Origin of the sequence: Pseudomonas sp. JV449 (assembly GCF_032424295.1) — a bacterium.
GTDB classification, from domain to species: Bacteria; Pseudomonadota; Gammaproteobacteria; order Pseudomonadales; family Pseudomonadaceae; genus Aquipseudomonas; species Aquipseudomonas marginalis.
Map to the genome: position 1 here is coordinate 1 of NZ_VYKD01000014.1, position 57,671 is coordinate 57,671.

At 62.3% G+C, this 57,671-nt stretch carries 51 protein-coding genes (1 of these 51 running past the window's edge); 33 read left to right on the forward strand and 18 right to left on the reverse strand.

Annotated elements, in window-relative coordinates; translation table 11 throughout:
* Positions 1-269: 269 nt before the first annotated feature.
* Both narL and F6S08_RS12690 read right to left on the reverse strand, forming a co-directional pair.
* The gene (narL, locus tag F6S08_RS12685; protein ID WP_315871669.1) at positions 270-917 is read right to left on the reverse strand and encodes a two-component system response regulator NarL; all 648 of its coding nucleotides are present in this window, start codon (positions 915-917) and stop codon (positions 270-272) included.
* Complete coding sequence (locus tag F6S08_RS12690; RefSeq protein WP_315871670.1) at positions 914-2,716, reverse strand: HAMP domain-containing protein; 1,803 nt, start codon at positions 2,714-2,716, stop codon at positions 914-916. Before F6S08_RS12690 ends, narL begins: the two co-directional genes overlap by 4 nt.
* 310 nt (positions 2,717-3,026) lie before the next feature.
* Here F6S08_RS12690 and F6S08_RS12695 point away from each other — a divergent pair, with 310 nt between their 5' ends.
* From F6S08_RS12695 to moaA, 8 genes are read left to right on the forward strand one after another with little or no spacing between them, the layout of a single operon-like run.
* Positions 3,027-4,283: an MFS transporter gene (locus tag F6S08_RS12695; RefSeq protein ID WP_141690804.1), complete on the forward strand. Its 1,257-nt coding sequence runs from the start codon at positions 3,027-3,029 to the stop codon at positions 4,281-4,283.
* 2 nt (positions 4,284-4,285) lie between these two features.
* Positions 4,286-5,683, forward strand: coding sequence for a NarK family nitrate/nitrite MFS transporter (locus F6S08_RS12700; protein ID WP_315871671.1), 1,398 nt, complete (start codon positions 4,286-4,288; stop codon positions 5,681-5,683).
* 57 nt (positions 5,684-5,740) lie between these two features.
* Positions 5,741-9,514: a nitrate reductase subunit alpha gene (locus F6S08_RS12705; protein WP_074847054.1), complete on the forward strand. Its 3,774-nt coding sequence runs from the start codon at positions 5,741-5,743 to the stop codon at positions 9,512-9,514.
* 1 nt (position 9,515) lies between these two features.
* A complete protein-coding gene (gene narH, locus F6S08_RS12710; RefSeq protein ID WP_027607174.1) occupies positions 9,516-11,054 on the forward strand; it encodes a nitrate reductase subunit beta in 1,539 nt (512 codons plus the stop codon).
* 3 nt (positions 11,055-11,057) lie between these two features.
* Positions 11,058-11,813 carry a nitrate reductase molybdenum cofactor assembly chaperone gene (narJ, locus tag F6S08_RS12715; protein ID WP_065948143.1) on the forward strand — a complete coding sequence of 252 codons (756 nt, stop codon included), beginning with the start codon at positions 11,058-11,060 and terminating at the stop codon, positions 11,811-11,813.
* On the forward strand, positions 11,806-12,486 hold the full coding sequence (gene narI / locus F6S08_RS12720; protein ID WP_065948144.1) for a respiratory nitrate reductase subunit gamma: 681 nt from the start codon (positions 11,806-11,808) through the stop codon (positions 12,484-12,486). Before narJ ends, narI begins: the two co-directional genes overlap by 8 nt.
* A gap of 10 nt (positions 12,487-12,496) precedes the next feature.
* Entirely contained in the window at positions 12,497-13,411 is a 915-nt protein-coding gene (locus tag F6S08_RS12725) for a peptidylprolyl isomerase (protein ID WP_315871672.1), read from the forward strand.
* 1 nt (position 13,412) lies between these two features.
* Positions 13,413-14,399: a GTP 3',8-cyclase MoaA gene (gene moaA, locus F6S08_RS12730; RefSeq protein WP_315871673.1), complete on the forward strand. Its 987-nt coding sequence runs from the start codon at positions 13,413-13,415 to the stop codon at positions 14,397-14,399.
* Positions 14,400-15,129: 730 nt separating this feature from the next.
* On the opposite strand, the gene F6S08_RS12735 is transcribed toward moaA, so the two are convergent.
* The 4 genes from F6S08_RS12735 to F6S08_RS12755 form a co-directional block, all read right to left on the reverse strand.
* Positions 15,130-16,074, reverse strand: a complete 945-nt coding sequence (locus F6S08_RS12735; protein WP_065948160.1) for a D-isomer specific 2-hydroxyacid dehydrogenase family protein — start codon at positions 16,072-16,074, stop codon at positions 15,130-15,132.
* Positions 16,071-17,240, reverse strand: coding sequence for an acyl-CoA dehydrogenase family protein (locus F6S08_RS12740; RefSeq protein ID WP_065948161.1), 1,170 nt, complete (start codon positions 17,238-17,240; stop codon positions 16,071-16,073). The genes F6S08_RS12735 and F6S08_RS12740 overlap by 4 nt, the downstream gene beginning before the upstream one ends.
* A 133-nt stretch (positions 17,241-17,373) precedes the next feature.
* On the reverse strand, positions 17,374-18,732 hold the full coding sequence (locus tag F6S08_RS12750) for an LLM class flavin-dependent oxidoreductase (RefSeq protein ID WP_074847036.1): 1,359 nt from the start codon (positions 18,730-18,732) through the stop codon (positions 17,374-17,376).
* A gap of 11 nt (positions 18,733-18,743) precedes the next feature.
* Positions 18,744-19,718, reverse strand: a complete 975-nt coding sequence (locus F6S08_RS12755) for an ABC transporter substrate-binding protein (protein ID WP_315871674.1) — start codon at positions 19,716-19,718, stop codon at positions 18,744-18,746.
* Between the two features lie 396 nt (positions 19,719-20,114).
* Between F6S08_RS12755 and F6S08_RS12760 the strand changes: the two genes are divergently transcribed.
* Positions 20,115-20,276 carry a hypothetical protein gene (locus F6S08_RS12760; RefSeq protein WP_315871675.1) on the forward strand — a complete coding sequence of 54 codons (162 nt, stop codon included), beginning with the start codon at positions 20,115-20,117 and terminating at the stop codon, positions 20,274-20,276.
* A 69-nt stretch (positions 20,277-20,345) separates the two neighbouring features.
* On the opposite strand, the gene F6S08_RS12765 is transcribed toward F6S08_RS12760, so the two are convergent.
* Both F6S08_RS12765 and F6S08_RS12770 read right to left on the reverse strand, forming a co-directional pair.
* Positions 20,346-21,929 (reverse strand): rhodanese-related sulfurtransferase, encoded by a 1,584-nt coding sequence (locus F6S08_RS12765; RefSeq protein ID WP_315871676.1) that lies wholly within the window; start codon positions 21,927-21,929, stop codon positions 20,346-20,348.
* A complete protein-coding gene (locus F6S08_RS12770) occupies positions 21,926-22,537 on the reverse strand; it encodes a cysteine dioxygenase (RefSeq protein WP_065948165.1) in 612 nt (203 codons plus the stop codon). The genes F6S08_RS12765 and F6S08_RS12770 overlap by 4 nt, the downstream gene beginning before the upstream one ends.
* A 216-nt stretch (positions 22,538-22,753) precedes the next feature.
* Here F6S08_RS12770 and F6S08_RS12775 point away from each other — a divergent pair, with 216 nt between their 5' ends.
* Together F6S08_RS12775 and F6S08_RS12780 are read left to right on the forward strand one after the other, a co-directional pair.
* Positions 22,754-23,659, forward strand: coding sequence for a LysR family transcriptional regulator (locus F6S08_RS12775; protein WP_027608694.1), 906 nt, complete (start codon positions 22,754-22,756; stop codon positions 23,657-23,659).
* Between the two features lie 718 nt (positions 23,660-24,377).
* Entirely contained in the window at positions 24,378-25,172 is a 795-nt protein-coding gene (locus F6S08_RS12780) for a class II aldolase/adducin family protein (RefSeq protein WP_074847032.1), read from the forward strand.
* 299 nt (positions 25,173-25,471) lie between these two features.
* Here F6S08_RS12780 and F6S08_RS12785 read toward each other — a convergent pair whose 3' ends face one another.
* On the reverse strand, positions 25,472-26,548 hold the full coding sequence (locus F6S08_RS12785; protein WP_065925153.1) for an LLM class flavin-dependent oxidoreductase: 1,077 nt from the start codon (positions 26,546-26,548) through the stop codon (positions 25,472-25,474).
* Positions 26,549-26,803: 255 nt separating this feature from the next.
* Here F6S08_RS12785 and F6S08_RS12790 point away from each other — a divergent pair, with 255 nt between their 5' ends.
* Positions 26,804-27,427 (forward strand): hypothetical protein, encoded by a 624-nt coding sequence (locus F6S08_RS12790; RefSeq protein ID WP_065925154.1) that lies wholly within the window; start codon positions 26,804-26,806, stop codon positions 27,425-27,427.
* Here the strand turns inward: F6S08_RS12790 and F6S08_RS12795 are convergent.
* Positions 27,379-27,711: a hypothetical protein gene (locus F6S08_RS12795; protein ID WP_065925155.1), complete on the reverse strand. Its 333-nt coding sequence runs from the start codon at positions 27,709-27,711 to the stop codon at positions 27,379-27,381. The genes F6S08_RS12790 and F6S08_RS12795 overlap by 49 nt on opposite strands.
* Complete coding sequence (locus F6S08_RS12800; RefSeq protein WP_315871677.1) at positions 27,708-28,016, reverse strand: phosphomannomutase; 309 nt, start codon at positions 28,014-28,016, stop codon at positions 27,708-27,710. Before F6S08_RS12800 ends, F6S08_RS12795 begins: the two co-directional genes overlap by 4 nt.
* A gap of 230 nt (positions 28,017-28,246) precedes the next feature.
* Here F6S08_RS12800 and F6S08_RS12805 point away from each other — a divergent pair, with 230 nt between their 5' ends.
* From F6S08_RS12805 to F6S08_RS12890, 18 genes are all read left to right on the forward strand, one after another.
* On the forward strand, positions 28,247-28,687 hold the full coding sequence (locus F6S08_RS12805) for a low molecular weight protein-tyrosine-phosphatase (protein ID WP_065925156.1): 441 nt from the start codon (positions 28,247-28,249) through the stop codon (positions 28,685-28,687).
* Between the two features lie 41 nt (positions 28,688-28,728).
* A complete protein-coding gene (locus tag F6S08_RS12810) occupies positions 28,729-30,948 on the forward strand; it encodes a polysaccharide biosynthesis tyrosine autokinase (protein WP_137213155.1) in 2,220 nt (739 codons plus the stop codon).
* Between the two features lie 5 nt (positions 30,949-30,953).
* Positions 30,954-32,267: a lipopolysaccharide biosynthesis protein gene (locus tag F6S08_RS12815; protein ID WP_065925158.1), complete on the forward strand. Its 1,314-nt coding sequence runs from the start codon at positions 30,954-30,956 to the stop codon at positions 32,265-32,267.
* Positions 32,264-33,439, forward strand: coding sequence for an O-antigen ligase family protein (locus tag F6S08_RS12820; RefSeq protein ID WP_315871678.1), 1,176 nt, complete (start codon positions 32,264-32,266; stop codon positions 33,437-33,439). Before F6S08_RS12815 ends, F6S08_RS12820 begins: the two co-directional genes overlap by 4 nt.
* Entirely contained in the window at positions 33,436-34,599 is a 1,164-nt protein-coding gene (locus F6S08_RS12825; RefSeq protein WP_074847029.1) for a polysaccharide pyruvyl transferase family protein, read from the forward strand. Before F6S08_RS12820 ends, F6S08_RS12825 begins: the two co-directional genes overlap by 4 nt.
* The gene (locus F6S08_RS12830) at positions 34,596-35,147 is read left to right on the forward strand and encodes an acetyltransferase (RefSeq protein ID WP_065925161.1); all 552 of its coding nucleotides are present in this window, start codon (positions 34,596-34,598) and stop codon (positions 35,145-35,147) included. The genes F6S08_RS12825 and F6S08_RS12830 overlap by 4 nt, the downstream gene beginning before the upstream one ends.
* A gap of 14 nt (positions 35,148-35,161) precedes the next feature.
* Positions 35,162-36,121, forward strand: a complete 960-nt coding sequence (locus tag F6S08_RS12835; RefSeq protein WP_159440249.1) for a nitroreductase family protein — start codon at positions 35,162-35,164, stop codon at positions 36,119-36,121.
* Between the two features lies 1 nt (position 36,122).
* Complete coding sequence (locus F6S08_RS12840; protein ID WP_315871679.1) at positions 36,123-37,058, forward strand: glycosyltransferase family 2 protein; 936 nt, start codon at positions 36,123-36,125, stop codon at positions 37,056-37,058.
* A 69-nt stretch (positions 37,059-37,127) separates the two neighbouring features.
* Positions 37,128-38,249 carry a GDP-mannose 4,6-dehydratase gene (gene gmd, locus F6S08_RS12845; RefSeq protein WP_065925163.1) on the forward strand — a complete coding sequence of 374 codons (1,122 nt, stop codon included), beginning with the start codon at positions 37,128-37,130 and terminating at the stop codon, positions 38,247-38,249.
* Between the two features lie 2 nt (positions 38,250-38,251).
* Positions 38,252-39,229, forward strand: a complete 978-nt coding sequence (locus tag F6S08_RS12850; protein WP_065925164.1) for a GDP-L-fucose synthase family protein — start codon at positions 38,252-38,254, stop codon at positions 39,227-39,229.
* Complete coding sequence (locus F6S08_RS12855; RefSeq protein ID WP_065948171.1) at positions 39,229-40,437, forward strand: glycosyltransferase WbuB; 1,209 nt, start codon at positions 39,229-39,231, stop codon at positions 40,435-40,437. Before F6S08_RS12850 ends, F6S08_RS12855 begins: the two co-directional genes overlap by 1 nt.
* A 5-nt stretch (positions 40,438-40,442) precedes the next feature.
* Entirely contained in the window at positions 40,443-40,901 is a 459-nt protein-coding gene (locus F6S08_RS12860) for a GDP-mannose mannosyl hydrolase (RefSeq protein WP_065925180.1), read from the forward strand.
* 23 nt (positions 40,902-40,924) lie between these two features.
* Positions 40,925-42,334: a mannose-1-phosphate guanylyltransferase/mannose-6-phosphate isomerase gene (locus F6S08_RS12865; RefSeq protein ID WP_315871680.1), complete on the forward strand. Its 1,410-nt coding sequence runs from the start codon at positions 40,925-40,927 to the stop codon at positions 42,332-42,334.
* A gap of 178 nt (positions 42,335-42,512) precedes the next feature.
* Positions 42,513-42,752 (forward strand): hypothetical protein, encoded by a 240-nt coding sequence (locus F6S08_RS12870; protein ID WP_027608676.1) that lies wholly within the window; start codon positions 42,513-42,515, stop codon positions 42,750-42,752.
* Positions 42,753-42,839: 87 nt separating this feature from the next.
* Entirely contained in the window at positions 42,840-43,952 is a 1,113-nt protein-coding gene (locus F6S08_RS12875; RefSeq protein WP_065925167.1) for a polysaccharide biosynthesis/export family protein, read from the forward strand.
* Between the two features lie 12 nt (positions 43,953-43,964).
* The gene (locus F6S08_RS12880) at positions 43,965-44,618 is read left to right on the forward strand and encodes a YjbF family lipoprotein (protein ID WP_409999759.1); all 654 of its coding nucleotides are present in this window, start codon (positions 43,965-43,967) and stop codon (positions 44,616-44,618) included.
* Positions 44,615-45,382, forward strand: a complete 768-nt coding sequence (locus F6S08_RS12885; protein WP_315871681.1) for a capsule biosynthesis GfcC family protein — start codon at positions 44,615-44,617, stop codon at positions 45,380-45,382. The genes F6S08_RS12880 and F6S08_RS12885 overlap by 4 nt, the downstream gene beginning before the upstream one ends.
* Positions 45,379-47,454, forward strand: a complete 2,076-nt coding sequence (locus F6S08_RS12890) for a YjbH domain-containing protein (protein WP_065925169.1) — start codon at positions 45,379-45,381, stop codon at positions 47,452-47,454. Before F6S08_RS12885 ends, F6S08_RS12890 begins: the two co-directional genes overlap by 4 nt.
* Positions 47,455-48,014: 560 nt before the next feature.
* Here F6S08_RS12890 and F6S08_RS12895 read toward each other — a convergent pair.
* From F6S08_RS12895 to F6S08_RS12915, 5 genes are all read right to left on the reverse strand, one after another.
* Entirely contained in the window at positions 48,015-49,406 is a 1,392-nt protein-coding gene (locus tag F6S08_RS12895) for an undecaprenyl-phosphate glucose phosphotransferase (RefSeq protein WP_027608671.1), read from the reverse strand.
* A gap of 241 nt (positions 49,407-49,647) precedes the next feature.
* A complete protein-coding gene (locus F6S08_RS12900) occupies positions 49,648-50,295 on the reverse strand; it encodes a helix-turn-helix domain-containing protein (RefSeq protein ID WP_065925171.1) in 648 nt (215 codons plus the stop codon).
* A gap of 31 nt (positions 50,296-50,326) precedes the next feature.
* Entirely contained in the window at positions 50,327-51,031 is a 705-nt protein-coding gene (locus F6S08_RS12905; protein WP_315871682.1) for a hypothetical protein, read from the reverse strand.
* The gene (locus F6S08_RS12910) at positions 51,024-51,752 is read right to left on the reverse strand and encodes a winged helix-turn-helix domain-containing protein (RefSeq protein ID WP_065925173.1); all 729 of its coding nucleotides are present in this window, start codon (positions 51,750-51,752) and stop codon (positions 51,024-51,026) included. The genes F6S08_RS12905 and F6S08_RS12910 overlap by 8 nt, the downstream gene beginning before the upstream one ends.
* Before the next feature lie 320 nt (positions 51,753-52,072).
* Positions 52,073-52,936, reverse strand: coding sequence for a LysR family transcriptional regulator (locus F6S08_RS12915; RefSeq protein WP_315871683.1), 864 nt, complete (start codon positions 52,934-52,936; stop codon positions 52,073-52,075).
* A 101-nt stretch (positions 52,937-53,037) separates the two neighbouring features.
* Here F6S08_RS12915 and F6S08_RS12920 point away from each other — a divergent pair, with 101 nt between their 5' ends.
* Positions 53,038-54,042 (forward strand): quinone oxidoreductase, encoded by a 1,005-nt coding sequence (locus F6S08_RS12920; protein ID WP_315871684.1) that lies wholly within the window; start codon positions 53,038-53,040, stop codon positions 54,040-54,042.
* A gap of 62 nt (positions 54,043-54,104) precedes the next feature.
* On the opposite strand, the gene F6S08_RS12925 is transcribed toward F6S08_RS12920, so the two are convergent.
* Positions 54,105-54,569, reverse strand: coding sequence for a phage infection protein (locus F6S08_RS12925; RefSeq protein WP_315871685.1), 465 nt, complete (start codon positions 54,567-54,569; stop codon positions 54,105-54,107).
* A gap of 145 nt (positions 54,570-54,714) precedes the next feature.
* Entirely contained in the window at positions 54,715-55,437 is a 723-nt protein-coding gene (locus F6S08_RS12930) for a pirin family protein (protein WP_027608665.1), read from the reverse strand.
* Between the two features lie 181 nt (positions 55,438-55,618).
* On the opposite strand from F6S08_RS12930, the gene F6S08_RS12935 reads away from it, so the two are divergent.
* Positions 55,619-56,569 carry a GlxA family transcriptional regulator gene (locus tag F6S08_RS12935; RefSeq protein WP_065948178.1) on the forward strand — a complete coding sequence of 317 codons (951 nt, stop codon included), beginning with the start codon at positions 55,619-55,621 and terminating at the stop codon, positions 56,567-56,569.
* A gap of 95 nt (positions 56,570-56,664) precedes the next feature.
* Positions 56,665-57,671 carry the 5' portion of a winged helix-turn-helix domain-containing protein gene (locus tag F6S08_RS12940; protein ID WP_137213174.1) on the forward strand. Its footprint extends 517 nt past the window's final position, so the window shows 1,007 of its 1,524 coding nt (coding positions 1-1,007); the start codon lies at positions 56,665-56,667; the stop codon falls past the right edge of the window.

Below are 57,671 nucleotides of genomic sequence, written 5' to 3' on the forward strand. Positions count from 1 at the left end.
TGAAATACACCAAAAAAGTGGGAGGGGGCTACACCCCGATGGCCATGGGTATCGACACAACTTTGGCTCAACGCTGAACGCCCGGCAGATAGGGCACTGTGGTGAGCGGGCTTGTCCCGCGTTGGGCTGCGTAGCAGCCCCAAAACCAGTGTCTACAGAGTGTCTGATACACCGCATTCTTCTGGACTTGGGCTGCTACGCAGCCCAGCGCGGGACAAGCCCGCTCACCACAACAGCCCTATCTGCCGCGCGTTCAGCGTTAAACAGCCTCACCCCGCCTGCCGCAAATGCTCCATCGCCCAAACCGCCGCTTCCACCCGCGACCGCAACCCCAGCTTATGCAGCAAATTCTTCACATGCACCTTCACCGTGCCCTCGGTAATCCCCAGCTTATGCCCGATCACCTTGTTGCTGTGCCCACTGGCAATCGTCCTCAGCACCTGGCGTTCGCGCTCGGTCAATTCCACTGCCCCATGGGGCTGCGGCGAGCGCAGGGCCTGGGCCAGTACGCGGGTCAGGCCGGGGCTGATGACCAATGCGCCATGCAACGCGTCACGGATGTACTGGATCAACAACTCCGGCTCCATGTCCTTGAGCAGATAGCCATTGGCATCCAGGCGCAGCGCATCACGGATGTCGTCCTCGGCGTCGGACACGGTGAACAGCAGCACCTTGCCGGCATAGTTCATGGCGCGCAGGCGGCGCAGGGTTTCCAGGCCGTTCATGTGCGGCATGTTGTTGTCCAGCAGGACCAGGTCCGGTTGCAGCCCGTCGATCTGGTCCAGGGCTTCCTGGCCGTTGCCGGCTTCGCCGACCACTTGCAGGTCGTCTTCCAGTTCAAGCATCTGGCGCATGCCGTGGCGCATCATCGGGTGATCGTCGACCAGCAGGATACGGTGGCGGGTGAGGGTGTTCATGAGGCGGTGCCTTGTAGGGAGTGGCCGAGAAATTCCGGTTGGAAACGCAATTGCACGCGGGTGCCCTGGGGCTCGCGGGGGCTGATGTCGAGGCGGCCATGCAGGCTGCGGGCGCGCTCGTCCATGATGGTCAGGCCGTGGTGTTCGCGGGTGTCGACCTCACCGCAGAAGCCCCGGCCGTCGTCCTCGATGCTCAGGCTCACGGTCTCGCCTTCCTGGCGCAGTTGCAGCCAGGCGTTTTGCGCATGGGCATGGCGCAGGCAATTGGACAGGGCCTCGCGGGTGACCTGCAACAAGTGGATCTGTTCGCTGGCCGACAGTTGGAAGGCCAGGGCGTCCACATGCAGGTGCACCTGGAACTCACCACGCCGCGAGAACTCTTCGGCGGTCTCCTGCAGTTCCTGCACCAGCCCGGCATCGTGGATTTGCAGGCGGAAGGTGGTGAGCAATTCGCGCAGTTGGCGGTAGGCGTTGTTCAGGCCATCGCGCAGTTCGGCGGTGACGGTGGCCAGGGTTTCCACCGGTTCGCCACGGCGGATCAGGGTTTGCATGCGGCTGACCTGCAGCTTCATGTAGGACAGCGCCTGGGCCAGGGAATCGTGCAGTTCGCGGGCGATGATGGTGCGTTCGTCGAGCAGCAGCAGGCGGTGGTCCTGTTCACGCTGGCGCTTGAGCGACAGCGAGGTGCCGATCAGGTTGGCCAGGGCCTGGATCAGTTGTTTTTCCCAATCCTGGGGGGGATGGCCATCGTCGAAGTGGGCCTTGAGTTCGCCCAGTTCCGAGCCCTGGTTGCTGATGCTGAATACCTGGGGGAGCGCCACTTTCTGTTTTTGGCACGTTGCGCAATCACCGATGGCGCAGACGTTGCGGCTATCCCCTCCATTCAGGGAGAGCATCTGCTGGGCCGGCGCGAGGAAGTGCCCTTGCAGGCACAGCGACAGGCGCAACCCCGGCAGGCGTTTCTGGAAGCGCCGGATCAGTTCATCCAGGCCCTCGGCGTTCGCCAGGCGCGTGGCCAGGCTGCGGCTGCTCTGGTAAAGCAGCTCCAGGGCGGCGTTGGCTTGTTGCAGGTTGAGGGTTTTCTGCCGCACCTGGCTCTCCAGGGTGCGGTGGGAGTGTTCAATGGTCTCGGCCATGGCGTTGAAGCTCAGGGCCAATTGCCCCAGTTCATCCTCGGAGCGGTGATTGACCCGGGTCTTGAAGTCACCATCACGAAAGCGCCGGGTCGCGTGCACCAGTTCTTCCAGGGGGTTGACCACGCCGTACTGCAGTTCATACAGGCCGATCAGCAGGATGATCAGCGTGCTGAACAGCGCCAGGCCCTGGATGCCTTGCTGCCAGCCCTGTTTCTGTTCGCTGTGTTGTTGCAGGAGGCTGACGAATTGGTTCAGTTGCTCGACGAACCCCGGTGCGCTGGCCTGGAACAGCACCGCGTCGCCGCGTGCCAGCGCCGGGCGCAGATCGGTGTCCCAGCGCTGCTGGATCTGTTGGTAGCTCTGCAGCAGGGCGCTGCGCGGGCCGTCTTCGAGCACCGCCTTGAGCGATTGGCTGTCGAGGCGCCCTTGCAGGCTGTGGGTGATGGCGTCGATCTCGTCGGCAGGGGCCCCGGCGGCGAGTTTCCAGCTCAGGTGGTAGGTCTCCATGCGCACCGAGCCGGCGGTGTTGATGGCGGCCGCGTCGCCCTGGCTGAACCAGGCGATCAAGCCGGCGCTCAAGGAGCTGGCGAGGGCGAGAATGGCGATCAGGATTACCGCCAGGCCGGCGCGAGCGGGCAGGGAGCTGCGCAGCCAGTTAAACATGGCGGCGTGATCGAAGGGGGTTGAGAGCCTGCATGGCGGCACCTGCAAAGGGAAAAGGGCTGAAAAACCGCAATCCCTGGCGCACTACCTCTAAAGAGTTGCCGGCCAACCCTCCCACGGGAAAACGCCGGCACAAGAGACCAATCCATTGATAAATAAAGACTTTCTCTTGTTGTTAGGACTACCTCCTTAGAGGTATGTGGGGCCAGCATAGCCCCATACCCCCCAGGCGGACGTTGACCTGGGTCAAGTTCCACGGGGGTGTCGCCCCTAACCTGCGCCCATGGAATCACTTTCTGGAGCGCATACCGTGACTCAACCCCGTATGAGACAAGGCCTGGTGCTGGGCATGAGCACACTCGCCTTCACCGTCTGCTTTATGGTGTGGATGATGTTCGCCGTGTTGGGCGTGCCCATCAAAGAGCTGTTGCAACTCAACGAAACCCAGTTCGGCCTGTTGGCCGCCACGCCGGTGTTGACCGGTTCCCTGGTGCGCCTGCCCCTGGGCCTGCTGACTGACCGCTTCGGCGGGCGCATCGTGTTCTTCCTGTTGATGCTCGCCTGCGTGCTGCCGCTGTACCTGATCACCTACGCCACCGCCTATTGGCAGTTCCTGGTGCTGGGTCTGTTCGTCGGCCTGGCCGGCGGTTCGTTTTCGGTGGGCATCGCCTACGTGGCCAAGTGGTTCGACAAAGAGAACCAGGGCTTTGCCATGGGCGTGTTCGGCGCCGGCAACGCGGGCGCCGCCGTCACCAAGTTTCTGGCCCCGGCGCTGATCGCCCTCGGCACCTGGCACCTGGTGCCCAAGGTGTTCGGCGCGATCCTGTTTATCACCGCGCTGCTGTTCTGGTTCCTCACCAGCGAGAACAAGACCCACCGCAGTGGCGGCGGCGCCAGCCTGCGCCAGCAGTTGCTGTGCCTGAAAGACCCGGCCGTGTGGCGCTACTGCCAGTACTACTCGATTGTGTTCGGCGGCTACGTGGCCCTGGCGCTGTGGATGACCAAATACTACGTGCAGGAATACGGCTTCAGCCTGCAAAGCGCCGCGCTGCTGGCCGCGTGTTTCTCCCTGCCCGGCGGCGTGCTGCGTGCGGTGGGCGGCTGGATGTCCGACCGCTGGGGTGCCCAGAGCGTGACCTGGTGGGTGCTGTGGGTGAGCTGGATCTGCCTGTTCCTGCTCAGCTACCCGCAGACCCAATTGCAGGTGCAGACCGTCAACGGTCCCCTGGATTTCCACATCGGCCTCAACGCCACCCTGTTCACCGTGCTGTTGTTTGTGATGGGCATCGCCTTCGCGTTCGGCAAGGCCTCGGTGTTCAAGTACATCGCCAATGACTACCCACAGAACATGGGCGCGGTGTCCGGCATCGTCGGCCTGGCCGGTGGCCTGGGCGGCTTTGTGCTGCCGATCCTGTTTGGCGCCCTGGTGGACCTCACCGGCGTGCGCTCGTCTTGCTTCATGTTGATGTACGGCGTGGTCTGGGTGTCCCTGACCTGGATGTACTTCAGCGAAATGCGCAAGCAACCGCTGTTGGGCAAAACCGCCCAACCTCTCCAAGGAGAATGAACATGTCCATCGCGCAAAAGCCCGGCTCGGGGCCGGTGATCCACGACTGGCGCCCTGAAGACCCGGCGTTCTGGGGCGCCAGCGGCAAGAAGACCGCGACCCGCAACCTGTGGATCTCGATTCCCGCGCTGTTGCTGGCCTTCGCCGTGTGGATGGTGTGGAGCACGGTGATCGTGCGCCTGAACGCCATCGGCTTTACGTTCACCACCGACCAGCTGTTCTGGCTGGCGGCGTTGCCGGGCCTGTCCGGTGCCACCTTGCGGGTGTTCTACTCGTTCATGGTGCCGATCTTCGGCGGCCGCCGCTGGACCGCCCTGAGCACCGCGTCGCTGCTGCTGCCGTCGCTGTGGATGGGCTTTGCGGTGCAAGACCCCAACACCCCCTACAGCGTGTTTGTACTGATCGCGCTGCTGTGCGGTTTCGGCGGCGGCAACTTCGCCTCGAGCATGTCCAATATCAGCTTCTTCTACCCCAAGTCGCAGCAAGGCACGGCCCTGGGCCTGAACGCCGGCCTCGGCAACCTGGGGGTGTCGGTGATGCAGTTCTGCGTGCCGCTGGTGATCACGTTCGGCGTGTTCGGCCTGGTGGGCGGTCAACCGCAGACCTTGGCGGATGGCAGTCAACTCTGGCTGCAGAACGCCGGTTTCATCTGGGTGCCGTTTATCCTCACCGTCACCGTGGCGGCCTGGTTCGGCATGAATGACCTGTCCAGCGCCCGCGCTTCGTTCAGCGAGCAGGCGGTGATCTTCAAGCGCAAGCACAACTGGCTGATGTGCTGGTTGTACCTGGCGACTTTCGGCTCATTCATCGGCTTTTCGGCGGCGTTCCCGCTGCTGATCAAGACCTCGTTCCCCGATGTGGTGGCACTGAAATTCGCCTTCCTCGGCCCGCTGGTCGGTGCCCTGGTACGCCCACTGGGCGGCTGGCTGGCGGACAAGCTGGGCGGCGCACGGGTGACCTTGTGGAACTTCGTGCTGATGATCGTGATGGTGTTCGGCGTGCTGCACTTTTTGCCGCAGAACGGGCAGGGCGGCAGCTTCTACGGTTTCCTCGGCATGTTCATGCTGCTGTTCATCACCACCGGCGTCGGCAATGGCTCCACCTTCCGCATGATCCCGGTGATCTTCCGCACCCAGCACGAGAAGGCCAGTGCCGGTAAATCCGCCGCCGAGCGCGAGCAGGCGATCAAGGATGCCGGCAAGGAATCCGCCGCCGTGCTGGGCTTCAGCTCGGCCATGGGTGCCTTCGGTGCGTTCTTCATTCCCAAGTCCTTCGGCACGTCCATGGCCGCCACCGGCAGCCCGGCGATGGCCTTCTACATGTTTGTCGGTTTCTACCTGAGCTGCATTGTCGTGACCTGGTGGTGGTACGCCCGCAAAGGCTGCGCCACACCCTGCTGATCGACCACGAATTCGCGGGGCAACGCACCCCACGGCACGCCTGATGAGGAAAGCATCATGAGTCACTTACTGGATCAACTGCGGTTCTTCAACCGCAAGCAAAACGAATTCTCCGACGGTCACGGCGAGACCCGTAAGGAGTCCCGCGACTGGGAGAACGTCTACCGCTCGCGCTGGCAGTACGACAAGATCGTGCGCTCCACCCACGGCGTTAACTGCACCGGCTCGTGCTCGTGGAAGATCTACGTGAAGAACGGCCTGATCACCTGGGAAACCCAGCAGACCGACTACCCGCGCACCCGCAACGACCTGCCCAACCATGAGCCGCGCGGCTGCCCACGGGGGGCCAGCTACAGCTGGTACATCTACAGCGCCAACCGCCTCAAGTACCCGAAGATCCGCAAGCCGCTGCTCAAGCTGTGGCGTGACGCGCGCCAGACCCTGTCGCCGGTGGAGGCGTGGGCGAGCATCGTCGAGGACAAGGTCAAGGCCGACTCGTACAAGAGCAAGCGCGGCATGGGCGGTTTCATTCGCTCGAACTGGGAAGAGGTCAACGAGATCATCGCCGCCTCCAACGTCTACACCATCAAGCAATACGGCCCGGACCGCATCGTCGGCTTCTCGCCGATCCCGGCCATGTCCATGGTCAGCTACGCGGCGGGTTCGCGTTACCTGTCGCTGATCGGCGGCGTGTGCCTGAGCTTCTACGATTGGTACTGCGACCTGCCACCGGCCTCGCCGATGGTGTGGGGCGAGCAGACCGACGTGCCGGAATCGGCCGACTGGTACAACTCCAACTACATCATCGCCTGGGGTTCCAACGTCCCGCAGACCCGTACCCCGGACGCACACTTCTTCACCGAGGTGCGCTACAAGGGCACCAAGACCGTGGCCATCACCCCCGACTACTCGGAAGTAGCCAAGCTCACCGACCTGTGGCTCAACCCCAAGCAGGGCACCGACGCCGCGTTGGCCCAGGCCTTCAACCATGTGATCTTCAAGGAATTTCACCTGGATAAACCGAGCGCCTACTTCACCGACTACGCCAAGCGCTTTACCGACTTGCCGGTACTGGTGATGCTCAAGCCGATGACCGGGTTCGCCCCTGGCGCCGGCTTCCAGCCTGACCGCTTCCTGCGCGCCTCGGACCTCACCGGCAACCTCGGCCAGGACAACAACCCGGAATGGAAAACCATTGCCCTCGACGAGAGCGGTGAGTTGGTCTCGCCACAAGGCTCCATCGGCTACCGCTGGGGCGAGAAGGGCAAGTGGAACATCCTCGCGAAGGAGGGCGGTGAAGGCCGCCCCATCGACCTCAAGCTCAGCCTTATCGGTGACGACGTCGCCGAAGTGGCCTTCCCGTATTTTGCCGGCGAAGCCCACGAGCACTTCCAGCACGTGGCTGGCGATGCCGTGCAGTTCCGCCGCGTGCCGGTGCACAGCGTGACCCTGGCCGACGGCAGCGTGGCCAAAGTGGCGACGGTGTTCGACTTGTCCGCCGCCAACCTGGCCATCGACCGTGGCCTGGGCGGCCAGAACGTGGCCAAGGACTACGACGACGCCAGCGTGCCGGGCACCCCGGCGTGGCAGGAAGCGATCACCGGCGTCAGCCGCGAGAAAGCCATCCAGATCGCCCGTGAGTTCGCCGACAACGCCGACAAGACCAAGGGCCGTTCGATGATCATCGTCGGCGCGGCGATGAACCACTGGTACCACATGGACATGAACTACCGCGGGCTGATCAATATGCTCATGCTCTGCGGTTGCGTCGGCCAGACCGGCGGCGGCTGGGCCCACTACGTCGGCCAGGAAAAACTGCGCCCGCAATGCGGCTGGCTGCCCCTGGCCTTTGGCCTCGACTGGAACCGCCCGCCACGCCAGATGAACGGCACCAGCTTCTTTTACGGGCACAGCTCGCAATGGCGCCACGAGAAGATGAGCATGCATGACGTGCTCTCGCCGCTGGCCGACAAATCGCAGTTCCCGGAACACGCCCTGGACTACAACATCCGCGCCGAACGCGCCGGCTGGTTGCCGAGTGCGCCACAGCTCAACACCAACCCGCTGCACATCTGCCGTGATGCGGCCGCCGCCGGCATGACGCCGAAAGACTACGTGGTCAAGTCCTGGCAGGACGGCAGCCTGCGCTTCGCCTGCGAACAGCCGGACAGCCCGGTGAACTTCCCGCGCAACATGTTTATCTGGCGCTCCAACCTGCTCGGTTCCTCGGGCAAGGGCCATGAGTACATGCTCAAGTACCTGTTGGGCACCAAGAACGGCGTGATGAACGAAGACATCGGCCACAGTACCGAATGCAAGCCCACCGAGGCCGAATGGGTCGAGGACGGCGCCATCGGCAAGCTCGACCTGGTGACCACCCTGGACTTCCGCATGTCCTCCACCTGCGTGTATTCCGACATCGTCTTGCCGACCGCCACCTGGTACGAAAAAGACGACATGAACACCTCGGACATGCACCCGTTCATTCACCCGTTGTCGGCGGCCATCGACCCGGCGTGGGAGTCGCGCTCCGACTGGGAAATCTACAAGGGCATCGCCAAGGCGTTCTCGGCCATGTCGGTCGGCCACCTGGGCGTGGAGCAAGACCTGGTCACCGTCCCGTTGATGCACGACAGCGTCGGCGAACTGGCCCAGCCGTTTGGCGGCACCGACTGGAAAAGCGCCGGTGTGGCGCCGGTTCCGGGCAAGAACGCGCCGAACATGGCAGTGGTGGAGCGGGACTACCCGAACATCTACAAGCAGTTCTCGTCCCTGGGTCCGATGCTGGAAAAACTCGGCAACGGCGGCAAGGGCATCAACTGGAACACCGATGAAGAAGTCGAGTTCCTCGGCGAGCTGAACCATCACGAAAGCGCGGCGGGCATCAGCCACGGCCGGCCGAAAATCGACACGGCCATCGACGCCGCCGAAGTGATCCTGTCCCTGGCCCCGGAAACCAACGGCAAGGTCGCCTTGAAAGCCTGGGCCGCGCTGTCGGAATTCACCGGCATCGACCACAGCCACCTGGCGATCTCCAAGGCCCACGAAGCGATTCGCTTCCGCGACATCCAGGCGCAGCCGCGCAAGATCATCTCCAGCCCGACCTGGTCAGGCCTGGAAGACGAGCACGTGAGCTACAACGCCGGCTACACCAACGTGCATGAAAACATCCCATGGCGCACCATCACCGGCCGCCAGCAGTTCTACCAGGATCACCCGTGGATGCAGGCGTTCGGCGAGCAGTTGATGAGCTACCGGCCACCGGTCAACACCCGCACCATCGAAGGCGTGAAGGGCAAGCGCAGCAATGGCGAGACCGAGATTGTGCTGAACTGGATCACCCCGCACCAGAAGTGGGGCATCCACAGCACCTACAGCGACAACCTGCTGATGCTCACCCTGAGCCGTGGCGGACCGATCGTGTGGCTCTCGGAAATCGACGCCAAGCGTGCCGGCATCGAAGACAACGACTGGATCGAATGCTTCAACGTCAACGGTGCATTGACCGCCCGTGCGGTGGTCAGCCAGCGCGTCAAGGAAGGCATGGTGATGATGTACCACGCCCAGGAACGCATCGTGAACGTGCCGGGTTCGGAAACCACCAAGACCCGTGGCGGCCACCACAATTCGGTAACCCGCGTGGTGCTCAAGCCGACCCACATGATCGGCGGCTATGCCCAGCAGGCCTACGGTTTCAACTACTACGGCACGGTCGGTTGCAACCGCGATGAGTTTGTCGTGGTGCGCAAGATGGCCAAGGTCGACTGGCTCGATGGCTCCAGCGGCGATGACTTGCCGCGCCCATTGCCGACTGACATCGAGGAGAACTGAGATGAAAATTCGCTCACAGATCGGCATGGTCCTCAACCTGGACAAATGCATCGGCTGCCACACCTGTTCGATCACCTGCAAGAACGTGTGGACCAGCCGTGAAGGCATGGAATACGCCTGGTTCAACAACGTCGAGTCCAAGCCCGGCATCGGCTACCCCAAAGAGTGGGAAAACCAGGACAAGTGGAAGGGCGGCTGGGTGCGCAACGCCAACGGCTCGATCAACCCACGCATCGGTGGCAAGTTCCGCGTGTTGGCGAACATCTTCGCCAACCCCGACCTGCCGAGCCTGGACGACTACTACGAGCCGTTCGACTTCGACTATCAGCACTTGCACACCGCGCCATTGGGCGAGCACCAGCCGACCGCACGCCCGCGTTCGCTGGTGTCCGGCAAGCGCATGGAAAAGATCGAGTGGGGCCCGAACTGGGAGGAAATCCTCGGCACCGAGTTCGCCAAGCGCCGCAAGGACAAGAACTTCGACCAGATCCAGGCCGACATTTATGGTGAGTACGAAAATACCTTCATGATGTACCTGCCGCGTCTGTGCGAGCACTGCCTCAACCCGGCGTGTGCGGCATCCTGCCCGAGCGGTGCGATCTACAAGCGTGAAGAAGACGGCATCGTGCTGATCGACCAGGAGAAGTGCCGGGGCTGGCGCATGTGCATCAGCGGCTGCCCGTACAAGAAAATCTACTTCAACTGGAAGAGCGGCAAGTCCGAGAAGTGCATCTTCTGCTACCCGCGTATCGAAGCCGGTATGCCGACCGTGTGCGCCGAAACCTGCGTGGGTCGGATTCGCTACCTCGGTGTGCTGCTGTACGACGCCGACCGCATCAGCGAAGTGGCCAGCACCGCCAACGAGCAGGACCTGTACGAGAAGCAACTGGAAATTTTCCTCGACCCGAATGACCCGGCGGTGATTCGTCAGGCCCTGGCCGATGGCGTGCCGCAGTCGGTGATCGACTCGGCCCAGCGTTCGCCGGTGTACAAAATGGCCGTCGACTGGAAGTTGGCACTGCCGCTGCACCCGGAATACCGCACCTTGCCGATGGTCTGGTACGTGCCGCCGCTGTCACCGATCCAGAACGCCGCCGCGGCCGGCACCGTGGGCATGAACGGGGTGATCCCGGATGTGGACAGCCTGCGTATTCCGCTGCGCTACCTGGCGAACATGCTCACCGCCGGCGATGAAAAACCGGTCAAGCGTGCACTCAAGCGCTTGTTGGCGATGCGCGCCTACAAACGCTCCCAGCAAGTCGATGGCGTACAGGACCTGCAAGTGCTCGAAGACGTCGGCCTGAGCGTGGAGCAGGTGGAAGAGATGTACCGCTACCTGGCCATCGCCAACTACGAAGACCGCTTCGTGGTACCGAGCGCCCACCGTGAAGACGCCATGAGCGACGCGTTCGCCGAACGCTCCGGCTGTGGTTTCAGCTTCGGCAGCGGTTGCAGCGGCAGCTCCGACACCAACATGTTCGGCGCCAAGAAAGCCAACCGCCGTGACGTGCTGAAAACCGTCCAGATCTGGGAGGACTGAGCCATGCGCATTCTTAAAGTGATTTCGTTGCTGCTGGACTACCCCACTGAAACCTTGGTGAACGGTCGCGATGAACTGGAGCAGGCGATTCTCGAATCCCGGGAAATCAGCCCCAAGCAGCGCGGTGCGTTGTTCGAGCTGCTGGAACTGATCTGCGCCAATGACCTGATGGACGGCCAGGAACACTACGGCGCGCTGTTTGGCCGGGGCCGTTCGCTGTCGCTGTTGTTGTTCGAACACGTGCACGGCGAGTCCCGCGACCGTGGCCAGGCCATGGTCGACATGATGGCCCAGTACGAAGAAGCCGGGTTTGCCATTGGCGTCAAGGAGCTGCCGGATTATATCCCGCTGTACCTGGAGTTCCTGTCCACCCGCGAAGACATCGAGGCCCGCGAGGGCCTGGCGGATGTGGCGCACCTGTTGGCCTTGCTCGCTGCGCGTCTGGACGAGCGTGAGAGCGGCTATGCCAGTTGCTTCCGTGCGCTGTTGCAGATTGCCGGCGCCGAGCCGCACCAGGCCGTGGCCGAACTGCGCGCCCAGGTCGCCGCCGAACCGCGGGACGACTCCCTCGAAGCCCTGGACAAAATCTGGGAAGAGGAGGCGGTGGACTTTATGCAGGCTGAGCAACAGGACCGCTGCGGCTCGATGCCAAGCGCCCCCGGCAAGGCCCGCGAAGAAAGCGCGGTGCCGTTGCATTGGGTGGATTTTCAGCAAGAAGGCCGGGCCGCAGCGCCCGCCGGGGAGGTGGGTAATGTCTAAGTGGAATTTGCTGGTATTCGGGGTGTACCCCTATGTGGCCCTGGCGATCTGCCTGTTGGGCAGTTGGGCGCGGTTCGACCTGTCGCAGTACACCTGGAAGGCCGGTTCCAGCCAGATGCTCAACAACCGGGGCATGCGCGTGGCGAGCAACTTTTTCCACATCGGCGTGCTGTTCGTGCTGGCCGGGCATTTTGTCGGCCTGCTGACCCCGGCGTCGGTCTACCACCATGTGATCAGCACTGAGAACAAGCAGTTGCTGGCGATGGTCTCCGGTGGCTTTTTCGGCCTGCTGTGCCTGGTGGGCTTGCTGATGCTGGTCAAGCGTCGCCTGGGCGATCCGCGCGTGCGGGCGACCTCGAGCCCGTCGGACATCCTGATCCTGTTGGTGCTGCTCGCGCAGTTGCTGCTGGGCCTGCTGACCATCGTCGCCTCCACCGGGCATATGGACGGCTCGGTGATGGTGATGCTCGCCGACTGGGCGCAGAACGTGGTGCTGTTGCGGCCGGTGGAAGCGGCCGAGTCGATTGCGCCGGTGTCGCTGATCTACAAGGCCCACGTGGCGCTGGGCTTGACCCTGTTTGTGCTGTTCCCGTTTACCCGCCTGGTGCACATGGTCAGCGCGCCGATCTGGTACCTGGGGCGTCGTTATCAAATCGTGCGGCAGAAGTATTGAGGAGAACGTCATGACTACAGGATGCGGATGTGGTGGCGGTAACGGCGGCAGCGGTGGTTGCGGCTCGTCGGCCAAGGAACCGGTGATGGCCCAGGCTTCTTTCGAGGAAATCAAGGCGCCGGAGTTAATCGCCAGCAGTGAACAGGAATGGCCGATCATCAGCGTCAACGGCGTGGCGGTCACGCCCGAGGCCATGGCCCTGGAGTTGCAATACCACCCGGCCGCCAGCCGCGAGGAGGCGATGTACCTGGCCGCCCGCGCGCTGGTGATCCGCGAGCTGTTGCAACAGCGGATCGCCGAGCTGGGCCTGGCGGTGGAAATCGCCGCCGGAGAGAACGAAGAAGAAGCCGCCACGCGTTTGCTGCTGGAGCGCGAGGTGACGGTGCCCGACTGCGACGAAGCCACCTGCGTGCGCTACTTCGAGAACAACCGTGGGCGCTTTCACAGCGCGCCGTTGCTGGCGGTGCGGCACATCCTGCTCGAGTGCGCGCCGGACGACGCCGAGGCGCGCCACCTGGCGCACACCCAGGCTGAAGTCCTGCTGCTGAGCCTGGAAGAACATCCGGGCCAGTTTGCCGAACTGGCGCTCAAGTACTCGGCCTGCCCGTCCAAGGCCCAGGGCGGTTCGTTGGGCCAGGTGAGTAAGGGCCAGACCGTGCCCGAGCTGGAGCGCCAGCTGTTCACCCTGGCCCCAGGCCTGGCCGCCAAGCCGCTGGAGAGCCGTTATGGCTGGCACGTAATCAGCGTCGACCAGCGTATCGAAGGCCAGCCGCTGCCTTATGAAGCGGTCGCGGTCGCGATTCGCACCCAATTGCAGCAAGGGGTGTGGCAGAAGGCATTGGTGCAGTACCTGCAAACCCTGATCGGCGCAGCGGACATCCTCGGCATCGCGCTGCAGGGTGCCGACTCACCGTTGGTGCAGTGACATGAGCCTGGTGGATGGGGTGGGCCGTTCGATCGATTACCTGCGCTTGTCGGTGACCGACCGTTGCGATTTTCGTTGTGTGTACTGCATGGCGAAAAACATGACATTCCTGCCGCGCCAGCAGGTGTTGACCCTGGAAGAACTGCAACGCCTGGCCGCGCTGTTCGTGGGGCAGGGCGTGCGCAAGATCCGCCTCACCGGGGGCGAACCGCTGATTCGCCCGGGCATTGTCGGGCTGTGCCGCAACATCGCGGCACTGCCGGGCTTGCGTGAACTGGTGATGACCAGCAATGGCTCGCAGTTGGCGCGACTGGCGCGGCCATTGGTGGAGGCGGGGGTCAAGCGCATGAACATCAGCCTCGACAGCCTGGATGCGCAACGCTTTCGCGGGATTACCCGCAACGGTGATCTGCGCCAGGTGCTGGACGGTATCGAGGCCGCGCGGGATGCGGGGTTCGAGCGGGTCAAGCTCAACTGCGTGGTAATGAAGGGGCGCAACTTCGACGAGGTCCCGGCGTTGGTGCGGTACGCCATCGACCAGGGGATCGACATCAGTTTTATCGAGGAAATGCCCCTGGGGGACGTGGGGCGATCGCGGGGGGAGACGTTCTGCTCCAGCGACGAAGTGCGCGCGGTGATTGCCCGTGAATTTGGATTGATCGATAGCACCGAGAACAGCGGCGGGCCGGCGCGGTATGTGCGGCTGGCCGGGCATCCTGGGACGCGGGTGGGGTTTATTTCGCCTAATTCCCATAATTTCTGTGGCAGTTGTAATCGGGTACGGATGACGGTGGAAGGGCAGTTGCTGTTGTGCCTGGGGCAGGAGGATGCGCTGGATTTTCGCGCGTTGTTACGGCGCTATCCGTTGGAGGATGGGCCGTTGGTCGAGGCGTTGCACAGGGGGTTGAAGGGCAAGCCGTTGCGGCATGATTTCAGTGGGGCGGGGGAGGTGCAGGTGGTGCGGTTTATGAATATGAGTGGGGGGTGAGGGGAGGTGTGGGGTGGTGTGGTACTGAGTACATATCCGTTTCTTCGGTAACGGCGGCTTAGGGTTCCGCTCTTACAGCGGGTCACTTTTGGAAGAGCGCCAAAAGTAACCAAAAACGCTTCGCCCCAACACTCGGCACCTCGCTTAGGCTCGGTGTGCCCTCACTCCGGCTTTGGAGCGTGGGCCGCCGCAATGGGCCATCCATGGCCCAGTGCGGCTAACCCGGCGTCCTGCCGGGTTACCCACGCTCCAAAGCCTGCGTTCGGCCAGCGTGTTTGACGGGGCGATTTGAGATCAAGAGCCAAAGCGCGGCGGCCTTAGAGCCGACCGGAGTTGGGTCTGGTGTACTGGGTTAAAAATGTGGGAGGGGGCTTGCCCCCGATGAGCATGGGTATCTACACAACTTCCAGTGAATACGGAATCTATGGCAATTAGGCTTCTGTGGTGAGCGGGCTTGCCCCGCGCTGGGTTGCGAAGCAGCCCCAAAACCTTCACCTCGATTGATTCTGGCACTCTGCGGTGACCTTATTGGGGCCGCTTCGCAGCCCAGCGCGGGCGGTGCGACGATTCGACAAGCCCGCTCACCACAGAGTTATGTGTCAGCCTTTAAGAGTTGTGCAGATACCTATGCCCCGATGAGGGAGTGTCAGTTGGTGGATTTGGTACTGACCCACTGCAATCGGGAGCAAGTCGAATCGTCGCACCGCCCCTCCCACATTTTTGAACGGCATCAGGCGTTAGCCAGATTCGCCAGTGCGATCCCTGAAACGTAGCGCTCCAGATTCGCCAAAAACGTATCGGCAATCTCGTTGCGGCTATTGGTCGAAATCGCCGACGTATGCGGCGACAACCGCACCCGTGGGTGGCTGTACAGCGGGTGCCCATCCGGCAAGGGCTCCGGCTCGGTCACGTCAAGCGATGCCAGGCCGATCCGGCCGTTATCCAGCGCCTCCAGCAACGCCTCCTGATCGAGCAAGCCGCCGCGCGCGATGTTGATCAGGTGCAGTCCCGGCTTGGCGCTGCCCAGCACATCGCGGTTGATGATATGCCGCGTGGCGTCGGTCAGTGGCGCGGCCACTACCAGATGGTCGGCGCGGGCGAACAGGTCGTGGATGTCGTTGGCGGCCTGCACTCCTGCGCCGAACGGTGCCTGGCTCTGACGCAGGGCCACAACGTTGATGCCCAGGCCCAGGGCTTTTTGCGCCAGGCTTTCACCAATCGCACCAAAGCCGAGGATGCCCAGGGTGATGCCCTTGAGTGGGCGCAGGGCGGTGAAATTCCATTGCGAGTCCTTCACCCAGATGTCCGGTAAATGCTTGGCCGCGGCAAAGATCGCCGCCAGGGCGAACTCGGCGAGGTTGTCGGCGGCGCTGCCCCGGGAGGTGGTCACCGGCGGGCCGTTGAACAGCCATTGCGGGTAGAAGTCGATGCCCGATGAGACCAAATGCACCCATTGCGCGCCGTAGGGCCAGCCCGGTGGCGGGGTGTCCGGGGCGGTGTAGCCGCGCACGTTGATCGGGCGCAGCAGCAGGATATTCGCCTGGGGCGGCAGGTCGCTCGGCACGCCCGCCGGCACGCCGATCACCTGGGCTCCGGGGTGGATCGCAGTGAGGCGTGCGCGGATCACCTCGTTGTAGTCTTCGTCCAACTGGCTGGCAATAATCACCTGAGTCATGTGCGTTCCTTCTGGCGTTGGGCGAACACGGCTTTACCGACACCTTGCAGCACCGCATCGTTCTGCGGGGTATGCACGCGACTGCACAGCACATCGCGGTAGTGGCGTTGCAGCGGGCTATGGCGTGACAGACCGGGGTTGCCGGAGGCCTCGATGGCCAGCTCCACCGCGCGGATGGCGTTGTGGGTGACCAGGTACTTCAACTGCGCGGCGTTGGCGGCCGGGGTGTGGCCGTCGGCGGCGGCGTCGAGCAGGCTGCGGTTGGCGAACAGCAGCGTGTCGATATGCCCGACGGTTTCCTGGAAACGCGGCAATGTCGACAACGCCGCACCGAGGTTGGACGGCGTGCGTTCTTCCAGCCAGTTCACCAGCCAGTCCCGCGCGGCCTGGGCCACGGCGTCATACACCGAGGACAGCAACACTGACATCCACAGGAAGCCGTCGGCATCCAGTTCCGGTTGCGGCGCGCTCCAGGGGCTGACGCTGACGGCGTGGTCCAGCGGCACCAGTACGTTGTCGAGCAGCACTTCATGGCTGCAGGTGGCGCGCATGCCGAGGTGGTCCCAGGTGTCGATGATGCTCACGCCGGGGCTGTCCTTGGGCACCAGCCAGGCGCCCACCAGCGGGTCGGTGTCATCGCTGCGCGCCCATACGCTGAACCAGCTCAGGCCATGGCTGCCGGTGGAGTAGATCTTGCGCCCGCTGATGCGCCAACCCTCGGCAGTGCGCACGGCGGTGGTCGCCGGCAGCCCGCCACGGGCCGGGGTGCCGAGGTCGGGTTCGACGCGCAGGGCGTTGATCAATGCGCCGTTGCGCACCGCGTCCTCGGCCACTTGTGTACGCAGATGGGGCGGCCAGGTCTTGCTGTCTTGCAGGCGGGTATGTTGCAGGTATTGCATCACCAGGATCAGTGCGGTGGACGGTTCGCCCTTGGCAATTGCACTGATCGCCTTGCGCGCCTGCGGCAGGCTGGCACCGCCGCCACCGAGGGCTTTGGGCACGGTGAGGGCGACCAGGCCGTGGTCATGCAGCCGCTGGAAGTTGGCATGGGGGAAGGCGCCGCTCTCGTCATACAGGTGCGCGGTGCCGGCCAGTTCGGTGCTGAGGCGTTCGAGCAGGGCGTCGAAGTTGGCGACTTCCACGGAGCGTAGAGACGGTTGGGTCATGGGGTGATCACCCGTAATTTTGTAGGAGCGAGCTTGCTCGCGAAAAACCGGAGAGCGCCGAGGGGAGTCAGATGTCCCGCGTTATCGTTAACGATCTTCGCGAGCAAGCTCGCTCCTACAGTGAGGGATTCGCTCATGCCAGCGCCTCCTGCGGTTCTTCCACCTCGATGCTGTAACGGTTGGCCGGTACGGCCAGGCCAAGGTTGTCGCGCAGGGTGTGGCCGGTGTATTCGCTACGGAACAGGCCACGCTGTTGCAGCACCGGCACCACCAGTTCGGTGAAGTACTGCAAGCCGTCCGGCAGCACCGAGTTGATGATGAAACCATCGCTGGCGCCGCGTTCGAACCAGGTCTGGATCGCGTCGGCGACTTGCTCCGGGGTGCCGACAAAATCACGCTTGGGCCGCGAGAAGCGCAGCGCCACTTCGCGCAGGGTCAGGCCTTCGTCCCTGGCCAGTTGCTTGATGCGGTCGGAGCCGCCTTTCTGGCTGTTGGCGCCCAGGTCGCCGAGTTCCGGGAACGGGGCGTCCAGCGGGTACTGGCTGAAGTCATGGTCGTTGAACGGGCGGCCGAGGGCGACGATGGCGTCTTCCACGGTGACCAGCTCCACGGCCTGCTGGTAGCGGCTTTCCACTTCGGCCTCGTCGCGGCCGACAATCGGGCGGATGCCCGGCAGGATCGACAGGCTGTCGGCGTCACGGCCAAAGCCTTTGGCGCGCCGTTTGAGGTCCTGGGTATACGCCAGGCCTTCTTCGATGCTCTCCACATGCACAAAGATGGCGTCGGAGTTCTGCGCCGCAAAGTTACGTCCGTCTTCGGACGTGCCCGCCTGGAAAATCACCGGTTGGCCCTGGCGCGAGCGCGCAATGTTCAGCGGGCCTTTGACCGAGAAAAACTCGCCTTTGTGGTTCAGCGCATGCAGCTTGCCCGGGGTGAAGAATTCGCCGCTTTGCTTGTTGTAGGCAAAGGCGTCGTCTTCCCAGGAGTCCCACAGGCCCTTGACCGTGTTCAGGTGTTCCTTGGCGATGCGGTAGCGCACGGCATGGGGTGGGTGTTCGGCTTTACCGAAGTTGTCGGCGGTGCCGCTGAGCCACGAGGTCACCACGTTCCAGCCGGCGCGACCGCCGCTGATATGGTCCAGGGACGCGAACTGGCGCGCCACCTGGTAGGGCTCGGTGTAGCTGACGGTCACGGTGGCCACCAGGCCGATATGGCTGGTGAGTGCGGCCAGGGCCGAGAGGATGGTCAGCGGCTCGAAGCGGTTGAGGTAATGCGGGCTGGATTTGGCGTGGATGTGCAGGCTGTCGGCGATGAACACGAAGTCGAACTTGGCCGCTTCGGCGAGTTCGGTCTGCTGTTTGTAGAAGCCGAAATTCGTACTGGCATTCGGTTGCGCCTGCGGATGGCGCCATTCTCCCCAGCCGTGTCCGACACCGTGGACCATGGCGCCCAATTTCAAATGGCGGGGTTTCAATTGATGTGGCGTGCTCATGTTCTGCTCCTTCAGCGTGATGCTTGGTTGTTGGGGGCGCGCTTGGCGTTAAAGCTCGTGTCGAAGCCCTGGGACACGTCGATGTGCCGGGGCAGCAGGCCTTCTTGCTGGTAGGTGTCGGCGGTGGCCTGCAGGCCACTGATCACGCTGTCGTCAATCAGCACCGGGCTCAGGCGGGTTTCCTTGGCCACGGCCACATGCACGGCCAGCGGCAGCCCGGTGATTTTGGCCTGGGCGGCGGCGTACTCGTCGGGGTGGGTATTGGCCCAGGCGTAGGCGCGGTCGACGCGGGCGACAAAGTCGTCCAGCTGCGTGCGCTTGTCGGCGATGGCCTGGCGGGTGGCGGCGAGGTACAGGTGGTTGCTCAACAGCGTGTTGCCGCTGGCCAGGATCCGCGCCTGGCTTTGGGACGTGACGACGGTGGTGTAGGGGTCCCAGGTCGACCAGGCGTCGACAGTGCCGTTATCCAGCACCAGGCGCGACTCGCTGGGCAGCAGGAAAATGAACTGCACATCCTTTGTGGTCAGGCCGGCCGTGGCCAGCGCCTTGATCGCCAGGTAATGGCCGATGGACCCACGCCCGGTGACGATTTTCTTGCCCTTGAGGTCGGCCACCGTCTTGATCGGCGAATCCTTGGGCACCAGCAGGGCGGTGGTGTTACGCCCTTCGGCGTGGATGATGCTGACCACCTTTAGCGAGGCGCCGGCGCCAAGGGCAAACACGTAGGGCGCGTCGCCCAGGGCACCAATGTCCACGGCTCCGGCATTCAAGGCTTCGCCCAGGGGCGAGGCGGACGGGAATTCCGACCACTGGATTTCATAGGGCACGTTTTTCGTTTCGCCGGAGACTTCCAGCAGCGTCTTGATCGTCGATTTCTGATTGGCCACCCGCAGCGGTTGCAGGTCGGCGGCGTGGGCGCAGGTGGCCAGGCCAAGGGCCAGGGCAGTGCCCAGGAGCAGGCGTTTGAACGGAGTGGAAAAGACCATGGGATGCTGGCTCCAGGCAGATCGTGAAAGGGTTCGGCTACCTCCGCCTGGAGAAGGGGTCGGTGAGGAGTTCACGTTATGCTCATAAAAACCTTCTGTGAAGGTCTTTTTGGTTATATGTTAATTATTAAAAATATTAAGATAGTTTGTTGTCTAATATGCGTTTTATGTATTTTTCGAATAGGTAATTGCGGCTGAGGTGCCTGGGTGTCCAAGGGGGCGGCGCCAATCGCTCTCAGCGCAGGTTTGCATAGAGCGAAGTGGTCTAGGCCACTGTCATTCTTCACAGGTGTTCAGGCGTTGCGCCGGGCAGAAAATGGCAGCACGCAGCCAAGTCAGCTGCGAATAAACGATGGGGGTATTTTTACTCTCTCAGCGAACCAGTGAGGATTGGTCATGTTCAAATTATTGGCAACCACATGCGTCATGTTCAGCCTGCTGTTCGGCACCCAGTTCAGCGTGGCCTCGCAAATAGAGGCGGGTGTCCACGCCATGCAGTCTCAGTTGAGCGGTAGCTCGGAGACGGTTTCTTGCACCGACACAGAAGAAAGAAAGTAACGCAGTACCCCCCGCCCCATCAGCCTGGGGCAGCGCCTGTTCCCGCAATGGGGGCAGGCGTGCCTGGGGTCAAATGACGTAAAACCCATGGGTCCCATCGCGGGCCAGTTGCTCCACCAGACCGAACTCCCAATCCAGGTAGGCCTGCATGGCTTCCCTGGGGTTGTCGGTGCCTTCGTACGGCCGGCGGTAGCGGTCGATACGCGGTGAGGCCAGGTGAGTTTCGCCTTCTTCCAGCGGCAGTTGCGCGTTGATCCAGGCGGCGGTGCCGTCTTGCAGCAGGAACACCTGTTTGCCGGTGATCGCTTCGACTTCAGCCACCGCCAGGCGCGCCAGTTGGCTGCTGCCGCAGGTCAGCACATAACGCTGGGCGGCGGGCACCTTGGCCAGGGCCTGGGGCAGTTGTGCGCGCAATACCCACCAGGCACCGGGGATATGGCGCTTCACGTAGTTGGCGCTGGCGGTGAAATCCAGCACCACGGTGTCGCCATGCTCGAGCCATTCGGCGAGGGTGTGCGGGCTGATCAGTTCGGCCTGGGGGGGCGCGGGGACTGGAGCGACCCAGGCGCCTTTTTCGCTGAAGTGCGCCGCTTGCAGGTCATCCAGCACATGCACGTCCCAGCCCAGTTGGGCCAGCCACGACGCAGACATGTTCGCCCGCACGCCATCGTCATCCGCCAGCACCAGGCGCGCACCGCGCACGCTGGCGACATGGTCGGTTTCCTGCACCAGTTGGCCGCCGGGGGTGGAGCGCGCGCCGGGCAAGTGGCCGGCTTCGAATTCTTCCGGGGTGCGCACATCGAACAGGTAGGTGGTGCGGTTGGTTTCCTGCTGCCAGGCGTGCAGGTCGGCGAGGGTGGCGCGACCGACGCGGGCCTTGTCGGCGACGCGGCGTGCATCGACGGCGGCGATCTGGCGATGCTCTTCCGAGGTTGGCGCAAAGCGTCGCGACTGGCCGTGGGCGAGCTTCTGCCCGGCCAGGGTCCAGCCGATGGTGCCATTGCGCAGCGCAGACACCGGGTTGGCCACGCCGGCGTTGATCAGCGACTGGGTGCCGATAATGCTGCGGGTACGCCCGGCGCAGTTGACGATGATGCGGGTGGCCGGGTCGGGCGCCAGTTCCCGCGCACGCAACACCAGCTCGGCACCGGGCACGCTGATGCCGGTGGGGATGCTCATGGTCTGGTATTCGTCGAAACGGCGGGCGTCGAGCACCACCACATCGGCCTGGCTGTCGAGCAGCGCCTGCACTTCTTCGGCGGCGAGGGACGGCGTGTGGCGCTCGCTCTCCACCAACTCGCCAAAGGCCTTGCTCGGCACGTTCACATCGATAAACAGCTCGCCACCGGCCCGGCGCCAACCGTCGAGGCCACCTTCCAACAGGCTGACCTGGGTGTAGCCCAGCGCAACCAGGCGTTCGGCGGCACGGGCAGCCAGGCCCTCTCCGTTGTCGTAGACGGTGACCTGGGTATCCCGGCGTGGAATGCGCGAATACACCTCCAGTTCCAGCTTGGACAGCGGGATATTCGCCGCGAACAGCGGGTGGGATTCGGCAAACGGCGCTTCTTCGCGCACGTCCACCAGGGCGACTTCTTCACGGTCCAACAGGGCCTGGCGAATCCGGGCAAAGCTACGGGTCGGTACGGTGGTCATAGGGCAGGGCTCTTTTCTTTGGACAAATCCCAGATATTCGGGAGGAAGGCGTTGGAATAACCGGAGATAAACAGTTTCTCGCTGCCGTCGGGCTGGTACACCGCACGGCGCACCGCGCCGATATTGGCGCCGTACACATGAATGCTGATCGACACCTGGTCGCTGTGGGCATTGCTCACCTGATGGATGTCGCCGACCTTGGGCGACACCGCCTCGACCTGGCCCGGCACCAATTGAATCGGCTGGCCTTCGGCGATCAGGCTGCCGTCGGGCGCGCGTTCGAAGCCTTGGGAGAACTCTGCGCCGCGCAGCATGCCGATCAGCCCCCACACCCGATGGTCGTGGATCGGCGTGCTTTGCCCCGGCCCCCAGACAAAGCTGACGATGCTGAAACGCTGGCGCGAATCGGCATGCAGCAAGAACTGCTGGTAGCGCTCGGGATCGGGTTGGGCAAATTCATCGGGGAGCCAGTCGTCATGGCTGACCAGTTGCGCCAGCAGCTTGCCGCCACGGTGCAACAGGTCGCCTTCCCGTGGATTGCCGTCGATCAATTCCGCCAGGGCGCCTATGAAGGCTCTGAGTCTCTCGGGGTGTCGGGCCTGGGTCATGGCACTTCCATCGTGTGGTCGCAGGGATGGGTTTATCTAAGCATAATGTTTATAGTTAATATGCTATTTTTTAATGATTAGCTTATAGCTGAAGGTAATTTAGAACCGGTCTGAATAGCGTTAGACGTTATCGATTGCAGCACGGGCTATTCACGCCACGTTCCTGCAACTATGCTTCACACACATCTTAATGACTGTTCTCTATGTGCGGCCCAAATGAAAATTGACGATATCGATGCCTTTGTCGAAGTGATTCGTTGCCAGTCCATCAGCCATGCCGCCGAGTCGTTGCAATTGACCCAGCCGGCCATTACCCGCCGCGTGCAGAACTTCGAGCAGGCGCTGGGCGTGGAGCTGTTCGACCGCAACACCAAACCCCTCAAACCGACGTTGATCGGCACCCGCGTCTATGAGCAGTGCCGGCTGATCCTGCGCGAGATGGATGCCCTGCGCGAGCTGGTGGCCACCGACGCACCGCCCACCGGCCTGCTGCGCCTGGGTGTGCCGCAGACCATCGGCGACGTGGTGCTGCTGGACGCGCTCAAGCACCTGCGCAGCGAATACCCCGACTTGCGTGCCCAGGTCGCCACCGGCTGGGGCAGCCAGTTGGTGGGCAAGATCGAACGCGGCGAACTGGACGCGGCGGCGGCGCTGTTCCCGGCAGGCAAGATCTTCCCGGACAACATCGTCGGCGAGTCCATCGGCAAGATGGAACTGGTGGTGGTCTGCGCCAAGGCCCAACTGCCGAAGAAACCCTGCAAGCTGGCCGATGTGTACCAGAACGGCTGGGTCCTCAACCCGGACGGCTGCGGCTTCCGTGCCGGGTTGCAGCGCACCTTGTCCGATCAGGGCCTGGCCCTGCGGGTCAACCTGGAGACCTTCGGCACCGAACTGCAACTGGGCCTGGTGGCCGACGGCCTGGGCTTGGGCCTGGTGCCACGGCCGTTGCTGGAACGCAGTGCGCACCGCGAGCAACTGGCGGTGATGCCGCTCAAGGATTTCAAGCCGGTGATGGATTTGTGGCTGATCTATCCGCACTTCCTGGGCAACCTGCAGGGGCCGGTGGATGCGTTTGGCAAGCGGGTGGCGGCGTCGCTGCATAAAGTCCGCGACGCCGCGTAAGCCTGTGGGAGGGGGCTTGCCCCGGTACAAACCGGGGACATCGTTTACATTTCTAACCGGGTACATATCCATTGCCGCGGTAACGGCGGCTTAGGGTTCCGCCCTGACGGCGGCTCACTTTGGAAAAGCCCCAAAGTAAGCAAAGGGCTCTTGCCCCACCACTCGGCACCTCGCCCAGGCTCGGTGTGCCCGTAATCCGACAGTGATGTGGGGGGCCGCCGCCACGCGCCATCCATGGCGCGGGGCGGCTAAACCGGCATCCCTGCCGGTTTACCCCCCCAAATCACTATCGGATTCCGGCCAGCGTGGTTAACGGGGCGCCTGAGATCAAGATCTAAAGCAAGATCAAGGGCGGCTCGCTTCGCATCGGTGTTAGCGTTGCGGGAGATACTCATGGCCATCGGGGGCAAGCCCCCTCTTATCAAACTTAAAATAACTGAATGATTTTAGGGGGTTAAAATTTCACCCTGAAGTCTTGAGTCTTGCCTGAACAATTTCAGGCGACCGCATTCTTGTGGCAAGCCCGCTCGCCACAGTTTGCTGCGCGACAGCGCTGCGTCGAAGGAGTTGTGGGATCTCCCACATTTGCCCTGTATTATTGGTACGATTTATATGAAAAAAAATAATAATTAGCTTAGATTAAAATGTGCTTTTTATTATTTTTGGCCATCCCCTAGGCTTGCCTGGAAGTCCTTAAGGCCATCCAGGAAGTTTTGCCATGAGCAGCGTCACCTCGATCACCAATCTCACCAGCAATGTTCGCCAGCGCGTTACCCCGCAAGAGTGGGAGGTGCGCGTCAAACTGGCCGCCGCTTATCGCCTGGCTGCCTTGTACAAGTGGACCGACCACATCTATACCCATTTCTCCGCCCGTGTACCGGGGCCGGAGGAGCATTTCCTGATCAACGCCTTCGGGTTGTTGTTCGATGAAATCAGTGCGTCCAACCTGGTCAAGGTCGACCTCGACGGCACTATCGTCGATGACCCTACCGGCCTGGGCATCAACTACGCCGGTTATGTGATCCACAGCGCGATCCACGGCGCACGTCATGACCTGCAGGCGGTGCTGCACACCCACACCCGCGACGGCATTGCGGTGTCGGCGCAGAAGGACGGCCTGCTGCCGATCTCCCAGCACTCCATTGGTTTTTCCGGACGCGTGGCGTACCACGGGTATGAAGGCGTGGCCCTCGACCTGGACGAACGTGAGCGCCTGGTCGCGGACCTGGGTGACAAGAGCGTGATGATCCTGCGTAACCATGGCTTGTTGACCGCCGGCGTCAGCGTTGAACATGCATTTGTGCAGCTGCAACAGTTGGAGCGCGCGTGCAATATCCAGGTCGCGGCGCAGGCGGCGGGGAATGCGGAGTTGATCTTCCCGCCGGCCGAAGTGGTGGAGAAAGTCGAACAACAGGCCAAGGTGTTTGCCAGTGGCGAAGGACCGGGGGTGGCGCGGCATTGGAATGCGCTGATTCGGCAGTTGGAGCGCAACGATACCGACTACAAGAACTGATCCTGAGCATAGTGAAGATCAAAATGTGGGAGGGGGCTTGCCCCGATAGCCATCAGTATCTACACAACTTCAGTAGGATGACGCGTAGCAGCTGTCGAGCCTTGGCGAGGCTGCGTTTGCGGCGCGTCTGACACACCGCCGACGCAGCCTCGCCAAGGCTCGACAGCTGCTACGCACGGGGCTCGGCTCAAGATGTGTAGATACCCATGCCCCGATGGCGGTGGATCAGTCAATTTATCTTTGACTGACACTCTGCCATCGGGGGCAAGCCTCTCCCACATGGGTTCTGTGTTGTTTGGTCAGGCGACTTTCTGCTCGCGTTCAGCAATCAGCTGCCGGGTCAGGGGGATCAACCGCTTGCCATAGTCGATCGCATCATTGAGCGGATCAAACCCACGGATCAGGAAGGTGGTGATACCGAGGTCGTAATAATCGACCAATGCCTCTGCCACCTGTTCGGCGGTCCCCACCAACGAGGTGGAGTTGCCCTGCGCCCCCAGCAACCCCGCAATCCCCGTCCACAGGCGCTTGTCCAGCCGCGAGCCCTGCGCCGCCGCCGCCAGCAACCGGCGCGAGCCTTCATTCGGCGGTTCACGCCGCACAAAGCCATTCTTCTCTGCCAACTCGGTGGCCTGTTGCAGGATGCTGTCGGCACGCGCCCACGCCAGTTCTTCGGTCTCGGCGAGGATCGGTCGCAGCGACAGGCTGAAGCGAATCGTACGCCCATGCCTGGCCGCTTCGGCGCGCACCTGGGTCACGATCTCGCGTACCTGCTCATAGGTTTCGCCCCACAGCGCGTACACATCGGCATGCTTGCCCGCCACTTCAATCGCGGCCTTGGAAGAGCCGCCAAAATACAGCGGGATATGCGGCTGCTGCGGCGACTTCACCGCGGAGTGCGCGCCTTCGACCTGGTAGTAGGTGCCGGCAAAGTCGAAGGGCTGATCGCTGGTCCATTCCTGGCGGACCACGCTCAGGTATTCATCGGTGCGCGCATAGCGTTCGTCCTTGCCGATATGGCTGCCATCGGCGCGCAGTTCGCGGTCGTCGCCGCCGGTGATGATATGCACGGCGGTGCGCCCGCCATTGAACACATCAAGGGTGGCGAACTGGCGGGCGGCCAGGGTGGGTTGGGCGAAGCCCGGACGGTGGGCGATCAGGAACTGCAGTTTTTTCGTCACGCTGGCGGCATGGGCGGCGATCAGCGTGCTGTCCGGGCTGTTGGAATGGAACGCCACCAGCGCGCGGTCGAAACCGGCGTCTTCGTGGGCGCGGGCCACGGTTTCCACGTAGTCCGGTTGCAGGGCAGGGCCGCTGCGTGGGTGGATCTCGGAAGCGTGGTGACCGCCGATATAGCCGATGAATTCAATGCTCATGGTCTGTCCTTGTCGAGTAGGGAGTGAGTACCTCCGCCGGGCAGGGGGTCGGTCATGCTCGTCCACGGTAGGGGCCGCGACAGCCTGTGTAAAATGCCGTTTGGTTCTAACCTAATTATTAAAATACAGAATCATATCTGTATGTAGTAATCAGTAAATTGCATTTTGCAGGTGTTGCTGACGCTAGATAACGTTGTGTTTTTTTTGGGCCTGAGGTCTGATGAGCGCCGAAAACGGCACCTCGAAGGTTAAGCAGTGATGCGGGCAGAACTTGCGCAATATGGCGGCATTACCGTCATGATTCCGGCCGCACTGATGATTGCTGTCTGGTTAAGGTATTCCACGCCGTGGGCATTGCGGGCCTGGATAATAACGCTGGGTATTACTTATTCGATCGTGGCGGCCAGCAAGTTGCTGTTTAAAGGTTGGGGCTTATCCTTCCAGCACTTGGATATTGCTGTAATAAGTGGCCATGCCATGAACACCTGTTTGATGGTCACGGTGGCAACGAGTTTGCTGGCCCGCCAGTTCAACCTGGCCTGGCGCTGGCCGGCGGCGTTGGTGGGGTTAGTGATAAGTATCGGGTTCAGTGCTTATTGTGTCGCGCCTTATATACATCCGCTGAATGAAGCCCTGGCCGGTGCCGCACTGGGTGCGACAGCGGCCAGTGTGTTCCTGTGGCGTATTGATGCCGCGCCCATCAAGGTATCCCCCGTGTTCATCGGCGGCGGGCTGGTGTTTTTGCTGGTCTGTGGGCTGGTGCCCAAGTACAACGCGGAGTGGCTGCTCAACCGCGTCGCAGTGACCCTCTCAGGTGCCGACCAGGCCCATCAGGAGCCTGCCTGGCGCCTGGAAACCGCGCACAGGAAGGCCGAGTAGGTCGCCAGGTCCAGCGCCAGGTTGCTTTCCACCATCAGCGCCAGCAGGGTGGTCTGCGCGTTGAACCGTTGCGCATTGCCACGGCGCCGCGCGCGTTTCATCTGCTGGAACAGCGCATGGGTGATCTGCTGGGGGGAGCTGCCGCGCAACAGGTCCAGCCAATGGCCGATGGCCCGGGTGTTGCGCTGGTACTGCGCGCCCTGCACCGGTTCGGCAAACCCCTCGAACATCCCCGTCAGCCTGCGCAACGCATAGCCGCGTCTCAAGCCCGCCCACAGGCTCATGGCCGCTCCTCGGTGCCGCAGATATTGGCCAGCAGTTCGGCCGTCTTGACCTGCATGAACTGGCTGTCGCCGCGACTTTCCACGCACAGGCACACCGACAACGGGTCACTGACCTGCAACTTGAAGCGCCAGTCGGCGAACACCATGGAAAACCCGGCGCCGGACGCGTCGCTGTCCAGTGAGTTATCCGCATACAGCACCTGCATGCGTTCGACGACATGGGTTGAATCATGCACTTCCACATGAATATTTCCCGAAGAAGGAAATAGGCCAATACGCTCTACCAATAACTTTGACGTGTTCATGGCCGTCCCCTGTCTGGTGCATTCAAATCGCACTTTATTATGGGGCGGTGCAAAAATACCGGAATGTTAGTTTTAGTCGGTCAATACCGGGATTGTTATTTTTTGTCTTGCGCGATAGATGGTCTCGGTTTGTAGGCTGTGGTCATAATTACTCGGTCGTTAGTTGCAGCTCATTAAATAAGGTCGTCCCTTTTGCCGAAGAATAAGTGTGCGGTGCGTGGGAGGTTGCCTTGTTCAAAAAGATATTGATTGTGTGCATCGGCAACATCTGCCGCAGCCCCACGGCGGAACACTTGCTGGGTGCTGCGCTTGCACCTTCCGGGATCCAGGTGAGTTCGGCGGGCCTGGCGGCCTTGCGTGACCATCCGCTGGAGCCCCTGGCCGGGCAGGTGCTGGCGGAGCACGGGCATGTGCCCCAGGTGCACAGGGCCCGGCAACTCGACGCCGGCGCCGTGAGTGAGGCCGACCTGATCCTGGTGATGGAACAACGGCACATCGACGGCGTGCTCGACCTCGCCCCCGAGGCACGGGGCAAGGTGTTCCTGTTGGGCAAGTGGCAGCACGATCGCGAGATCACCGACCCCTATCGCCAGGGCAAGCCCGCCTTTGTGCAGGCCTATGCCTTGATCGAACAGGCCGCACAGGCCTGGGCCCAGCGCCTGGCGCGCTGACGCTCCCTCTTTAAACGATTGCAAGGACGAAGACGCGATTTATGTATTCACCCCAGAACGCTTCCCCTGAAAGCCCTCACCGTGACGAGATCGATGTGCTCGGCATGCTCGGCAACCTGATCGATCACAAATGGCTGATCGCCGGGATCACCGGCACCTGCATGCTGATCGGTGCCGCCTACGCCATTCTGTCGGCGCCGGTGTTCCAGGCGAATGCGTTGATCCAGGTGGAGCCGAAGAAGAACGACATGCTCGGTTTCTCCGACGTCAGCAGCCTGCTGGGCAAGGAATCGCCGGCGGTGACCGAGATCGAGCTGATCAAGTCGCGCACCATCATTGGCAAGACCGTCGATACCCTGGCGTTGGACATCACTGTCACGCCGCAGCATTTTCCGTTGATCGGTGGCTTCCTCGCGCGGCGTTATGCGCCTGAACACAAGGGCGATATTGCGCCGCCGCTGTTCGGTTTCAGCCGCTGGTCGGCAGGGGGCGAGGCCCTGGTGCTGAGCCGCTTGAACCTGCCGACGGCGTTGCTCGGGACCACCCTGGTACTGGTGGCCGGCGAGGCCCAGGCCTACACGTTATTTGATGAGGACGGCGTCGAGATCGCCGCAGGAAGCGTCGGCGTGCCGTTTGCCGCCGAGGGCGTCGAGGTGCTGGTCAAGGAGCTGCGGGCCAATCCGGGCGCGCATTTCAAGATCGTGCGCAAGCCGCGCCTGGACGCGGTGGCCGACTACCAGGACCTGCTCACCGTGATCGAACGCGGCAAGGAGTCGGGCATTATCAGCCTGTCCCTGGAGAGCACGCGTCCGGGCCTGGCGGTGCGTACGCTGAATGAAATTTCCAACCTGTATGTGAAGCAGAACGTCGACCGTACCTCGGCCGAGGCGGCACAGAGCCTGTCGTTCCTCAATGACCAGTTGCCCCAGGTGCGGCGCGACCTGGAGAAGGCTGAGAACGCCTTGAACCGCTTCCAGACCCGCAGCAAATCCATCGACATCAGCCTCGAAGCCAAGGCGGTGCTCGACCAGGTGGTGGCCCTGGATACCGGCATCTCCGAACTCAAGCTGCAACAGGCTGAGATGGACCGTAAGTTCACCCCCCAGCACCCGGCTTATCGTGCCTTGATCGCCAAGTTGGCGGAACTCAACGCCAAGCAGGCGCAGATGACCAAGCGCGTCGAAGGCTTGCCCACGACCCAGCAGGAATTACTCAGCCTGACTCGCGACGTGCAAGTGGGCACCGAGATCTACACCCAGTTGCTCAACCGCTCCCAGGAACTCGACGTGATGCGCGCCGGCACCGTGGGCAACGTGCGCCTGATCGACAGTGCCGACGTCAACCTGGCCAAGCCTGTGGCGCCGCGCAAGGTCATCGTGGTGCTGCTGGCGATGCTGCTCGGCGGCATGCTCTCGGTAGGCATCGTACTGGTACGCAGCCTGCTCAACCGTGGCCTGGAAAGCCCGGATGAGATCGAGAAACTCGGCCTGCCGGTGTACGCCTCGATCCCCTTCAGCCTGTTGCAAAAGGCCGAGGAAACCAACGCGGCCAAGGGGCGTTCCGGCGCGCCGTCGCTGCTGGCGGTCAATCACCCCCATGACCTGGTGATGGAAGCCATGCGCAGCCTGCGCACCAGCCTGCACTTCGCCATGCTCGAGGCCAGGAACAACCGCCTGATGATCACCGGCCCGAGCCCCGAGGTGGGCAAGACGTTTGTCTCGGCCAACCTGGCGGCGATTGTCGCGCAGTCGGGCCAGCGCGTGCTGCTGATCGATGCCGACATGCGCAAGGGCTACTTGCACAAGATGCTCGGCAAGGCGGTGGAGGCGGGGTTGTCCGACCTGCTCGCCAAGCGCTGTGATCTGCAGGAAGCGATTCACCCGACCGCCGTGGAGCGCTTCGATTTCATCGGCCGTGGGCAGATCCCGCCCAACCCGTCTGAACTGCTGATGCACCCCAACTTCGCCGCGTTGCTGGCCGAAGTCAGCGAGCGCTATGACCTGGTGATCATCGACACGCCGCCATTGCTGGCGGTGACCGACGCCGCGATTGTCGGGCGCCAGGCCGGCACCAGCCTGATGGTCACCCGTTTTGGCGTGAACTCGGCGAAGGAGATCGAGTTGACCCTGCGCCGCTTCCATCAGAACGGCATCGAGCTCAAGGGTGCGATCTTCAATGGTGTGGAAAAACGCCGGTCCGCCAGCTACGGCTATGGCGACTACGGCTACTACAGCTACGCCTATCAGTCCGACAAGGCCTGATGACCATGAGCAAAGTGCTTGAAATGCCGCGCTCGTTGTCGCGACGGTTTCGCCTCAACGTGCTGAGCTACGGCTACACCCAACTGGTGACGCTGGCGGCGCAACTGGTGCTGGTGCCGTTCTTCCTGCACGCCTGGGGCACCGGGCGCTATGCCGATTGGCTGGTGCTCACCGGCATTCCGTCGATGCTCAGCCTGCTGGACCTGGGGGTGGCCCAGGCGTCGGCCACCAGCGCCACGCTGCGTGCGAGCCAGGGCGATGTGCCGGGGGCGCGACGCAGTGTGCAGACCGCGCTGGCCTTTACCCTGGCGGTGGTGGCGCTGGTGCTGGTATTCGCCCTGACATTGGGCCAGTGGCTCGACTGGGTGTCACTGCTCGGGCTCAAGACCTTGACCGCCGAGCAAGCCGGCCTGGTGGTGTTGTTCATGTCCGGCTACCTGTGCACGCGCTTGCTGGGTGGGCCGATCGACGCCTGGTTTCGCACCATCGACAGAACCGTCGGCGGCGTCTTCATCATGGCCAACCGCAGGACCCTGGACATTGTGCTGTCCATCGTCGTACTGCTGCTGGGTGGCTCCGAACTGCAATTGGCCCAGGGCATGTTTTTCAGCCAGGTGCTGTTCCTGGTGCTGGTGACCCTGTTTGTGCGGCGGATTTCACCCTGGCCGCTGCTGGGGCTGGCGTCGGCGTCCTGGGCCGAGTTCCGTGGTATCTGGAAACCGGCGCTGGGCAGCGCGGCGATACCGCTGGCGCAGGCGATCACCCTGCAAGGCGGCCTGCAAGTGCTCAACCAGATCGCCGGCCCGGCGGTGGTGGTGGGTTACACCATGGCGCGCACCCTGATGCGCCTGATCATCCAGTTGGGCATCACCTGCAGCAACGCCCTGACCCCGGAGATCTCACGGCTGGCCGGGCGCGGCGAGTTCGAACAGGCACGACGCTTTACCCAGCGCGCCAGCTCCCTGGTACTGGGCCTGTGCCTGCTGGTGTATGTCGCCGGGATCTGGGCCGGGCCGCAGGTCATCCTGCTGTGGAGCCATGGCCTGGTGCAGGTCGATCGCCTGTCATTGGCGCTGATCGGCTCCCATACGATTTTGAATGTGGCCTGGTTCATCCTCGCGGCGATGCTGATTTCCACCAATCGCCACACCCTCACCTCAGTGATCTATGCCGTAAGCAGCGTGATGGCCTTGCTGCTGTGGCTGGCATGCAAGGAGCGCATCGATCCGCTGCTGGGCGCGTCGCTGTTGCTGTCGCTGCCGGAACTGGTGGTGTTGGTGTACCTGCGGGTGATTCGCGTGGGGGAGGTCGGCCCATGATGCTGTCCCAGGCGCGCCTGACCCTCTACCTGCCGCTGACGTTCTTCGCCTTGCCCCTGGCGCTGAGCAACAACCTCTCGCAACCCTTGGCGCTGCTGCTGTTGCTGCCGTTCGTGGTGTACGCGGCGCGTGGCTTTACCCGCGCGCTGCCATTGCTGGCGCTGGTGGTCGCGTCCAGTGTGTTGCAGGTATTGGTGAGCAGTGGGGCGAAGATCTCGCTGTACCAGTTCCTGCGTTCCGGCATTCCGTTTTTCTATTTTGTGCTGCTGCTGGCCGGGTACAGCTATGTGTTGGCCAATGTGGAAAAAATCGCGCTGGCCCATAGCGTCAACTACCGGCGCATCCTCGAACGCATCATCTACATCTTCGCCCTTGGCCAGTTGCTGCAGGTCAGCCTGTATGGCGTGGGCATCGACCTGACCAACGCCGCGTCCAAGTCCAGCGACGAAGTCGGGCGGATCATGTTGTTTCCCACCAGCTCGGCGGTGCTGCTGTTTTTCTATGCCTGTTGCCAGCGCAGGGTCGGCTTGATGCTGATCCTCGCGGTCACGTTGCTGGCGGCCGGGTCCAAGACCATCCTCGCGGCGATGGCGGTGATGATCCTGTTGTCGGCGATTACCCAGCGCAAGCTCAAGTCGTTGGCGGTGCTGGTGGTGGCCATCGGCGCGCTGGGCACGCTGACGTTCTATGCCAGCCCCTTGGCGGTGTCGCGCTTTGCCACTTACCTGTTCGAGGAGAAGGGCGAGGACGTAACCCGTGCGTTCGAGATCGCGCATGCCAAGGAGTCGTTTCTCGACAACCCGGCCACGGTGTTCCTGGGCAATGGCCTGGCCAAGCAATTGACCCCCGGCGTGCCCACCAATGACGAGCGCTGGTTCGAGAACTCCAAGTTCGATATCGAGAACGGCTACTGGGGCGTGACCGCCAAGCTGGGGGTGCTCGGCGTGGCGCTGTTTTGCCTGCTGTTCAGCGGTTTGCCGCGCAGCCCGGTATCCCTGGCCGTGGTGGCGATCCTGCTGATTTTCTCGTTCAAGACCAGCTACCAGTTCTTCACCACGTTCGATGGCAGCTACCTGCTGGTGTGGTCGATGTTCATCGGCCTGCTCAACAAGGCTGCGCCTGCACGCCAGGCGGTTTACCCCAATTACTTACTGAAACAGGCTGGATCATGAACGCACCTGCTAGCCCCATCAGGGCCGGGATACTGACGTACCACTTCAGCGAAAACTTCGGCGCGGTGCTGCAAGCCTATGCCTTGCAGCGCTGGTTGCAGCAACAGGGCTTGCAGGTAAGCCTGATCAACTACCACCCGGCCTACGTGGAGGATGGCAGCGAGATCCGCCAGCTGTTCAACCCGCGCCAGCTCAAGGCCAACCTCAAGGCCCTGTACCTCAAGGCCCTGGCGTTGAAAACCCGGGTGCTGGGGCCGAATGCCCAGTCGCGCCAGTTCCACGCGTTCAAGACGCGCTTCCTGAATATCCAGGCGCCGCGCTACGCCCACGCCCACCAGCTCAACCAGGCGGTGGCCGGCCAGCAGTTGCTGGTGGCCGGCAGTGACCAGATCTGGAACCCCTCGGGCCAGACCGGCCTCGACCCGGCGTACTTCCTGGCCTTCGACTGCGACAAGGCGATCCGGCGCATTTCCTACGCCGCGAGTTTCGGCAAGGAATACCTGGAGCCGCAGTACCACGCCGAAGCCGAGGGCCTGCTCAAGCAACTGTCGGCGATCAGTGTGCGCGAGGAGAGCGGGGTGAGCATCGTGCACCAGGTCTCGGGGCTGGCTGCCCACTGCGTGCCGGACCCGACGCTGCTGCACCGCGACTATTCGGCGCTGCTCGCCACGTCCACCCAGACCCGCACCGGCCACGTGTTCTGCTATGCGCTGCGCACCGGCGTGGGCGTGCGCGAAGTGGCCCAGGCGCTGTCGCGTCAGGTGGCCGGGCCGATTGTCTCGCCGTATAACGCGCACCGGCGCTGGCGGCAGATCGGCGAGACCGTGCAGGTGGGCCCGCAGGATTGGCTCAAGTTGCTCAAGGAGAGCGCCTACGTGGTGACCAACTCCTTCCACGCCACGGTGTTCGCGATCATTTTCGAGAAGCCGTTTATCGCCGTGGGGTTACCGGGCAACAAGGCCTCGCTGAACGCCCGTGTGCGCAACCTGCTGGAGAAGCTGGAGCTGTCGCAACGCTTCCTGCCGGCAGACGATGCCGACCAGGTGCACGCCTTGATCGCGGCGCCCATCGACTGGGTGGCGGTGCGGGCCCGGCGCCAGGCCCTGCAACAGGTGGGCGAGCGCTACCTGTTGGAACAACTGGCGGCGATCCGGCCATGAGCGACTTCGCGCAACTCAAGTACGTCGACACCCTGCCGCGCAGCAACAAGGCGCGCCGGCTGTTGTGGGGCATGGTCTATCAGTTGCTGTTTCGTCCTACGCCGCGCTGGATGCTGCACAACTGGCGGCGTTGGTTGCTGCGCTGCTTTGGCGCCAAGGTCGGCGTGGGCTGCCGCATCGCGCCCACGTGCAGCATCTGGGCGCCGTGGAACCTGGAGATCGGCGACTACACCGCCATCGGCGATGGGGTCGATGTGTACGCCATGGCCAAAATCACGCTGGGCTCCAAAGTCACCATCAGCCAGCGCAGCTTCCTGTGCACCGGCAGCCACGACACCCGCAGCCTGCTGCGGCCCTTGGTGACTCGCGAGATCGTGATCAAGGACCACGTGTGGGTCGCCGCCGAGGCCTTTATCCACCCCGGTTGTGTGTTGGAGGAGGGCTGCGTGGTCGGCGCGCGCTCGGTGGTCACGGCCAGCCAGCCGGCCTGGATGATTTGCGTCGGTGCGCCGTGCCGCCCCCTCAAAACGAGAGACATCGCACTATGAAACAGGTGAAACCCATGATGGATAAGGCATGGAAGTTGATGTATTTCGTCAGCGAGTTCTTTCGCGACATGCTCACGTTTATTCGCCACAACGGTTACTCGCCGTTGGAAAGCCGCAACAAGAAGCTGTTCTACAAAATCCTCATCGAAACCCACACCGTGGAAAAGGGCCTGTCCCTCAAGGAACCCAAGCCGCTGTTCGGCAAGGACAAGATCAACGGCATCATCCATATGCTCAACGAATACGACCGCACGTATTCGGCGCTGCCGGTGGAGATGGCCCTCGGCGCGTTCCAGGGTTACCTCGAGCTGCACCGCACCCTCGGCATCAGCGACGACTTCGTGTTTTACCTGGATGCTTATGTGGAGCACCTCAAGCGCGACGGCACCGCCGGCAGCGGTGGTATCAAGCGTGCAGCGCCGTGGCTGGGCAATGGCGGGCTGGATGCCAAGGCGTTCCTGCAATCGCGCTCCAGTTGCCGCATGTTCCAGGCCGGCAAGATCGACAGTGGCCTGCTGACGTCCCTGGTGGAGCTGGCGCAGTCGTCACCCTCGCAATGCAACCGGCAGTCGTCGCGGGTGCATGTGTATCAGGACCGCGCGGTGATCGCGCAGCTGCTGGAGCTGCAAGGCGGCTCGCGCGGGTTTGCGCAGTCGGTGGACAACCTGTTTGTGGTCACGTCCGAAGTCACCGCCTGGGGCGGCGCGGGGCAGCGCAACCAGCTTTACGTCGACGGTGCGTTGTTTTCCATGGGCCTGCTGCTGGCCTGCCACGCCAATGGCCTGGGCGCGTGCCCGCTGAACCTGGCGATCCTCAATTCGGTGGAAAAGAAGATCCGTGGCATCGGCGCCATCCCGGCCAGCGAGCGGTTGATCATGATGATCGCCGTGGGGCTGCCCCTGGAAAGCCACTTCCGGGCCGCGCGTTCACCGCGCCGGCTCACCACCGAAGTCCTGCAGATGCACGGTGGCTGATATGAAGCGCGAAACCGTCAGTGTGATCATCCTCACCTACAACGAAAGCCTGCATATCGCCCGGGCCATCGAGTCGGTACGGGCCTTCAGCGACGAAGTGCTGGTGGTCGATTCGTTTTCCACCGACGACACCTGCGACATCGCCCGGCGCCATGGCGCGCTGGTGGTGCAGCACGCCTTCATCAACCAGGCCAAGCAGTTCCAGTGGGCGCTGGATCACCTGCCGATTACCGGCAACTGGACGATGCGCCTGGACGCCGACGAAATCATCGAGGCCGACCTTGCCGCCGCGATCAATACCCGGCTGCCGACCCTGGCCCGCGACATCACCGGCATCAACTTCAAGCGCAAGCATATCTTCATGGGGCGCTGGGTGCGCCATGGTGGCCGCTACCCGTTGAAGATGCTGCGGCTGTGGCGCACCGGCCAGGGGCGCATGGAGGACCGTTGGATGGACGAGCACATCTCGGTCGCCGAGGGCCGCACCATCACCCTCGACGGCGGGTTTGCCGACCATAACCTGCATGACTTGACCTTCTTCACCCACAAGCACAACCAGTACGCCACCCGCGAAGCGATTGAAGTGCTTAACGCGCGGCTGGGGCTGTTTGCGATACGCGATGAACTGCATGCCGGGCAGAGTTCGTTCCAGGCCAAGGCCAAGCGCCTGGTCAAGAACCGCGTGTACAACCGCGTGCCGTTCACCCTCAGTTCCACCGCGTATTTCCTGTGGCGCTACATCATCCAGCTGGGGTTTCTCGATGGCCGCAGCGGCCTGGTCTATCACCTGCTCCAGGGCTATTGGTACCGCTTTCTGGTGGGCGCCAAAGTGCTCGAACTGGAAACCGCGATTGCGCACTTAAACGATAAGGAAGCCATTGTCCGGGAACTCTCAAAGTTGACCGGCCATAACTTGAACCTGCCCACACCGAAGTAACTGAGCGTTTTTAACAAACACCCAAGTTTGGGTGTCGGCCTTCGCTCGCCTATCAATTGGGAGACAGACATGAATAAAGTCGCGCTTATTACCGGGATCACCGGTCAGGATGGCTCGTACCTGGCCGAGCTGCTGCTGGAAAAAGGCTATACCGTGCACGGCCTCAAGCGCCGTTCTTCGTCGTTCAATACCCAGCGTATCGATCATATTTACCAGGACCCGCAGGCCCTGCGTAAAAACCTGGTCCTGCACTATGGCGACCTGGCGGATTCGTCGAACCTGACGCGTATCATCCAGCAGATCCAACCCGATGAAATCTACAACCTCGGCGCCCAATCCCATGTGGCGGTGAGCTTCGATTCGCCGGAATACACCGCCGATGTGGATGCCCTCGGTACCTTGCGCATCCTCGAGGCGATCCGCCTGCTGGGCCTGGAAAAGAAGACCCGCTTCTACCAGGCCTCGACCTCCGAGCTGTACGGGCTGGTGCAGGAAACCCCGCAGAAGGAAACCACGCCGTTCTACCCGCGCTCGCCCTATGCGGTGGCCAAGCTGTACGCCTACTGGATCACCGTGAACTTCCGCGAAGCCTATGGGCTGTATGCGTGCAACGGCATCCTGTTCAACCACGAGTCGCCGCGTCGCGGTGAAACCTTCGTGACCCGCAAGATCACCCGCGCCCTGAGCAACATCGCCCTGGGCCTGGAACAGTGCCTGTACATGGGCAACATGGATGCACTGCGCGACTGGGGCCACGCCAAGGACTACGTACGCATGCAGTGGATGATGCTGCAACAGGAACACCCCGAGGACTTTGTCATCGCCACCGGTGTGCAGTATTCGGTGCGCGACTTTATTCGCTGGTCGGCGGCGGAACTGGGGCTGCATCTGCGCTTTGTCGGCGAGGGCGTGGAAGAGGTGGCGGTGGTCGAGCGGATCGACGGCGACCTGGCGCCGGGCATCCTGGTGGGCGATGTGATTGTGCGCGTCGACCCACGTTACTTCCGCCCGGCCGAAGTCGAGACGCTGTTGGGCGACCCGTCCAAGGCCAAGCGCCTGCTCGGCTGGGTGCCGGAAATCAGCGCCCAGGAAATGTGCGCGGAGATGGTTCGCGAAGACCTCAAGGTCGCCCAGCGCCACGCCTTGTTGCGCCTGCACGGGCATGACGCACCGATTGCCGTGGAGAACTGAGCATGGCACGTGACTTTGATGCGCGAATCTTCGTGGCCGGCCATCGCGGCATGGTCGGCTCGGCCATCGTGCGGCGCCTGTGGGCCTTGGGCTACACACAGTTGCTTACGGCCGGCCGTGACGAGCTCGACCTACTCGACCCGGCGGCGGTGCAGGCGTACTTCGCCAGGCACCGTGTGGACCAGGTGTACCTGGCGGCCGCCAAGGTCGGCGGGATTCACGCCAACGCAACGTACCCGGCCGATTTCATCTACCAGAACCTGATGATCCAGGCCAACGTGATCCACGCCGCCCACAGCCATGGCGTGGAGAAGCTGTTGTTCCTCGGCTCGTCATGCATCTACCCGGTGCATGCCCCGCAACCGATGATCGAAGCGGTGTTGCTCGACGGCGCGCTGGAACCCACCAACGAACCCTACGCGGTGGCCAAGATCGCCGGGATCAAGCTGTGCGAAAGCTACAACCGCCAGCATGGCCGCGATTACCGCAGCGTGATGCCCACCAACCTGTACGGGCCGGGCGACAACTACCACCCGCAGAACAGCCATGTGATCGCCGCCTTGCTGCGGCGCTTCCATGAGGCGACGCAGCGCGGCGATGAGGAAGTGGTGATCTGGGGCAGTGGCAAACCACGGCGCGAGTTCCTGCATGTGGATGACATGGCGGCGGCCAGCGTGCATGTGATGGAGCTCAGCCAGGAACGCTACCGCGAGCAGACCCAGCCGATGCGTTCGCATTTGAACGTCGGTACCGGGGTGGATTGCACCATCGCCGAACTGGCCCAGGCGCTGGTGCGGGTCACCGGCTTCAAGGGGCAGTTGCGCTTCGACGCCAGCAAGCCCGACGGCGCACCGCGCAAGCTGCTGGATGTGAGCCGGATCAACGCCCTCGGCTGGGAAGCCTATGTGCCGCTGGAAGAGGGGCTGCGCGACGCCTACAACGCCTATCTCGCGGCCCTCGAACAGCCTCGGGGCCACTGATGAAGATCCTCCTGTACGGCATCAACTACAGCCCGGAGCTCACCGGCATCGGCAAGTACAGCGGTGAACAGGCGCGCTGGCTGGCGGGCCAGGGCCATGAGGTGCGAGTGGTGACGGCGCCGCCGTATTACCCGCAGTGGCAGGTGGGCGAGGGCTATTCGCCGTGGCGCTTTCGCACCGAGCAGGACGACGGCGTGACGGTGATTCGCTGCCCGCTGTATGTGCCACGCCAGCCCACGGCGTTGACGCGCCTGCTGCACCTGATGAGCTTTTCCGCCAGTTCGTTTTTGGCGGTCATGGGGCAGTGGCGCTGGAAACCGGACCTGGTGATCCTGGTGGTGCCCACGCTGTTTTGTGCGCCCCAGGCACTGTTGTTGGCCAAGCTCAGTGGCGCGCGCTCGGTGCTGCATATCCAGGATTACGAAGTGGACGCGATGTTCGGCCTCGGCATCGGTGGCGGCTCCCTTGTGCGGCGCCTGGCGTTTGGGCTTGAACGCTGGCTGTTGCGGCGTTTTGACCGGGTCTCGACGATTTCCAGCGGCATGCTCGACAAGGCCCGGGGCAAAGGCGTGAACGGCAAGCGCCTGCTGTTCTTTCCCAATTGGTCGGAAACCGCCCGCTTTCGCCAGGTGCCCCGCAGCCCCGGGCTGCTGCAGCGCCTGGGTGTGGCGCCAGGCCAAAGGGTGTTGTTGTACGCCGGCAATATCGGCGAGAAGCAGGGCCTGGAACTGATCCTTGACGCCGCCCAGGCCTATGCCGATCGCCCGGAGCTGGTGTTCCTGATCGTCGGCCAGGGCACCGGCAAGGCCCGCTTGTTCGAGCGTGTGCAGCGCGATGGCCTGCGCAACGTGCTGTTTGCGCCGTTGCAGCCCTACGAGGATTTGCCGGTGCTGCTGGCCTCGGCCGACGTGCACCTGGTGATCCAGAAGCGCGGGGTGGCGGACGCGGTGCTGCCTTCCAAGTTGACCAATATCCTGGCGGTGGGCGGCCACGCCATCATCACCGCCGACCCCGGCACCACCCTCGGCCGCCTGTGCGAGGAACACCCGGGCATTGCGGTGCTGGCTGAACCGGAGTCCGTCGCCGCGCTGAACATAGGGATCGAGCGGGCACTGGCATTGCCCGCGCACAATGAGGTGGCGCTGAACTACGCCAAGGAGTTCCTCGACAAGGAACGTATTCTGCAACGCTTTATGGCACAGGTCTGATGGGTATGTGGCTTGATTTACCGACCTTCAATACGGTCGTGGCATCGACGCCGCTGGTGGCGATCGACCTGGTGGTGAGAAACACCCGTGGCGAGGTCCTGCTGGGCCTGCGCGTCAATCGGCCGGCTTATGGTTTCTGGTTCGTGCCCGGCGGGCGTATCCAGAAAAACGAACACCTCGACAACGCCTTCCGGCGCATCACCCGCGACGAACTGGGACACCCGTTCGAGCGCGCCCAGGCGCGGCTGCTGGGGGTGTACGAGCACTTCTACGACGACAGCGTGTTCGCCAACGCCGGGGCCGGGCCGAACACCCATTATGTGGTGCTCGGCTATTGCCTGGACCTGGCGGAAGGCCAGACCCTTCAGCCGCCCACGGAGCAACACCAGCATTACCGCTGGTGGCCCGAGGACGAACTGCGCATCAGCCCGCGGGTGCATGAACACACTCGCGCCTATTTCTGACTCTCTCTCCCGAGGACGCTCTCATGTTGTTACCGGTGATCATGGCAGGCGGTTCGGGGTCGCGCCTGTGGCCGCTTTCGCGGCAACTGAACCCCAAGCAGTTCCTGCGCCTGACCGACGCGCACCTGTCGATGCTGCAGCAGACCATCACGCGGCTGGAAGGCGCCAACGTCGCGCTGCCGCAGTTGATCTGCAATGAGCAGCATCGCTTCCTGGTGGCCGAGCAATTGCGCCAGTTGGGCCTGGAACAGGCCAGCATCCTGTTGGAACCGGTGGGGCGCAACACGGCGCCGGCCATCGCGCTGGCGGCGTGCAAGGCGCTGGCCGAGCACCAGGACCCGATCCTGCTGGTGCTGGCGGCGGACCATTTGATCGAAGACGTCCCGGCGTTTCATGCCAGCCTGGAAGTGGCGCTGCCGCTGGCCCGCGACGGCAAGCTGGTAACCTTCGGTATCACGCCCACTTGCGCCCATACCGGCTACGGCTATATCGAACAAGGCGCGACGGCGGGCGAGGGCGGTTATCGGGTCAAGCGCTTTGTCGAGAAGCCCGACGCCGTCACCGCTGCGGCGTATGTGGCCGACGGTGGGTATTACTGGAACAGCGGCATGTTCATGTTCCGCGCCAGTCGTTACCTGGAGGAGCTGGAACGCTTCCAGCCGGCTATCCTCGAGGCTTGTCGCGTGGCGCTGGAAGGCGGCAGCCAGGATCAACCCTTCACCCGCGTACATGCCGCGACCTTTGCCGCGTGCCCGGACGACTCCATCGACTACGCGGTGATGGAAAACACCCATGACGCGGTGATGGTGCCGTTGCAGGCCGGCTGGAGTGATATCGGCTCGTGGTCGGCGTTGTGGGAGGCCAGCGAAAAAGATGCCAGCGGCAATGTGATACGCGGCGACGGGCTGAGCCTGGACACCCGTGACACCTACGTCCACGCCGACAGTCGGCTGGTGGCCACGGTAGGGGTGCGGGACCTGATCATTGTCGAGACCAAGGACGCGGTGCTGGTGGCCCACAAGGACCAGGTGCAGCAGGTCAAGGCCATCGTCGACCTGCTCAAGCAGGCCGGGCGCCATGAGCATCTCAACCACCGCGAGGTGTATCGGCCGTGGGGCATGTACGACTCGGTGGACAACGGCCAGCGCTATCAGGTCAAGCGCATCACGGTGAAACCGGGCGCCAAGTTGTCGGTGCAGATGCACCACCATCGCGCCGAGCACTGGATCGTGGTCAGCGGTACGGCGCGGGTGACCAATGGCGAACAGACTTACCTGGTGTCGGAAAACCAGTCGACCTATATCCCCATCGGCCAGGTGCACGCCCTGGAAAACCCGGGGGTGATTCCGCTGGAGTTGATCGAAGTGCAGTCGGGCTCTTATCTGGGCGAGGACGATATTGTGCGCTTCGAAGACAAGTACGGCAGGGCCTGAGGTTTTCCGACAATTAATAACGTTTTTAATAACTTCGCCGGGCGCAATGCATTGAAGGCCGGGGCTTGCCGGGAAAACGTTATTTTCAACTAGGTCGGTTGAATATTATCTGTCTGGTGTGCTGTTTAGTTGAATGGCACTATCGGTTTGCCTGCTCACTGATGATAAGGAGTCTGAAATGAGAAAATCACTGGCTATTCTGGTACTCAGTGTCTTGAGTACTTCGGCGATGGCCGACGAGTTACCGTTGGGGCTTGATACCACAGTGGCCGGAACCGTTACGGTGGGGCAAACGTTGTTGGTCGGCACTGCCCTGGTTGCCGGTGTTGCCGCTGTTTCCAACAGCGGCGGCAGCTCCAATGGCGGCACCACCACGGGTACTACCGGCACCACCGGCACTACGGGTACCAGCAACTAGTCGTACACCTTCCGCTTTTAAGACCGCTTGGAATCCCCGCCCAAGTGGTCTTTTTTTCTTGTCGTCTATCGCGAGTGTCCTAGCACTATGATGCGTATTTTTTCTATTGCAGCCGTGGCCGCTGCATTATTGCAAGGCTGCATGTTTTCCCCGGGTCAATATATGGATACGGCCGCCCTGACCGAAGAGGGCGGGCCTGAAAACAGTCGCGTGGATTTAATTCCGATTACGCCAAAGTTATTGGCCATGGACGCGGCAAGTCATGTGCCTTATTCCATTCCAGCAGAACTCTTGAGTTATAAACCCGGGCCGTATTTGATCGGCGCCAATGACGCGCTGTATATCACGGTGTGGGATCACCCTGAACTTACCGCGCCGTCCGGCCCGCAGCAGCAGATCGATGCCAACGGTCGCTTGGTCAGCCCCGAGGGCAACCTGTTTTATCCCTACGTCGGCGAGGTGGTTGCCAAGGGTCGCAGCATTGAAGCGCTGCGCAGCGAGATCACCGACAAGCTGCGCCAGTACATCGACAGCCCCCAGGTGGATGTCAGCGTGTTGCGTTTTGCCAGCCAGAAAGTGGTGATCAGCGGCGCGGTGATCAAGGCCGGGCCGGTGCCCCTCACCACGATTGCGATGAACGTCAGCGAGGCCCTTGGCGCCGCCGGGATCGACCCGATCAACGCCGACCTGTCGAACCTCACCCTCACCCGTGGCGGCAAGCGCTACACCCTGGACCTCGACACGCTCAACCTTGAGCAGTCGCGCCTGAATGACATCTATCTCAAGGACGGCGACCAGCTGTACCTGGCCTACAACGATCGCAAGCGCATCTACGTGATGGGCGAGGTGATGCAACCCCGCGCGCTGAGTTTCAAGACCCGCAGCATGAACCTCTCCGACGTGCTGGGTTCAGTGGGCGGGGTCAACCAGAACACCTCCAACGCCGATGCCATCTACGTGATTCGCGGCGCGCAGAACATCGATGTGGAACCGGCCAAGGTGTTCCAGCTGGAAGCCGGCTCCCCCTCGGCCATGGCCCTGGCCACGCGTTTTGATGTGCAGCCCCAGGACGTGGTGTTTGTCGGCCCGGCGAATATCACGCGCTGGAACCGCTTTATCAGCCAACTGGTGCCGTCCGCGTCGATCATCGGCATTGGTGCATCCACCCAGAACAACCTGAGCGAAGCCAGCAGCCGATAGGGTGGTACCTGCGTGAACAATCTGAAAATCGGTACGTACGCAGGGTTGGCGTGGCTGTTGGCTGGCTGCAATCCGCTGATGCAGGCCTCGCTGGATACCTTCAAGGCTGCCGTCGGCGGCCCGCCGCCGTTGGTGTTGAGCCAGGCCCAGGTGGATGCGGTGCCGTTCCCCCAGATCAAGGTCACCACGGTGTCCGGCGCTGGGGTGATGGCGTTGATTCGCCAGCGTGACGACCTGCAGTTCTGGGTGGCGTCCGGCAAACAGGTGCTGCTGCTGCGCGATGGTCTGGTGGTGCGCACGGTGGGCCTGGGCACTGACCTGGATGGCACGCGCTGGCAGGGCCAGTCACCGTTCCAGCAAGGGTTGCATCGTGTCCCGGACGGCTATCGCAGCACGCGCCAGATCGACGTGGTGGACGGCTATCGCCTGGGCGTTACGGTCAACAGCCACATGACGCGCCATGGGCTGGAGAGCGTCGAGATTCTCGACAAATCCTATGCCTTGCTGCGGGTGGATGAAGACATCGAGGCCGCCGGCTTTCACGCGCGTAACCGTTACTGGGTCGACCCCGGCGACGGTTTTATCGTGCAGAGCGAGCAGCACCTGACGCCCGACCTGACGCTCACCATTACCCAACTGCAACCGACTCGCAAGGATGCCCCATGATGCTGCGAAAATTGGCCGCGCTGGTGCTGTTGTGCAGTGGCGCCAGTGTGTCCCAGGCGGCGATGACCGTCAGCGGCGAGGTGCGCAATCCGGGGCCGATCCCCTTGGCGCCCGCGGCGCGCTTGCTGGATGTGATCACGGCGTCGCAACCGGATGCCCAGGGCTATTGGCTCGGTGCGGCCTGGCTGCGCCAACCCTTGCTGGCACAGCAGGCACGGCTCAAGGCCGGTGTGCTGTTTGACCTGCAAACCCTGCAGCGTGCGGCGTTGGCGGCCGGTCGCGAAGGTCGCGCGCATGCGGCGGCTCGGCTCTATCAACAGGTGCAGGCCTTGCCGGTGACCGGCCGCCAACAGGCGATGCTGGATCCGGTGGCGGTGGAAGTCGGCTTTGCGCCGAACCCGCTGGTCAGTGAGGGCGACAGCCTGGTTTATCCGCCGAGGCCGGACAGCGTGCGTGTCGTGGGTGCCGTCGCCGTGGCCTGCACGTTGGCATTCCAGCCGATGCAGCGGCCCCTCGATTACCTCCACGCCTGTCCGGCCCTGGCGGAAGCGGACCGCGATTACCTGTGGCTGATCCAGCCCGACGGCCATGTCACCCGCCTGGGTATCGCGGCATGGAATCGCGAGGAGGGCACGCCTCCCGCGCCGGGCAGCACGTTGCTGGTGCCGATCCGCAGCGACGACCTGGACCCGCTCACCCCCGAACTCAATCAGCAACTGGCCGAGTTTCTTGCCACCCAACCCCTGGCCGAGGTCACGCCTTGAAATTATGTATTGCAGCCGTGCTGCTGGTGCCCTGTGGCGTCGCCCATGGCGATCCCCGTTACACCCAAAGCGATTTCGGTGGCGTCGGGCTGCTGCAAACCCCCACCGCCCGCATGGCGCCCGCCGGCGAACTCAGCGTGAATGCCAACCGCACCGAACCCTACAGCCGCTACAGTTTTTCGGCGCAACCCCTGGACTGGCTGGAGGGCACCTTTCGCTACACCGCGATCACCAACCGCCCCTATGGCGCCGAGTCCTTCAGCGGCGGCCAGAGCTATAAGGACAAGGCCGTCGACGCCAAAGTGCGCCTGTATCAGGAAAGCCACTGGCTGCCCGAGGTGGCGCTGGGGTTCATGGACCTGGGTGGCACCGGGTTGTTTTCCAGCGAGTACCTGGTGGCCAACAAGCGCTACGGTGATGTGGATTTCAGTGCCGGCATCGCCTGGGGGTACCTGGGCAGTCGCGGTGATTTCGGCAACCCGTTGGGCGCCTTGGATGATCGTTTCAACCAGCGGCCCACCGCCGAAGGCTCCGGCAGTTTTTCCAACGGCTACTTTCGCGGCCGGCCCGCGTTGTTCGGCGGGATTGCCTATCAGACACCCTGGGCACCGCTGAGCCTCAAGCTGGAATACGAGGGCAACGACTATCAGAACGAACCCCGCGACAACAACCAGCGCCAGGACTCGCCCATCAACCTGGGCCTGGTCTACAAGCTGGCCGACTCCATCGATGTGAGTGCCGCCTGGGAACGTGGCAACACCGCCATGTTCGGCATCACCCTGCACACCAATTTCGTCAGCCGCAAGGCCCCGGTAAAAACCTACGACCCGCCGGCCCCCAAGTTGCCTGCCAAGGCCCCGACCACGCCGATGGACCAGGTGGATTGGGCCGCCGTCTCCCGGCGCCTGCACGATAATGCCGGCTACAACGTGCAGCGCATTACCCAGCGCGGGCCGGAGTTGTTGGTGTACGGCGAACAGCAGCGCTATTTCTACAGCGCCAAGGCGGTGGGCCGCGCCAGTCGGATTCTGGATGGCAGCGTGAATGACCAGATCGATTGGTTCACCCTGGTGAGCGAGCGTTATGCGCTGCCGATCGAAGAAACCAGCGTGCCGCGCGAGACCTTTCGCGAGGTGGTCAACCACCGCGAGGACCTGCAGAACCTGCATCGCCAGGTCGAGGTCAATCGTGCCAGCAACCGCAGCCAGACAGTGCTGTACACCCAGCCGCCCAAACCCTTCACCTATGGGGTGGGGCTGGGCTACAAGCAGAACGTCGGCGGGCCGGATGGCTTGCTCTACCAGGTGTCCGCCGACCTCGACGGCGAGTATCGTTTCACCCGCAATACCTGGTGGAGCGGCCTGCTCAGCGTCAACCTGCTGAACAACTACGACGGGTTTACCTACGATGCGCCCAGTGGCTTGCCCCGGGTGCGGACCGACCTGCGCCGGTACATGACCACCTCCGATGTGACCCTGCCGACCTTCCAGCTCAACCATGCGCAGCAGTTGGACCAGGACCTCTACGGTATGGTCTACGGTGGTTTGCTGGAGTCGATGTACGCCGGTGTCGGCAGTGAAGTGCTGTACCGCCCGATGGGCCAACGCTGGGCATTGGGGGCCGACCTGAACTACGTGCGTCAGCGTGGTTTCGAGCAGGATTTCAGCTTGCGCGATTACCGCACCCTCACCGGACATATCACCGGCTACACCGATCTGCCGTTCAACATTCAGGGCGCCTTGAGTGTCGGCCGCTACCTGGCCAGGGACTGGGGCGCGACCCTGGACCTGTCGCGGGAATTCAACAATGGCGTGCGGATTGGCGCGTGGATCACCCGCACCACTGCATCCAGCGCAGAGTACGGCGAAGGCAGCTTCGACAAAGGCCTGTACCTGTCCATTCCGTTCGATGAGTTGATGAGCCTGTCGACGATGCGTCGCGCCAACCTGGTATGGGCGCCACTGACCCGCGATGGCGGCGCACGCTTGAACCGCGCCTACTCACTGCATTCGATGACCGATGGGCGCGACAGTGAGCTGTTCTACAAGAACATCGACAAGATCACCGAATAAATGCACCCACACAGATACTGTCTCATCCAACACCGCTCAAATCCGTAGCAGCTGCCGAGCCGCGGCGAGGCTGCGTTTACGGCCTGCCAGGCACACCGCTGACGCAGCCTCGCTTGCGCTCGGCAGCTGCTACGCAGGTGAGGTGATGATGGGGATTGGCACTCGTAGCAGCTGTCGAGCCCCGGCGAGGCTGCGTTTATGGCCTGCCAGGCACACCGCTGACGCAGCCTCGCTTGCGCTCGGCAGCTGCTACGCAGGTGAGGTGGTGATGGGGATTGGCACTCGTAGCAGCTGTCGAGCCCCGGCGAGGCTGCGTTTACGGCCTGCCAGGCACACCGCTGACGCAGCCTTGCTTGCGCTACGGGGGTGAGGTGGTGATGGGGGTTGGCACTCGTAGCAACTGTCGAGCCCCGGCGAGGCTGCGTTTACGGCCTGCCAGGCTGCGCTACGGGGGTGAGGTGGTGATGGGGATTGGCACTCGTAGCAGCTGTCGAGCCGCGGCGAGGCTGCGTTTACGGTCTGCCAGGCACACCGCTGACGCAGCCTTGCTACGCAGGGGGTCAGTAGATGTCCTTGGACAGCAGCGTAAACGGCGTCTTCAACAGGATCTTGATGTCCAGCCACAGCGACCAGGTATTGATGTAGCGCAGGTCGATATCGACGCGCTGTTGCATCTTCTCCAGGGTCTCGGTCTCGCCCCGGCAGCCATTGACCTGCGCCAGGCCGGTGATGCCGGGTTTGATCCGATGGCGGGCCATGTAGGCGCGGATTTTCCCCGAGTAGTAGTCGTTGTGTGCAATCGCATGGGGGCGTGGGCCGACCAGGGCCATGTGCCCTTGCAGCACGTTGAACAGCTGCGGCAATTCATCGATGGAGGTACGCCGGATAAACCGGCCCACCGGCGTAATGCGTGAATCGTTGCGACTGGCCTGGCGTACCTCATGGTCGTCATGCACACGCATGGAGCGGAATTTCCACACCTTGATCACCTCGCCATTCCAGCCGTGGCGGTCCTGCTTGAAGATCACCGGGCCGGGGGAGGTGAGCTTGATCAGCAGGGCGACCAGCAACAGCAGCGGGCTCAGCACGATGATCGCCAGAGCAGCCAGGCTCTTGTCCAGCAGCGACTTGCTCAGTGCAGCGGTGGGGCGGCTGGTCAGCGGGCTTTCGTTGAGGTAGATCGCCGGCAGCCCATCCACTTCGGCCACGCAATGGTTGAGCAGCAGCATGTTATTGAGGTCGGGCACCCAGATCACATCCACGCTGATCTCCAGCAGGTTGAGGTACAACGCCTCAATGTGGGTGGCGTCCTGCAATGAATGGGTGATGTAGAGCCGGCGGATGCCGTGTTGCCGGATCAATTGGGGCAGTTGCGGCAGCTCGCCGAGGATCTGCGCTTGCGCATCCTCGGTCGCCTCGGCACGGCTGCCGACCAGACCCACCAGGGGCGAGCGTTTTTGCCGTGAGAGGGTCCTGGCCAGGTCCACCGCAAGCTTGCCAGTGCCCACGATCAATGATTTTTGGCGTTCGTGAAGTTGGCGGTGGTAATACCGGGACAGGCTGTGCAGCGGTATGTAACACAGTGCCAATAACGGGTAACTGACCGCCGCCCAGAGTAATAAGGTTTCCACAGGGAACAGTGCGCTGGCATTACAGGCTACGCCCACGGCAAACAATATACCCATGGTTAACAGCCAGCCCATGAACAAGCGTCCAAGGCCCACGGCATAATCATCTTTCTTGCTGTAGACATCGCATAAGGTATACGCCGGGAGAGAGGCCAATATCGTAAAGGCGGCCAGGACGCGGTAGTAATACTCCAGTTGGCCAGTCTTCAAGATAACCAGCGTAAATAACAGTGCAACAACTAAGCTCGATGCGAGTGTCCATTGTCCCCAGAACGTCAAACCCCTGGGGGTCAGGTTGCGATGCATTCTAGTGTTATTAAGCATAGTTCTGCTCCCGGTGATGACCGCGCACGTGGTGGCAGGCGTTAAGGGTTAACGGTTAACTTTATAAACGACAGGCACGCGCAGGCGTGTGCCCATTGATAGTAATGAACGGCAGGGGGCAGTGGCTGACGACTTATAACAAGGTCAGGAGGGTCTGGCGAAGTGGATGTTATAAAAGGGCAGGTAGAAGAGTTTTTAATAGGCAGGGTGAATTAAAAGGCCTGGGTTGTTTTTATTTTTGTTAACGGCGTGGCTGACTAAGCTCGAGCGGCTTTTTGATTTTTTGCGTCAGGCAATAACCACGGTTTCTTACCGCACGAAACAGGCGTTCACCGTCGTTGACCCGCTTGAACTTTTCCTGCAAACGACTCAGGCACATTTCCAATCCGCGGTATAAATCGGGTTCACGACCTATATTACGGATCAACTCTTCTTTGCTGACCACGCGTTCTTCATGGTGCAGCATCTTTTTAATCAGCGCCGATTCAATAGTGGTCAATGAAATGCGCAGGCCGCCCTTGACCAGTGCTCGATCATGTTGGGTGAGCAGCCAGAAATCCTGTGGATACAGTGGCGTTCGTTCGGCGCTGATCTCTTGAGTACGCGTATGGTTATTCGGTGCGCTGTCAGGGGCCTTGGCGGTTGGCATTCTGGATTCTTGCCGCTTGGGGTTAAACGATTGTGAGGGCAAGTTGAGGGTGTGGGTAATAATGTAGGTATTAAAATGCGGGGTGATCTGTGGTTGGGAAAACGCCGGATTTGTATCGGCGGGGTCCGTGGTCGCCGGGGCGTTTACATCGTAATAGAAAAACTCTGCGTTGGGCGTGAAGTCCTGCAGTGCGATAGACGCAAGTGTTGGAGCGAAGGCGTGTTTCTTGAAAGAACTCATAGGGTCCACCCATATCAGGAAGATGCAGTTGTTAAAGGCAGTCAGCGGGGGAGTAATAGCCGCCCTGAAAGTATTCGAACGGCAAGTTTTTAGCCAGCATGGCGCTGTCGGCAAACTCGACCTGATCGGCGATGAAGCAGACCCTGCAGGCACTGATCAGTTCCAGCATGTGATCGTAAAGCCGGTCGAACAGGTCCGAACGCGTATTGAGGCTGAGCCTGAGGGCAGAATCCGGAAAGGGCATTTTTATATAGTCGTAGAGCTCGAGGTCGACCAGCAGGTCTGCCGGCTTTGTATCGAGTCTGTAGTTGTTGTAGGCCAACGTGATACCGCTATGGTCTTTCAACTTATACAACTGACGCACCATCGCCCGGCGTTCTACCGGACCGGGCAGGGCGTCCAGTGGGTTGTCGAGACTGAGGGTGAAGGGGTGTTTGTGGTCTTCCAATGCCCGCGCGGCCTGAATGATCGCCTTGAGGATGTCCTCGTTCATCAGGGCCGATTGACCCATGCGCAGAAGCGTATGACTCGTCGCCGGGCTGACTGCCTTAAGCGTTTTGCGCGGTGGGTGGATATGGCGCAAGGCCTCAGTGCAGGCACTTTCAAGTTGTTCGGGATCAACGCCATCCGCTACGCTGATTTCGCTGCCCCACCAGGCATGACCGCGATCAACGATGGCTTGCCTGATGATCTTGAAGTGCGGGGTATGTACAGGGGGCGTTTTTTCACTATTCACGGCTCGGCCCCTCCTTAGTGGGTTGGAAATGGCTGGCGCAAATAAGACCCCGGCTGAGTTTATAACCATAACCGCGAATATTTTGGATGATGTTTTCACCGTAGTGCGCCTTGATTTTACTGCGCAAACGGCTGATGGATTTTTCCAGTGCACGGGAGTCGTAGTACTTGGTATTAAGTCCCATGACACGGGCGATCTCATTATGACTGAGCAGTCGGTTCTGAATAAGCGCTTCCAATACTTTCATTTCGACGAAGGATATTTCCAACTTTTTCCCGTCGCCATACAGGCACATGCGGTCTTGGTCGAGAATCAGGTCGCACTGATTGAGTCGAGCGCTTTCACTGAGAAATGCATCAAACAGATTCAACTTTTTTTCGGGTGAAGTTTCGATCGCCTTGATGCAGTAATCGGCGCCAGCCAGGTAGTATTTTGTTTTGCTCAGGGTCGACGCAAAGGTGATCACGACGAATATCGTGCAGTCGGGGTTTTCAGTTCGCGCTTTTTTTATTATGTCCAGGCTCAGATTGCTGGCGGAGGGTGTATCAATTTCTATAATGATGGCACGGTAATGTACGTGGCTTTCCTGGGTGTCAATTAGTTGACCGTAGCAACGTGTATCGACTTTTAAATTATTCGCTACAGTGCGAACTAAAAGCGCCCGAAAGTCCTCTGATTTCGATTGAGTCCGTGCAATAGCGAGGACGTTGGAAAAATGCATCACCTACTCCCTTTTCCGGCATGCAAGGCCGTCAGTTCAATCGCTGCTAGCGTTTAGATACTAATCGAATTGATTCCGCTAAAACGTGACAAATTTTAACATTCACCACTTGGTTTTTACGAGCGCAGGGGGTAATAGGGGGATATTTCATGGGAGGTTGTACCGACTTACACATATCCTAGTGCAAACTCTTAATGCTCGATAAGTATTTTAGTTCCAACGATTTTTTTGACGGGTGCAGGTTTAAGCGTTGACCTTCTCAGACCGGAAAAACGCCTGCAGAGCGCCCCGAAGGTTGGCGGCCGGCCCCTCGGATGGGCTCAACGGCGCAACTGCACTTCGGCCTCGATGCACGCCACCAGAAACTCCATGACCACCTTCACGGACGGCGAGCGGCGCATGTCGGGGTACACCGTGAGCCAGATATCACGTAAAGGGCCTTCGACCGCAGTGGGCAGCCTGACCAGCAGCGGGTCGTGATCGCCCACCAGGGTCGGCAACACCACCGCGCCGACCTGGGCCCTGGCCGCCATTTGCTGGGTGGCCAGGTCGCTTGCGGCAAACGCGATCTCACGGCCGCCGCGCAGTTGGTGCATCCAGGCTTGCTGGGGCAGGTGGTCACGGCTGCTGTCGTAGGCGATGAACTTCCACTGCGCAGCCGGCAATTGCTGGAACGTCGGCGGGCCATACAGCCCGAAGCGCACCACGCCGACTTTCCTGCGTACCAGGGCTTCCTCATCGGGACGCACCGTGCGCAGGGCAATATCCGCTTCACCTTTGTCCAGCGCGGCCAGTTGGGTCGACGGCATCAGCACCAGGTTCAACTGCGGGTAGTGGGCGCGCAGCCGCGCTATATGGGGCGCAATGCAATAGTGGGCGATAGACGGCGGGCAACTGACCCGCACCGTGCCGGCCATTTCGATCGACGCGACCCGCGACAGGCGCATCACCTGCGTCGCCATTTCGTCCATGCCCGCCGCCAACTCCGCCAATGCCAGGCCTTGCGCGGTCAGCGGGCGGCTGCGCGGCAGGCGGTCCACCAGTTTGACGCCGAGGGCTTTTTCCAGCGCATCGACGCGGCGCCCGACGGTGGCGTGCTCCACCTGCAACTCGCGGGCGGCCGCCGACAACGACTGGCTACGTGCCAGTACCGTGAAGTAATACAGGTCCTGCCAATCGAACATCGGGTTATTTCCGCACGGAGGTTGGGAGGCTTTGGGGAATTTTCCTACTGAGAGCGTCCTTTTACCATGGCCGCTTCCCAGTGCACATGGAGTTGTCCCCGATGAAAGCCATTACCTTGCAAACCTACGGCGGCCCTGAAGTCGCCCAATTGCGCCATGACGTCCCCAAACCCCAGGTGTTGGCCGGGCATGTGCTGGTCAAGGTGGCGTGCGCCGGGATCAACTTCATGGATATCCATACCCGCCAGGGCAAATATGCGCAGTCGTCGACCTATCCGGTGCGCCTGCCCTGCACCTTGGGTATGGAGGGCGCCGGCGTGGTGGTGGAAGTCGGCGCAGGCATCAGCCATTTGGCCGTCGGCGACCGGGTGGCGTGGTGCATTGCCTGGGGCGCCTTCGCCGAGTACGCCCTGGTGCCCGCGGCCAGGGTGGCGCAGATTCCCGGTGCCATCGCCTTCGATCAGGCGGCTGCGGCGATGTTTCAAGGCTGTACCGCCCACTACTTGATCGAGGATGTCGCCAGGTTGCAGGCCGGCAGCACCTGCCTGGTCCACGCTGCGTGCGGCAGCATCGGCCAGTTGCTGGTACAGATGGCCCGGCGCTCAGGCGCCACGGTGTTCGCCACCGGCAGCACCGCTGAACGATGCGCCATTGCCCACGAGCGCGGGGCCCACCAGGCCTGGGTCTATGACGGCGGCCGATTTGCCGAGCGGGTGTTGGAGGCCACAGGCGGGGAGGGGGTGGATGTGGTCTTCGATTCGCTCGGCAAAAGCACCCTGCGTAACAGCTTCCGCGCCTGCCGCACGCGCGGCCTGATCGTGAACTACGGCAATGTCTCGGGTTCGTTGACCGATCTCGACCCGATGGAACTGGGGGAGGCGGGCTCGCTGTTTTTGACGCGCCCCCGGCTGGCCGACCATATGGCCGACGGCGCCACCGTACAACGGCGTGCCAACGCGGTATTTGCGGCGATGCTCGAAGGTACGTTGATGGTGGCTATCGAAGGGCATTACACGCTGGAAACGCTGCATCAGGTACATGAGCGCATCGAAGCGCGGCAACAGATCGGCAAGGCTGTGGTGTGGGTGGACCGCGACCTGCATTAATCGAAGACGAAAAAAAACCGGCTGATCAGGCCGGTTTGGGGTGCCCCGCGAACAGTGCGGGATTAAGCGTGGTTGTCCAGCAGGCGATCGGCACCGCCTTCAACAATACCGCGTTGCTGCAAACGATCGGCACCGCCTTCGGCCAGGCCACGTTCCTGCAAGCGATCAGCGCCACCTTCGGCGAAGCGGTTGCCTTGCAGGCGATCGGCGCCATCTTCGGCGACGCGGTTGCCTTGCAGGCGGTCGGCGCCATCTTCGGCGACGCGGTTGCCTTGCAGGCGATCAGCGCCACCTTCAACAATACCGCGTTGCTGCAAGCGATCAGCACCACCTTCGGCAACACGACGTTCCAGCAAGCGATCCGAGCCACCTTCGGCAACACGACGTTCCAGCAGGCGATCCGAGCCACCTTCAGCAACACGGCTTTCGATCAGGCGATCCGCGCCGCCTTCAGCAACAACAGGGTGGGCAAATGCGTTTGCAGCGAGTACCGAGAAAGCGAGGCTAAGCAAGATTTGGCGTTTCATGATGGTGTGCTCCGAGTGTTTTAGTTGGGTGTTGCCTGGTATGGGTTTGATGTTACGCGTTGCATTTTTTAAGAGAACTTCATTGGGCTGATGGTGACTATCGATGCCAGCGATGGCCCGTTTCAAAGGGCCATCGCCGAGCCGGTCACGGCATCTGTGGCCGTTCCTGAGGGCGCAGGTCGAACACCAGCACCTCGGCATCCTGGCCCTGGCTCAGGCGGATTTGCCGCTCATCGCGCACTCGGGCACCGTCGCCTTCCTGCAAGCGCTGGCCGTTGATGTCCACGCTGCCCCGAGCCACATGGATGTACACGTGGCGATCCGGCGGCAGGTCGAGGGTCGCGGCTTCGTCGCCGTTGAACAGCCCGGCGTACACCCTGGCGTCCTGGCGCACGGTCAGGGAGCCGTCGCTGCCGTCCGGCGAGATGATCAGTTGCAGGCGCCCTTGTTTCTGCGCCGCGCTGAAGTGCTCCTGTTGATAGCGCGGCTCGGCACCGGCCACGGCGGGCACGATCCAGATTTGCAGGAAGTGCACGCCACGGGTCTGGCTGTGGTTGAACTCGCTGTGGGCCACGCCGCTGCCGGCGCTCATCAGTTGCACATCGCCGGGGCGAATCACCGAGCCGGTGCCCAGGGTGTCCTTGTGTTCCAGGGCGCCTTCAAGCACATAGGAGAAAATCTCCATGTCGCGGTGCGGGTGTTGGCCGAAGCCTTTGCCGGCCGCGACGCGGTCGTCGTTGATCACCAGCAGGTCGGAAAAACCCTGTTCATCGGGGTTCCAATAGTTGGCGAACGAGAAGGTGTGGAACGACTTCAACCAACCGTGATTGGCGGCGCCGCGTTCGGAAGCTTTGCGAAGGGTCAGCATGGTCTTGTCCTCAAGTGAGCGCGGGCTGCGAGATGCAGGGCGCTTGCGTTGAGAAGAAGGTTACTGGCAACCTGAAAATTCATTAAGAAGCTGAAATTTGAATAACTGTCTCCTTGAGATTGACAGTAAAAGCCATGCCATAATGCCTTTCGCTTTCTTCCCCTCGATGGATGCTTCCCGTATGAAAACCGTGGCCATGGCGCTGTTCCCGGACTTCCTCCTGCTTGACATGGCCGGGCCGCTCGAAGTGTTTTCAATTGCCAACCGCTACCTGCCGGCGGCGGAGCATTACCAGATCCTCACCCTGGGTACCGAGCCCGGTCCGTTGCGCGCCTCCAATGGGGTGCTGGTCCAGACTGACCTGCTGCTGGACCAGGCCCGGGCGGCTTATGACCTGCTGCTGGTGCCCGGCGGCCCGGGTGCCTATAACGAATGCCATCCGGCGCTGCTGCCCTGGCTCAAGGCGGCGGCGCCACGGGCGCGGCGCTTCGGCTCGATCTGCACCGGCGCCTTTGTGCTGGGCCACGCCGGGCTGCTCGACGAACGCCGCGTGACCACCCACTGGCACTACACCGAGCGCCTGATCAAGGCCTTCCCCAAGGCCATCGTCGAGACGGATCGCATCTACCTGCAGGACGGGCGGTTGATTACCTCGGGCGGGGTCACCGCCGGTATCGACCTGGCGCTGTCGATCGTCGCCCAGGACCATGGCAAGCAAGTGGCGGTGGATGTGGCCAAGGTGCTGCTGGTGGTGATGAAGCGCCAGGGCGGCCAGGCCCAGTTCAGCCCGATGACCGCGTCCGTGGCACCCCAGGAAACCGCGATCACCCGGGTGCAGAACCATGTGCTCGCCCATCTGGACCAGCCCTTTACCATCGAGTCCATGGCCGAGCTGGCCGGCATGAGCCCGCGCCACTTTGCCCGGTTGTTCGCCAAGGACGTGCAGATGACGCCCATGGCCTTCCTGCAGGGCGCGCGCATCGACCGCGCCCGGCAACTGCTGGAAACCACCGACCTGCCGCTCAAGACCGTGGCGTTCCACGCAGGCTTCGGCAGCGTGCGGCACATGCGCTTTCTATTCAGTGAAAAACTCGGCCTCAACCCGACCCAATATCGCCAGCAGTTCAGTTAACGACAGGATGTCCGTCTCGCGCACCCGATTGTCCGTATCGCTCCCTGTGCCAGCATTGCCCTGTTACAGGTAGCTGGCAAGATAAGGTCGAGCCCATGGAAAAGGATGCGCGGAAGCCCAAGATCGGGCGTTTCAGCGCGATTGCAGACATGAATATGCCTCAGGCGATTGACGCGGATAGCACGGTGCGCTTCGGTGACTATGCCTTTCATCGGCAGCAGCGGCTGGTGAGCAAGGCGGGTTGGCCGGTGCCGTTGGGCGGGCGGGCTTTGGATATTCTGGCGGTGCTGCTGGAGTCGCCAGGGCAATTTATCAGCAAGGCCACCCTGATCGAGCGGGTCTGGCCGTGCAGCGTGGTGGAAGAGAACAACCTGCGGGTGCACATCGCCGCACTGCGCCGTGCCCTTGACGGGCAACGCTTGATTATCAACGACCCCCAGCGCGGTTACTGCTTCGCCGCCCCCGTGCGGGTCGCGGCTGCCGCGGTGCTGCCCCGGCATAACCTTGCCCCCCGGCTCAGCCCGCTGATCGGTCGCGATGAACTGCTGGGCGTGCTGGTGCGGCGGGTGTCCGGGCAGCGCCTGATGACCCTGACCGGGTGCGCCGGCGTGGGCAAGAGCACCTTGGCCCTGGCCCTGGCCGAGCGCGTGTTGCCGCGCTACCGCGACGGTGTGTGGTGGGTCGACCTGGCCACGGTGGAGGCGCCGCTGATGATGCTGCGCCACCTGGCCACGATCCTGCATCTGGAACCCGGCGGCAGTGTCACGCAGTTGTGCCGCCAGTTGGTCTCCCGGCAATTGCTGCTGGTACTCGACGGCGCCGACCTGCTGCTCGGTGCCTGTCGACATCTTTTGCGGGCGCTGCGCGAAAATGCGCCCCAGGTCAGCGTGCTGGTCAGCAGTCGCGAAGCGTTGCAGGCCCCAGGCGAATGGGTGCTGCGCGTGCCCCCGCTGGGCGTGCCGGCGCCGTCGGCGCTGGGCAGTGTTGAACAGGCCATGGCGTTCCCCGCCGTGCAACTGTTCGTCGCCCGGGCGTGTGCCGGCCAACAGGGCTTTGTGTTGCGCCGACAGGACCTGGCGCCATTGCGGGACATCTGCCGGCG

Bases quoted from the DNA above. Each gene is read 5' to 3' on its own strand.
- narL (WP_315871669.1), bottom strand. From the start codon at position 917: ATGAACACCCTCACCCGCCACCGTATCCTGCTGGTCGACGATCACCCG.
- F6S08_RS12690 (WP_315871670.1), bottom strand. From the start codon at position 2,716: ATGTTTAACTGGCTGCGCAGCTCCCTGCCCGCTCGCGCCGGCCTGGCG.
- F6S08_RS12700 (WP_315871671.1), top strand. From the start codon at position 4,286: ATGTCCATCGCGCAAAAGCCCGGCTCGGGGCCGGTGATCCACGACTGG.
- F6S08_RS12705 (WP_074847054.1), top strand. From the start codon at position 5,741: ATGAGTCACTTACTGGATCAACTGCGGTTCTTCAACCGCAAGCAAAAC.
- narH (WP_027607174.1), top strand. From the start codon at position 9,516: ATGAAAATTCGCTCACAGATCGGCATGGTCCTCAACCTGGACAAATGC.
- narJ (WP_065948143.1), top strand. From the start codon at position 11,058: ATGCGCATTCTTAAAGTGATTTCGTTGCTGCTGGACTACCCCACTGAA.
- narI (WP_065948144.1), top strand. From the start codon at position 11,806: ATGTCTAAGTGGAATTTGCTGGTATTCGGGGTGTACCCCTATGTGGCC.
- F6S08_RS12725 (WP_315871672.1), top strand. From the start codon at position 12,497: ATGACTACAGGATGCGGATGTGGTGGCGGTAACGGCGGCAGCGGTGGT.
- moaA (WP_315871673.1), top strand. From the start codon at position 13,413: ATGAGCCTGGTGGATGGGGTGGGCCGTTCGATCGATTACCTGCGCTTG.
- F6S08_RS12735 (WP_065948160.1), bottom strand. From the start codon at position 16,074: ATGACTCAGGTGATTATTGCCAGCCAGTTGGACGAAGACTACAACGAG.
- F6S08_RS12740 (WP_065948161.1), bottom strand. From the start codon at position 17,240: ATGACCCAACCGTCTCTACGCTCCGTGGAAGTCGCCAACTTCGACGCC.
- F6S08_RS12750 (WP_074847036.1), bottom strand. From the start codon at position 18,732: ATGAGCACGCCACATCAATTGAAACCCCGCCATTTGAAATTGGGCGCC.
- F6S08_RS12755 (WP_315871674.1), bottom strand. From the start codon at position 19,718: ATGGTCTTTTCCACTCCGTTCAAACGCCTGCTCCTGGGCACTGCCCTG.
- F6S08_RS12760 (WP_315871675.1), top strand. From the start codon at position 20,115: ATGTTCAAATTATTGGCAACCACATGCGTCATGTTCAGCCTGCTGTTC.
- F6S08_RS12765 (WP_315871676.1), bottom strand. From the start codon at position 21,929: ATGACCACCGTACCGACCCGTAGCTTTGCCCGGATTCGCCAGGCCCTG.
- F6S08_RS12770 (WP_065948165.1), bottom strand. From the start codon at position 22,537: ATGACCCAGGCCCGACACCCCGAGAGACTCAGAGCCTTCATAGGCGCC.
- F6S08_RS12775 (WP_027608694.1), top strand. From the start codon at position 22,754: ATGAAAATTGACGATATCGATGCCTTTGTCGAAGTGATTCGTTGCCAG.
- F6S08_RS12780 (WP_074847032.1), top strand. From the start codon at position 24,378: ATGAGCAGCGTCACCTCGATCACCAATCTCACCAGCAATGTTCGCCAG.
- F6S08_RS12785 (WP_065925153.1), bottom strand. From the start codon at position 26,548: ATGAGCATTGAATTCATCGGCTATATCGGCGGTCACCACGCTTCCGAG.
- F6S08_RS12795 (WP_065925155.1), bottom strand. From the start codon at position 27,711: ATGAGCCTGTGGGCGGGCTTGAGACGCGGCTATGCGTTGCGCAGGCTG.
- F6S08_RS12800 (WP_315871677.1), bottom strand. From the start codon at position 28,016: ATGAACACGTCAAAGTTATTGGTAGAGCGTATTGGCCTATTTCCTTCT.
- F6S08_RS12810 (WP_137213155.1), top strand. From the start codon at position 28,729: ATGTATTCACCCCAGAACGCTTCCCCTGAAAGCCCTCACCGTGACGAG.
- F6S08_RS12815 (WP_065925158.1), top strand. From the start codon at position 30,954: ATGAGCAAAGTGCTTGAAATGCCGCGCTCGTTGTCGCGACGGTTTCGC.
- F6S08_RS12820 (WP_315871678.1), top strand. From the start codon at position 32,264: ATGATGCTGTCCCAGGCGCGCCTGACCCTCTACCTGCCGCTGACGTTC.
- F6S08_RS12825 (WP_074847029.1), top strand. From the start codon at position 33,436: ATGAACGCACCTGCTAGCCCCATCAGGGCCGGGATACTGACGTACCAC.
- F6S08_RS12830 (WP_065925161.1), top strand. From the start codon at position 34,596: ATGAGCGACTTCGCGCAACTCAAGTACGTCGACACCCTGCCGCGCAGC.
- F6S08_RS12835 (WP_159440249.1), top strand. From the start codon at position 35,162: ATGATGGATAAGGCATGGAAGTTGATGTATTTCGTCAGCGAGTTCTTT.
- F6S08_RS12840 (WP_315871679.1), top strand. From the start codon at position 36,123: ATGAAGCGCGAAACCGTCAGTGTGATCATCCTCACCTACAACGAAAGC.
- gmd (WP_065925163.1), top strand. From the start codon at position 37,128: ATGAATAAAGTCGCGCTTATTACCGGGATCACCGGTCAGGATGGCTCG.
- F6S08_RS12850 (WP_065925164.1), top strand. From the start codon at position 38,252: ATGGCACGTGACTTTGATGCGCGAATCTTCGTGGCCGGCCATCGCGGC.
- F6S08_RS12855 (WP_065948171.1), top strand. From the start codon at position 39,229: ATGAAGATCCTCCTGTACGGCATCAACTACAGCCCGGAGCTCACCGGC.
- F6S08_RS12860 (WP_065925180.1), top strand. From the start codon at position 40,443: ATGTGGCTTGATTTACCGACCTTCAATACGGTCGTGGCATCGACGCCG.
- F6S08_RS12865 (WP_315871680.1), top strand. From the start codon at position 40,925: ATGTTGTTACCGGTGATCATGGCAGGCGGTTCGGGGTCGCGCCTGTGG.
- F6S08_RS12870 (WP_027608676.1), top strand. From the start codon at position 42,513: ATGAGAAAATCACTGGCTATTCTGGTACTCAGTGTCTTGAGTACTTCG.
- F6S08_RS12875 (WP_065925167.1), top strand. From the start codon at position 42,840: ATGATGCGTATTTTTTCTATTGCAGCCGTGGCCGCTGCATTATTGCAA.
- F6S08_RS12885 (WP_315871681.1), top strand. From the start codon at position 44,615: ATGATGCTGCGAAAATTGGCCGCGCTGGTGCTGTTGTGCAGTGGCGCC.
- F6S08_RS12895 (WP_027608671.1), bottom strand. From the start codon at position 49,406: ATGCTTAATAACACTAGAATGCATCGCAACCTGACCCCCAGGGGTTTG.
- F6S08_RS12900 (WP_065925171.1), bottom strand. From the start codon at position 50,295: ATGAGTTCTTTCAAGAAACACGCCTTCGCTCCAACACTTGCGTCTATC.
- F6S08_RS12910 (WP_065925173.1), bottom strand. From the start codon at position 51,752: ATGCATTTTTCCAACGTCCTCGCTATTGCACGGACTCAATCGAAATCA.
- F6S08_RS12915 (WP_315871683.1), bottom strand. From the start codon at position 52,936: ATGTTCGATTGGCAGGACCTGTATTACTTCACGGTACTGGCACGTAGC.
- F6S08_RS12920 (WP_315871684.1), top strand. From the start codon at position 53,038: ATGAAAGCCATTACCTTGCAAACCTACGGCGGCCCTGAAGTCGCCCAA.
- F6S08_RS12925 (WP_315871685.1), bottom strand. From the start codon at position 54,569: ATGAAACGCCAAATCTTGCTTAGCCTCGCTTTCTCGGTACTCGCTGCA.
- F6S08_RS12930 (WP_027608665.1), bottom strand. From the start codon at position 55,437: ATGCTGACCCTTCGCAAAGCTTCCGAACGCGGCGCCGCCAATCACGGT.
- F6S08_RS12935 (WP_065948178.1), top strand. From the start codon at position 55,619: ATGAAAACCGTGGCCATGGCGCTGTTCCCGGACTTCCTCCTGCTTGAC.